This window comes from Nocardia otitidiscaviarum NBRC 14405, from assembly GCF_000308635.1.
GTDB classification, from domain to species: domain Bacteria; phylum Actinomycetota; class Actinomycetes; order Mycobacteriales; family Mycobacteriaceae; genus Nocardia; species Nocardia otitidiscaviarum.
On sequence record NZ_BAGD01000024.1, the window covers coordinates 1 to 47,138 of the forward strand.

General features: G+C 67.0%; 52 protein-coding genes and 1 tRNA gene. 30 read left to right on the forward strand and 23 right to left on the reverse strand.

Annotation, left to right across the window (positions count from 1 at the left end):
* A partial coding sequence (locus tag ON31_RS02260) for an aldehyde dehydrogenase family protein (protein ID WP_039808809.1) occupies positions 1–1,088 on the reverse strand: 1,088 nt, incomplete at its 3' end.
* 245 nt (positions 1,089–1,333) lie between these two features.
* Between ON31_RS02260 and ON31_RS02265 the strand changes: the two genes are divergently transcribed.
* Genes ON31_RS02265 through ON31_RS02300 form a run of 8 tightly spaced genes read left to right on the forward strand, consistent with a single transcriptional unit; the run spans position 1,334 to position 8,508 of the window.
* The gene (locus tag ON31_RS02265) at positions 1,334–2,539 is read left to right on the forward strand and encodes a cytochrome P450 (protein WP_029932779.1); all 1,206 of its coding nucleotides are present in this window, start codon (positions 1,334–1,336) and stop codon (positions 2,537–2,539) included.
* Entirely contained in the window at positions 2,539–3,327 is a 789-nt protein-coding gene (locus ON31_RS02270; protein WP_039808811.1) for an SDR family oxidoreductase, read from the forward strand. The genes ON31_RS02265 and ON31_RS02270 overlap by 1 nt, the downstream gene beginning before the upstream one ends.
* Positions 3,327–3,530, forward strand: a complete 204-nt coding sequence (locus ON31_RS02275; RefSeq protein WP_029932777.1) for a ferredoxin — start codon at positions 3,327–3,329, stop codon at positions 3,528–3,530. Before ON31_RS02270 ends, ON31_RS02275 begins: the two co-directional genes overlap by 1 nt.
* The gene (locus tag ON31_RS02280) at positions 3,530–4,078 is read left to right on the forward strand and encodes a nuclear transport factor 2-like protein (RefSeq protein ID WP_039808813.1); all 549 of its coding nucleotides are present in this window, start codon (positions 3,530–3,532) and stop codon (positions 4,076–4,078) included. Before ON31_RS02275 ends, ON31_RS02280 begins: the two co-directional genes overlap by 1 nt.
* A complete protein-coding gene (locus tag ON31_RS02285; protein WP_039808815.1) occupies positions 4,072–5,340 on the forward strand; it encodes a hypothetical protein in 1,269 nt (422 codons plus the stop codon). The genes ON31_RS02280 and ON31_RS02285 overlap by 7 nt, the downstream gene beginning before the upstream one ends.
* A gap of 18 nt (positions 5,341–5,358) precedes the next feature.
* Entirely contained in the window at positions 5,359–6,972 is a 1,614-nt protein-coding gene (locus ON31_RS02290; protein WP_039808817.1) for an acyl-CoA synthetase, read from the forward strand.
* A gap of 58 nt (positions 6,973–7,030) precedes the next feature.
* Entirely contained in the window at positions 7,031–7,741 is a 711-nt protein-coding gene (locus tag ON31_RS02295) for an acetoacetate decarboxylase family protein (protein ID WP_051036705.1), read from the forward strand.
* A complete protein-coding gene (locus ON31_RS02300) occupies positions 7,738–8,508 on the forward strand; it encodes an SDR family NAD(P)-dependent oxidoreductase (RefSeq protein ID WP_039808819.1) in 771 nt (256 codons plus the stop codon). The genes ON31_RS02295 and ON31_RS02300 overlap by 4 nt, the downstream gene beginning before the upstream one ends.
* 3 nt (positions 8,509–8,511) lie before the next feature.
* Here ON31_RS02300 and ON31_RS02305 read toward each other — a convergent pair whose 3' ends face one another.
* Positions 8,512–10,290, reverse strand: coding sequence for an ABC transporter ATP-binding protein (locus tag ON31_RS02305; RefSeq protein ID WP_039808821.1), 1,779 nt, complete (start codon positions 10,288–10,290; stop codon positions 8,512–8,514).
* Between the two features lie 283 nt (positions 10,291–10,573).
* Positions 10,574–11,407, reverse strand: coding sequence for a crotonase/enoyl-CoA hydratase family protein (locus ON31_RS02310; protein ID WP_051036707.1), 834 nt, complete (start codon positions 11,405–11,407; stop codon positions 10,574–10,576).
* 140 nt (positions 11,408–11,547) lie between these two features.
* Here ON31_RS02310 and ON31_RS02315 point away from each other — a divergent pair, with 140 nt between their 5' ends.
* The gene (locus tag ON31_RS02315) at positions 11,548–13,152 is read left to right on the forward strand and encodes a succinic semialdehyde dehydrogenase (protein WP_051036710.1); all 1,605 of its coding nucleotides are present in this window, start codon (positions 11,548–11,550) and stop codon (positions 13,150–13,152) included.
* A 16-nt stretch (positions 13,153–13,168) separates the two neighbouring features.
* On the opposite strand, the gene ON31_RS02320 is transcribed toward ON31_RS02315, so the two are convergent.
* The gene (locus tag ON31_RS02320) at positions 13,169–14,740 is read right to left on the reverse strand and encodes a DUF4139 domain-containing protein (RefSeq protein WP_039808823.1); all 1,572 of its coding nucleotides are present in this window, start codon (positions 14,738–14,740) and stop codon (positions 13,169–13,171) included.
* A 10-nt stretch (positions 14,741–14,750) separates the two neighbouring features.
* Positions 14,751–15,443, reverse strand: coding sequence for a DUF8832 domain-containing protein (locus tag ON31_RS02325; RefSeq protein WP_255221954.1), 693 nt, complete (start codon positions 15,441–15,443; stop codon positions 14,751–14,753).
* A gap of 21 nt (positions 15,444–15,464) precedes the next feature.
* Between ON31_RS02325 and ON31_RS37690 the strand changes: the two genes are divergently transcribed.
* The 3 genes from ON31_RS37690 to ON31_RS02335 all read left to right on the forward strand — a co-directional run bounded on the left by ON31_RS37690 (position 15,465) and on the right by ON31_RS02335 (position 16,563).
* Positions 15,465–15,668, forward strand: a complete 204-nt coding sequence (locus ON31_RS37690) for a hypothetical protein (protein WP_255221955.1) — start codon at positions 15,465–15,467, stop codon at positions 15,666–15,668.
* A 131-nt stretch (positions 15,669–15,799) separates the two neighbouring features.
* On the forward strand, positions 15,800–16,009 hold the full coding sequence (locus ON31_RS02330) for a TerD family protein (RefSeq protein ID WP_081592171.1): 210 nt from the start codon (positions 15,800–15,802) through the stop codon (positions 16,007–16,009).
* A gap of 119 nt (positions 16,010–16,128) precedes the next feature.
* Positions 16,129–16,563 (forward strand): DoxX family protein, encoded by a 435-nt coding sequence (locus ON31_RS02335; RefSeq protein ID WP_039808829.1) that lies wholly within the window; start codon positions 16,129–16,131, stop codon positions 16,561–16,563.
* 442 nt (positions 16,564–17,005) lie between these two features.
* On the opposite strand, the gene ON31_RS02340 is transcribed toward ON31_RS02335, so the two are convergent.
* Positions 17,006–17,542, reverse strand: a complete 537-nt coding sequence (locus ON31_RS02340; protein WP_039808873.1) for a hypothetical protein — start codon at positions 17,540–17,542, stop codon at positions 17,006–17,008.
* A gap of 789 nt (positions 17,543–18,331) precedes the next feature.
* Between ON31_RS02340 and ON31_RS02345 the strand changes: the two genes are divergently transcribed.
* The 6 genes from ON31_RS02345 (at position 18,332) to ON31_RS02365 (ending at position 22,610) form a co-directional block, all read left to right on the forward strand.
* Positions 18,332–19,453: a site-specific integrase gene (locus ON31_RS02345; protein ID WP_039808874.1), complete on the forward strand. Its 1,122-nt coding sequence runs from the start codon at positions 18,332–18,334 to the stop codon at positions 19,451–19,453.
* Positions 19,454–19,715: 262 nt separating this feature from the next.
* On the forward strand, positions 19,716–19,907 hold the full coding sequence (locus tag ON31_RS02350) for a helix-turn-helix transcriptional regulator (RefSeq protein WP_039808831.1): 192 nt from the start codon (positions 19,716–19,718) through the stop codon (positions 19,905–19,907).
* 79 nt (positions 19,908–19,986) lie between these two features.
* Positions 19,987–20,697, forward strand: coding sequence for a helix-turn-helix domain-containing protein (locus ON31_RS38485; RefSeq protein ID WP_370450454.1), 711 nt, complete (start codon positions 19,987–19,989; stop codon positions 20,695–20,697).
* A gap of 28 nt (positions 20,698–20,725) precedes the next feature.
* Complete coding sequence (locus ON31_RS02355) at positions 20,726–21,046, forward strand: hypothetical protein (RefSeq protein WP_039808833.1); 321 nt, start codon at positions 20,726–20,728, stop codon at positions 21,044–21,046.
* 49 nt (positions 21,047–21,095) lie between these two features.
* Positions 21,096–21,590, forward strand: coding sequence for a hypothetical protein (locus tag ON31_RS02360; RefSeq protein WP_039808835.1), 495 nt, complete (start codon positions 21,096–21,098; stop codon positions 21,588–21,590).
* 168 nt (positions 21,591–21,758) lie between these two features.
* Positions 21,759–22,610 carry a phage major capsid protein gene (locus ON31_RS02365; RefSeq protein WP_039808837.1) on the forward strand — a complete coding sequence of 284 codons (852 nt, stop codon included), beginning with the start codon at positions 21,759–21,761 and terminating at the stop codon, positions 22,608–22,610.
* A 477-nt stretch (positions 22,611–23,087) separates the two neighbouring features.
* Here ON31_RS02365 and ON31_RS02370 read toward each other — a convergent pair whose 3' ends face one another.
* The 4 genes from ON31_RS02370 to ON31_RS02380 form a co-directional block, all read right to left on the reverse strand.
* Positions 23,088–23,651, reverse strand: a complete 564-nt coding sequence (locus ON31_RS02370; protein ID WP_039808838.1) for a hypothetical protein — start codon at positions 23,649–23,651, stop codon at positions 23,088–23,090.
* Positions 23,652–23,817: 166 nt separating this feature from the next.
* On the reverse strand, positions 23,818–24,645 hold the full coding sequence (locus ON31_RS02375) for a helix-turn-helix domain-containing protein (RefSeq protein WP_039808840.1): 828 nt from the start codon (positions 24,643–24,645) through the stop codon (positions 23,818–23,820).
* Complete coding sequence (locus ON31_RS38490; protein WP_370450376.1) at positions 24,642–25,160, reverse strand: DUF6879 family protein; 519 nt, start codon at positions 25,158–25,160, stop codon at positions 24,642–24,644. The genes ON31_RS02375 and ON31_RS38490 overlap by 4 nt, the downstream gene beginning before the upstream one ends.
* Positions 25,147–25,395 carry a hypothetical protein gene (locus tag ON31_RS02380; RefSeq protein WP_255221956.1) on the reverse strand — a complete coding sequence of 83 codons (249 nt, stop codon included), beginning with the start codon at positions 25,393–25,395 and terminating at the stop codon, positions 25,147–25,149. Before ON31_RS02380 ends, ON31_RS38490 begins: the two co-directional genes overlap by 14 nt.
* Positions 25,396–25,857: 462 nt before the next feature.
* Between ON31_RS02380 and ON31_RS36435 the strand changes: the two genes are divergently transcribed.
* From ON31_RS36435 to ON31_RS36440, 3 genes are all read left to right on the forward strand, one after another.
* Positions 25,858–26,013 (forward strand): hypothetical protein, encoded by a 156-nt coding sequence (locus tag ON31_RS36435; RefSeq protein WP_157533569.1) that lies wholly within the window; start codon positions 25,858–25,860, stop codon positions 26,011–26,013.
* Between the two features lie 40 nt (positions 26,014–26,053).
* Entirely contained in the window at positions 26,054–26,362 is a 309-nt protein-coding gene (locus tag ON31_RS02385) for a hypothetical protein (protein WP_147287024.1), read from the forward strand.
* Between the two features lie 287 nt (positions 26,363–26,649).
* Entirely contained in the window at positions 26,650–27,492 is an 843-nt protein-coding gene (locus ON31_RS36440) for a hypothetical protein (RefSeq protein ID WP_147287025.1), read from the forward strand.
* A gap of 243 nt (positions 27,493–27,735) precedes the next feature.
* Here the strand turns inward: ON31_RS36440 and ON31_RS02395 are convergent.
* The 4 genes from ON31_RS02395 to ON31_RS02410 form a co-directional block, all read right to left on the reverse strand.
* A tRNA-Pro gene (locus ON31_RS02395) sits at positions 27,736–27,809 on the reverse strand.
* Positions 27,810–27,873: 64 nt separating this feature from the next.
* The gene (locus ON31_RS02400) at positions 27,874–28,572 is read right to left on the reverse strand and encodes a DUF8017 domain-containing protein (protein ID WP_039808845.1); all 699 of its coding nucleotides are present in this window, start codon (positions 28,570–28,572) and stop codon (positions 27,874–27,876) included.
* A gap of 473 nt (positions 28,573–29,045) precedes the next feature.
* Positions 29,046–29,894 (reverse strand): DUF8017 domain-containing protein, encoded by an 849-nt coding sequence (locus ON31_RS02405; protein WP_039808847.1) that lies wholly within the window; start codon positions 29,892–29,894, stop codon positions 29,046–29,048.
* A 322-nt stretch (positions 29,895–30,216) separates the two neighbouring features.
* Positions 30,217–31,182, reverse strand: a complete 966-nt coding sequence (locus ON31_RS02410; RefSeq protein ID WP_039808849.1) for a metallophosphoesterase — start codon at positions 31,180–31,182, stop codon at positions 30,217–30,219.
* 122 nt (positions 31,183–31,304) lie between these two features.
* Between ON31_RS02410 and ON31_RS02415 the strand changes: the two genes are divergently transcribed.
* A complete protein-coding gene (locus tag ON31_RS02415) occupies positions 31,305–31,769 on the forward strand; it encodes a GatB/YqeY domain-containing protein (protein ID WP_039808851.1) in 465 nt (154 codons plus the stop codon).
* Between the two features lie 80 nt (positions 31,770–31,849).
* On the opposite strand, the gene ON31_RS02420 is transcribed toward ON31_RS02415, so the two are convergent.
* Positions 31,850–34,213, reverse strand: a complete 2,364-nt coding sequence (locus ON31_RS02420) for a penicillin-binding protein (protein ID WP_051036714.1) — start codon at positions 34,211–34,213, stop codon at positions 31,850–31,852.
* 299 nt (positions 34,214–34,512) lie between these two features.
* On the opposite strand from ON31_RS02420, the gene ON31_RS02425 reads away from it, so the two are divergent.
* Positions 34,513–34,836, forward strand: a complete 324-nt coding sequence (locus tag ON31_RS02425) for a WhiB family transcriptional regulator (protein WP_029932757.1) — start codon at positions 34,513–34,515, stop codon at positions 34,834–34,836.
* 156 nt (positions 34,837–34,992) lie between these two features.
* Here the strand turns inward: ON31_RS02425 and bagB are convergent, their stop codons facing one another.
* Both bagB and bagA read right to left on the reverse strand, forming a co-directional pair.
* Complete coding sequence (bagB, locus tag ON31_RS02430; protein ID WP_039808854.1) at positions 34,993–36,162, reverse strand: ATPase BagB; 1,170 nt, start codon at positions 36,160–36,162, stop codon at positions 34,993–34,995.
* A 2-nt stretch (positions 36,163–36,164) separates the two neighbouring features.
* Entirely contained in the window at positions 36,165–37,184 is a 1,020-nt protein-coding gene (bagA, locus tag ON31_RS02435) for an ATPase BagA (RefSeq protein WP_029932755.1), read from the reverse strand.
* Positions 37,185–37,356: 172 nt separating this feature from the next.
* Between bagA and sp36 the strand changes: the two genes are divergently transcribed.
* The 3 genes from sp36 to ON31_RS02445 all read left to right on the forward strand — a co-directional run bounded on the left by sp36 (position 37,357) and on the right by ON31_RS02445 (position 39,003).
* Entirely contained in the window at positions 37,357–37,521 is a 165-nt protein-coding gene (gene sp36, locus ON31_RS36160; RefSeq protein ID WP_085996322.1) for a Sp36 family protein, read from the forward strand.
* On the forward strand, positions 37,521–38,000 hold the full coding sequence (locus tag ON31_RS02440; RefSeq protein ID WP_039808856.1) for a RidA family protein: 480 nt from the start codon (positions 37,521–37,523) through the stop codon (positions 37,998–38,000). Before sp36 ends, ON31_RS02440 begins: the two co-directional genes overlap by 1 nt.
* Before the next feature lie 193 nt (positions 38,001–38,193).
* Positions 38,194–39,003, forward strand: a complete 810-nt coding sequence (locus ON31_RS02445) for an MBL fold metallo-hydrolase (protein WP_039808858.1) — start codon at positions 38,194–38,196, stop codon at positions 39,001–39,003.
* A 140-nt stretch (positions 39,004–39,143) separates the two neighbouring features.
* On the opposite strand, the gene ON31_RS02450 is transcribed toward ON31_RS02445, so the two are convergent.
* Positions 39,144–39,818 carry a Crp/Fnr family transcriptional regulator gene (locus ON31_RS02450; RefSeq protein ID WP_011206875.1) on the reverse strand — a complete coding sequence of 225 codons (675 nt, stop codon included), beginning with the start codon at positions 39,816–39,818 and terminating at the stop codon, positions 39,144–39,146.
* 316 nt (positions 39,819–40,134) lie between these two features.
* Positions 40,135–40,377, reverse strand: coding sequence for a hypothetical protein (locus ON31_RS02455; RefSeq protein WP_029932752.1), 243 nt, complete (start codon positions 40,375–40,377; stop codon positions 40,135–40,137).
* A gap of 268 nt (positions 40,378–40,645) precedes the next feature.
* Here ON31_RS02455 and nth point away from each other — a divergent pair, with 268 nt between their 5' ends.
* The 4 genes from nth to ON31_RS02475 are packed head-to-tail and all read left to right on the forward strand — an operon-like array spanning position 40,646 to position 43,924.
* Entirely contained in the window at positions 40,646–41,326 is a 681-nt protein-coding gene (gene nth, locus ON31_RS02460) for an endonuclease III (protein ID WP_081592172.1), read from the forward strand.
* A gap of 38 nt (positions 41,327–41,364) precedes the next feature.
* Entirely contained in the window at positions 41,365–41,997 is a 633-nt protein-coding gene (locus ON31_RS02465) for a TlpA family protein disulfide reductase (protein ID WP_039808880.1), read from the forward strand.
* The gene (locus ON31_RS02470; protein ID WP_039808862.1) at positions 41,994–42,734 is read left to right on the forward strand and encodes an NUDIX hydrolase; all 741 of its coding nucleotides are present in this window, start codon (positions 41,994–41,996) and stop codon (positions 42,732–42,734) included. The genes ON31_RS02465 and ON31_RS02470 overlap by 4 nt, the downstream gene beginning before the upstream one ends.
* Positions 42,731–43,924, forward strand: coding sequence for a MarP family serine protease (locus ON31_RS02475; RefSeq protein ID WP_029932748.1), 1,194 nt, complete (start codon positions 42,731–42,733; stop codon positions 43,922–43,924). The genes ON31_RS02470 and ON31_RS02475 overlap by 4 nt, the downstream gene beginning before the upstream one ends.
* A 27-nt stretch (positions 43,925–43,951) precedes the next feature.
* Here the strand turns inward: ON31_RS02475 and ON31_RS02480 are convergent, their stop codons facing one another.
* From ON31_RS02480 to ON31_RS02495, 4 genes are all read right to left on the reverse strand, one after another.
* Positions 43,952–44,905: an alpha/beta fold hydrolase gene (locus tag ON31_RS02480; RefSeq protein WP_039808864.1), complete on the reverse strand. Its 954-nt coding sequence runs from the start codon at positions 44,903–44,905 to the stop codon at positions 43,952–43,954.
* Positions 44,906–44,927: 22 nt separating this feature from the next.
* Complete coding sequence (locus tag ON31_RS02485; RefSeq protein WP_029932746.1) at positions 44,928–45,437, reverse strand: phage holin family protein; 510 nt, start codon at positions 45,435–45,437, stop codon at positions 44,928–44,930.
* A gap of 48 nt (positions 45,438–45,485) precedes the next feature.
* Positions 45,486–46,715 carry a Na+/H+ antiporter NhaA gene (gene nhaA / locus ON31_RS02490; protein WP_039808882.1) on the reverse strand — a complete coding sequence of 410 codons (1,230 nt, stop codon included), beginning with the start codon at positions 46,713–46,715 and terminating at the stop codon, positions 45,486–45,488.
* Positions 46,716–46,918: 203 nt separating this feature from the next.
* Positions 46,919–47,138: AMP-binding enzyme (locus ON31_RS02495; RefSeq protein ID WP_039808866.1), on the reverse strand; the 220-nt coding region annotated here is incomplete at its 5' end.

Here is a 47,138-nt window from a genome sequence, read left to right on the forward strand (position 1 = left end):
CCGCCGGTGACGACGGTGCCGCCCTCGGCGCGGGCGAGGTCGAGATAGCGCTCCACCCGGGCCCGCTGGCGCTCGGAGATCACCGGGCCGCAGACGGTTCCGGGCAGCGACGGGTCGCCGGGCGCGATGCCGCCGAGCGTGCGCGCGGCGATCTCCACCGCCTGTTCGTAGGTCGCGCGCGGGACCAGCAGCCGGGTGCTGATGGCACAGCCCTGCCCGGCGTGCACGCAGACGCCGAAGGCCGCGTAGCTCACCGCCGCCCGCAGATCGGCGTCGTCGAGCACGATGAACGCCGATTTGCCGCCCAGCTCCAGGAACACCTTCTTCAGGGTGGCGGCGGCGGTGGCCATGACCGCGCGGCCGGTCTGGGTGGAGCCGGTGAAGGAGATCATGTCCACGCGCGGATCGGCCACCAGCTGGGTGCCCAGGGCGTGGTCGTCGGAGGTGACGATATTGACCACTCCGGCCGGAATGTCGGTCTCCTCGGCGATGATCCGGCCGACGGCCGCCGCGCACCAGGGCGTATCGGGGGCGGGCTTGAGCACCACGGTGGTGCCCGCCGCCAGCGCCGGACCGAGCTTGGCGAAATTGATCTGGTGTGGGAAGTTCCAGGGTGTGATGGCTCCGACCACCCCGATGGGTTCACGCCGCACCCGGCGGGCGCTCTTGATGCCCATGGGCTCGGCGACGCCGAGATCGGTTTCCCACGCGTAGGTCTCGGCCAGGTCGGCGAAGTATCCCAGATCGCCGACCGGCCCTTCGAGCTGCGGACCGCTGGTGAGCATGCGCGGCGCGCCCGCCTCGGCGATGGTGATCTCGCGCAGTTCCTCGATGTGCCCGCGCAGCGCGTCGCGCAGCTGGCGCAGGCAGCGCGCGCGGAAGGCATGGTCGCGGGACCAGTCGGTGGTGTCGAAGGCGGTGCGCGCGGCGGCGATGGCCGCGTCCATATCGGCGCTGTCGGCATTGGCGGCCGAGCCGAGCGCCTCCTCGGTGGCCGGGTTGACGGTGGTGAAGACACCCGCGCCGCCCGGCAGCAGCTTGCCGCCGATCAGCAGCTGTGACCCAGCGCTGGTGACGAGGCCGTTCATCGGTAGCTCCTCTGCTGTCCGGACACGTGTACGGACTATATGTTCGGAGTTCGAAGCCACGCAAGAACTTGTTTCAGTATGACGATTCGGCCCCGGGCTCGCGATTTATCCGGAAATGGGCGAACCCGTTGTCTCACCCAGGCTGCTCCAGTACCGTACAGACACATGTCCAGCTATGTGTCTTCCATGGCGGGCGGGTGCCGACAGTGCTCGGTGAACGCGTTCTCGAACGGGAGGTGTGCGCGATGACAGCCGCATCACTGGAACCGCTACTCTTCGACCCCTACGACTACGCCGTCCACGAGGACCCGTACCCGCTGTATCGGCGGCTGCGCACCGAAGCGCCGCTCTACCACAATCCCGAGCTGGGTTTCTGGGCGCTGTCCCGGCACGCCGACGTCTCGGCCGGGTTCCGCGACAATATCGGCCTCTCCAGCGGCAACGGCGTCTCCCTGGACCCGGCGGCCTGGGGTCCGCACGCCCACCGCACCATGTCCTTCCTGGCCATGGACGATCCCGCGCACCTGCGCCTGCGCAAACTCGTCTACCAGGGCTTCACGCCGCGCCGGGTCACCGAGATGGGCGACCGCATCCGGGAGATCACCCTGCGCCACCTCGAACCGGCCCTGGCCCGTACCGATTTCGACTGGATCGACGACGTCGCGGGGCGGCTGCCCATGGACGTCATCTCCGAACTGCTCGGCGTCCCCGAGGCCGACCGCGCCGAGATCCGGCGCATGGCGGACCTGCTGGTGCACCGCGAGGACGGTGTGCTCGACATTCCGCCCGCCGCCATGGACGCCGCCCTGCACCTGGCCGGGTACTACGCCGAGATGGTCGCCGAGCGCCGCCGGTCCCGTACCGCGGATCTGACCTCCGCGCTGCTCGATGCCGACGCCGACGGTGACCGGCTCACCGACGAGGAGATCATCGGTTTCATGTTCCTCATGGTGGTTGCGGGCAACGAGACCACCACCAAACTCCTCGGCAATGCCCTGTACTGGGCGGCGCGCCACCCGGAGCAGTACGCCAAGGTGGCAGCCCACCCGGAACTGGTGCCGGACTGGGTCGAGGAGACACTGCGCTACGACGCCTCCACCCAGATCCTGGCCCGCACCGCCACCGCGGAGCTGAGCTACGCCGACGGCACCATCCCCGCGGGAGCCAAGGTGCTGCTGCTCATCGGCGCGGCCAATCGCGACGACGCCGTCTTCCACCAACCGGACCGCTACGACATCGAGCGCAGCGACAAGAGCGGGCTCATCAGTTTCGGTCGCGGCGTGCACTTCTGCCTGGGCGCGCATCTGGCACGGCTGGAGGCGGAGATCGTGCTGCGCGAATTCGCCACCCGGGTACGGGATTACGGCGTGGACGAGGCCGGGAGTGCGCGCGTGCACTCGATCAATGTGCGCGGTTTCGCGAAACTGCCCGTCACGGTGGAGGTTCGGTAATGCCCCGATTCGCACCCCATCCCGAGCGCCGTCCGGTGCTGATCGCCGGAGCCTCCTCCGGCATCGGTGCGGCCACCGCGCTCACCCTGGCCGAACAGGGATATCCGGTGGCGCTGGGTGCGCGCCGGGTCGACCAGTGCGAGGAACTGGCGGACAAGATCCGCGCCGACGGCGGCGAGGCCATCGCCCATCGGCTCGATGTCACCGACGGGGCGTCGGTCGACGCGTTCGCCACCGCCGCCGAGAATGCGCTCGGCCCGATCGAGATCGTCGTCTCCGGAGCCGGGGACCTGGAGTTCGGCCGGATCCACGCCACCGATCCGGACGTCTTCGACCAGCAGTTGCGCGTCCACCTCGGCGGTGCGCAGCGGCTGGCTCACCGGCTGCTGCCCGGCATGATCGAACGACGACGCGGCGATTTCGTGGTCATCGGCTCCGACTGCGCGGATCGGCCCCGCCCCGGTATGGCCGCCTACAACGCCGCCAAGATCGGAGCGGAAACCCTGGCGCGCCAGCTGCGGATGGAGTTGGAGGGCACCGGTGTGCGCGCCTCGGTGGTGCGGCCCGGCCAGACCCTCACCGGCATGGGGATGAACGCCGCGCCCGAGGTGGTCGGTCCGCTGCTGGAGGACTGGGTGAAGTGGGGCTTCGCCCGCCATTCGCACTTCCTGCGCGCCGCCGATATCGCGGCCGCCGTCGCCGCCGTGGTGAGCACGCCGCGCGGAGCGCATCTGGTGCTGGTGGAGGTCCAGCCGGAGGCCCCGCTCAGCGACGACGGGAGCCGGTGATGCGTCTCGTCGTGGATCTCGACCTCTGCCAGGGGCATGCGGTCTGCCAGGACGAGGCCCCCGAGCTGTTCGAGGTACCCAAGCAGGGGCAGGTGCGCATTCTGCGCGCCGACCCCGGTGCCGATCTGGAGGCGGCCCGCCTGGCCGTCCGCTACTGCCCGACCCAGGCGCTGTCCTTGGTCGACGACGACAAGGAGTCGTAATGCCTTTCCCACGTGCGGAACTCGATGAGATGGTGCGCCGCTGGGTGGAGGAGAACCAGCGCTGCGAGGCCCTCGGCGACTGGAAGCCACTGGCGCACTTCTACACCGAGGACGCCACCTACGGCTGGAACTATGGCCCGCAGCAGGAGTTCATGGCCGTCGGCCGCGATGAGATCCGCGATATCGCGCTCGGCCAGGAGATGTTCGGGCTGGAGGGCTGGACCTACCCGTATCAGGAATTCGTCGTCGACGACCGCAGCGGCAGCGTCATCGGCTTCTGGAAACAGGTCAATGAGAAGCACCGGCCCGACGGGCGGCCGTACAGCCCGGAGGGCATCGGCGGCAGCTGGTTCCGCTACGCCGGGAACTTCCAATGGTCCTGGCAGCGCGACTTCTTCGACTTCGGCAATGTGTCGGCGCTGTTCGTGGAGATGATGACCGACAACGCGCTCTCGCCCGGTATGCAGAAGCGCATCGAGCGGTCGGTATCCGGGCAGCCGCTGCCCGGCTGGTATCCGGTCGGCCAGGGGCCGGTCCCGCAATGGTGACATCGGTTCCCAGCCGTTTCGACAGCCTCTCCCGCGCGGAGCTGGCCGTGCTGGTGCCGGAACTGCTGCTGTGCGGTCACCTCATCGATCGCTCCGGCATGGCGCACACCATCGCCGCCTTCGGGCGCGCGGGAATGACGGCCGTGGCCATCGAGGAATGGCAGCTGGCGAGCCCGGTCTACTCGCGGCGCATGCGCGAGGCGATGCGCATTCCGGGCGACGGCGTGGACGCCGTCTTCAAGGCCATGCAGCTGGATATCGGCGCGCCACCGCAGTTCATGGACTTCCGGTACCGGGTGATCGACCACGACCACGGCGAATTCCATCTCGACCACTGCGGTGCGCTGGCCGATGTGGAGCCCATGGGGGAGGACTACGTGGTGGCCATGTGCCACCACATCGAGGACCCCACCTTCGACGCCACGGCCCTGGCCACCAACCCGCGCATCCGGGTGCGACCCGTGCACCGGCCGCCGCGGGTGCCCGCCGACCGGCATCCGGTGTGCGCGTGGACCGTCACCATCGACGACAGCCATACGCCGCCCCCGACCCCGGCCAATGCGCACCGCACCGCGAATTCCCGAGCGGCACTGCTGGAATTGCCGCCCATCGAACGGGAGGGCCCCGGGCTGCACGACTACGCCGGACCGCTGCTCGCCGATCTCCGCTTCGGTGACTTCTCCCGATCGGCGCTGGTCCGGATGGCCGACGAGGTGTGCCTGCAACATCACCTGCTCACCCTGGGCTTCCGGATCGCGCTGGCCGAGCGGGCTGACGAGCCGACCGCCCTGGCCATCGCGCGCAAACAGTTCACCGGTATCGCCGGACTCACCGCCGAGCGCATCCGACGCGCCCTGGGTCTCGGCGACGATACGGCGGCACTGGCGAAAGTGCTACGGCTGCATCCGGCCTGGAACCCGGCGGCCTACGTGGGAGTCGAGGTGGCCGTGGAGACCGTCGGCGGAAACCAGGCCGTGGAACTGCGGCTGCGCCGCGACTGCGACGCCGTCGCCGACGGCGCGTGGCCCGCACTGCTCGCCTCCGACCATCTGGAACCCCTCGATGCCATGGCGCGCGGTGTGAACCCGCGTTTCCACACCCGCCTGCGCGCGGCCGACGACGACCTGCTCGTCGTCGAGATCGCCATGGCCGCAACGCCGTTCCGGGAGGCCGACGAGGTGGCCGTCACCCGATTCAGCACCGGCGCGGACTTCACCTTCACCGAACACGGCAGCACCCCACTGCCGCTCACCACCGGATAGATCAGAAAGCGACAAGCCATGGCGTGTAATTTCGCCGATCTGTACGAGCACTCCGTCGACGCCATGCCGGATCGGGTCGCCGTCATCCAGGGCGACCGGCGGCGCACCTTCGATGAACTCGAGCAGCGCGCCAACCGGCTCGCCCATCATCTCGCCGCGGCCGGTGCGGGACCCGGCACCCACATCGGCTTCCTCATGCACAACAGCGTCGAGACACTGGAGACGCTGATCGCCTGCTTCAAGATCCGGGCCGTCCCGATCAATATCAACTATCGGTACCGGGCCGACGAGCTGCGCTACGTCTTCGACAACGCCGACCTCGAGATGGTGGTGCACCACCGCTGCTACGCGCCGCTGGTCGAAGAAGTGCGGCCCCAGGTGCCGTCGTTGCGGCACGCGCTGGTGGTCGAGGACGATCAGGGCGGCGCGGGGGCGGCGAGCAACTCGGTGCCCTACGAGCAGGCACTGGAGAACGGTTCACCGGCACGGGATTTCGGGCCGCGCAGCCCCGACGATCTGTTCCTGATGTACACCGGCGGCACCACCGGCCTGCCCAAGGGCGTCATGTGGCGGCAGGAGGACATGTGGCGCGTGCTCGGCGGCGGCATCGACTTCTACACCGGCGAACCCGTGGCCGACGAGTACCAGCAGTCCCGCACCGGCGCATCCGGGGACCAGGCCACCTGGTTCATCCTGCCGCCGCTCATCCACGCCGCCGCCATGATGCCCACCTTCACCGCGCTGTGGTCGGGCAATGCGGTGATCTTCGAACCGCGTTTCGATCCGGCGCGGGTCTGGCGGGTGGTGGCGCGGGAGCGACCGCAGGTGCTGGTCATCACCGGGGACGCCATGGCTCGACCGCTGCTGGACGCGTACCGGTCCGAGCCCACCGATGTCTCCGCACTGTGGGTGATCGCCTCCGGGGCGGCGCTGCTGTCGCAGTCGGTGAAGAACGAACTGCTCACCACCTTCCCCTCGAAGATGGTGTCGGATTCCATCGGCTCCTCCGAAACCGGTTTCGGCGGTATCGGATTCGCGCAGCGCGACGACGATCCGACGCGCGGGCCGCGGGTGAACGTCGGACGCGGGGCCGTGGTGGTGGACGACGACGGACGGCCCGTCGCGCCCGGTGGTGAGGGCTGGGTGGCCAAGACCGGCAATGTGCCCATCGGCTACTACAAGGACCCGGCCAAGACGGACAAGCTCTTCCGCACCGTCGACGGGGTGCGCATGGTCATCACCGACGACCGCGCCAAGGTGGAGCAGGACGGCTCGGTCACCCTGCTCGGACGCGGGAACATGGTGGTCAACAGCGGTGGGGAGAAGGTATTCGCCGAGGAGGTGGAGGCCATTGTCAAGGCGCACGAATCGGTTTACGACGCCATAGTCATCGGTGTTCCGCACGAGCGGTGGGGACAGCAGGTCGCCGCCGTGGTCTCCACCGCCGACGGAGCTGTGGACTTTCCCGCCCTCGAGCGGCACGTGCGCGCGCATCTGGCCGGATACAAGCTGCCGCGTCGGATCTGGGTGGCCGAGTTGGTGGTGCGGACGCCCAGCGGCAAGCCCGACTACCGCTGGGCCAAGGACTACGCCGCATCGCACGCGCCCGATTACGAGGTCGTATCCCGGTGATCGGGATATGTGTCCGGAACCCTGTACGAATGCTATGAGAACCTGTTCTAATTCCATCATGGTGGAGGCCCATACCGTTCTCGGGGAAGACGTCCGCATGCCGGTGGAAATCCGCGCCGCGGACACCAGTTCAGCGCTGTTCCCGGTCGACGCCGCGGCGGCCCGCGTGCTGCTCGCGGCCACCGGGCTGGAGCCGGTCACCGTGCTCGGCCGGGCGCTGTGCAATCTCGCCTTCGTGCGCTACGTCGACGGCGATCTGGGCCCCTACCACGAATTCGCCTTCTCGCTCATGGCGCGCCAGCCCGGCCGCAAGGGCAGCACCGGCGCCTACATCCACTGGCTGCCGGTGAACCAGAGCTTCACCTGCGCGGCGGGACAGGAGATCTGGGGATTCCCCAAACTCATGGCCGATATCGACATCGCGCCGACCCGGCGCGGCCATCGCTGCGAGGTGGCGGTGGACGGGCGAAAGGTGTTGGCGCTCAACGTGTCCGACGGCATCCCCGCGCCCGGCGCGGCGGGTGGGGCCTCCATCGACGCCTACACCTACCGCGACGGCGTCCTGCGCCGCACCCCCTGGGCCATGCATCCGGGCGGGGTGCGCATGCGGCCCGGCGGTGTCCGCCTCGAACTCGGTGATCACCCCGTCGCCGACGAGCTGCGCTCGCTCGGCCTGCCCCGATCCGCCCTCTTCGCCAGCCGAATCGGCGCGCTGCGAATGACTTTCGCCGACGCCACCACGGTACTGCCCTCCCGGGAGAACTCATGACCAAGACAGCACTCGTCACCGGCGCGGCCAGCGGTATGGGCCGCATGGTCGCCCAGCGCCTGGCCGCCGCGGGTTACACCGTCGCCGCCCTGGACCTCAATGGGGAGGGGCTCGCCGAGACCGCGCGGCGCTCCCCGAACATGCACACCTACACCTGCGACGTCTCCGACACCGATCAGGTGTTCGCGGTGGTGGAGAAGGTGCGAGCCGAGCTCGGCACTCTCGACCACGTGGTGCACGCCGCGGGCATGTGCCACGTCCACGCATCCGCGCTCGACCACGACGTGGCGCAGATCCGGAAGATGATGGACGTCAACTACATCGGCACCGTGAACATGTGCCAGGCCATCATTCCGGCCATGAAGCAGGCACGCACCGGCACCATGGTGCTGTTCGCATCGGTGGCGGGCTGGCTGCCCTCACCCGGTATGGCCGGGTACTCGGCGTCGAAGTTCGCGGTCGTCGGATTCGTGGAGAGTCTGTCCTATGAACTGCGCGACAGCGGCGTGCGCCTGCTCGCGCTGTGCCCGCCCATGGTGGAAACGCCCTTCCTGGACAAGGTTCGGGAAGAGAACGCCTCCGTCCTCGGCGGCGCGGGCGGGATGAGCCCGGAAGGAGTGGTGGACGCGCTGGAGCAGGCGCTCGCCAAGCCCACCAATCCACTGTTCGTCTTCCCGGGCCAGGCCAAACCCACCTACTACGCCCGCCGCTTCATCCCCGGCACGCTGCGCAAACTGGTCGCCAGCAAGGTCAAGCCGGTCGACTGACTCTCACACCGCGACCTCGTCGGCGAGGAACCCGCCGGACTGGTGCTGCCACAGCTTGGCGTAGGCCCCGTCGGCCCGCAGCAGCTCGGCGTGCGTACCCTGCTCCACGACGCGGCCGCGATCCAGCACCACCAGCTGATCCATGCTGGCCACCGTGCTCAGCCGGTGCGCCACCACCAGGGCGGTGCGGCCCGCCATCAGCTCCCAGAGGGCCTGCTGCACCAGCAGTTCGCTCTCGGAGTCCAGGGCGCTGGTGGCCTCGTCGAGCAGCAGGATGGGCGCGTCGCGCAGGATGGCACGGGCCAGTGCGACCCGCTGCCGCTGACCGCCGGAGAGCTTCACGCCGCGCTCGCCGACCAGCGTGTTCATCCCGTCGGGCAGTGAATCCGCGAATTCGGTCACGTGGGCGGCCTTGGCCGCGCGCATGATCTCCTCATCGGTGGCCTCGGGCCGGGCGAAGCGGATGTTCTCCCGCAGCGTGCGGTGGAACATGGCCGGTTCCTGTGGCACATAGGCGATCAGGCCGCGCAGCTCGGCCTGAGTGATCGTGGAGATGTCCTGGCCGCCGATGCGGATCGCCCCGCCCTGAATATCGGTCATGCGCAGCAGCAGTTGGGTGATGGTGGTCTTGCCGCCGCCGGAACGGCCGACCAAACCCAGCCGGGTGCCCGCCGGCACCTCCAGTTCCAAACCCTGGAACAGCGGTCGCGCACCCGGGTAGGTGAAGTCGACCTTGTCGAAACGCACGCTGAAATCCTTGGGGCGCAAGGGTTGCGGATCGACCGGATCGAGCACCTCGGGTTCGCGCAGCAGCAGTTCGGTGAACTGCGCTGCCTCGGTGAGCGAACTCTCCAGCCGCCGGTAGATCTGGTTGAACTGGAACATGATTCCCGTGGCGTTCCAGAAGTACGTGAACGCCACCAGCACCACCTCGACCCCGGCCTTGCCGCCCACCAGCCGCAGCGCCACCAGCAGGCCGAGCACATTGGTGAGCACGAACATGGGCGCGACCACGGTGTCGATGCGCAGATTGGCGTAGTCCCAGGAGATCAGCGTCTTGCGCCGCTGCTCGGTGACCCGTCTGCGGTGCTCGGCGGCCTCCTGGGGTTCCGCGGCGAAGGCGCGCACGGTCTGCATATTCGACAGGCTGTCGGCCACATGCCCCGACACCCGGGCGATGGACTCCTCCCGGGCGTCCACCAGGCGCTGGCGGCGTTTCACCAGCGGCGTGATGATCAGTCCGGTCGTCACGATCAGGCCGATCAGCACGAAGACCAGACGCGGGTCGTAGCGCCACAGGATCACCGAGGCGAAGAGCAACGGCACCAGCGCGGCGAAGATCTCGAAGACCAGCGTGTCCACGAACTGCTCGAAGCGGGTCGCGAAACTCAGCGATCGCTTGGTCAGCGACCCGGCGAAATTGTCGTGGAAGAACGCGGCGTCCTGCGCCAGCAGCCGGTCCATGGCCTGGATGTAGAGACTCTCGATGCCGAGTGCGTCGGCGCGGTTCAGGCAGTGAATGCCGATGCGCCAGCACACCTCCGACGCCAGCAGCAGCCCCGCCACACCCAGCAGGTAGGGCGCGACCGTATCGAAACTCGCATCGCCGGTGGCGGCGATCCTGGCGATCAGCCAGGCCACCACCAGGGGTGCGATGTACAGCTGACAGATATTGCCCAGCGCGGGCGCGAACAGCGCGGGTAGGGCGAAGCGCGGCCGCCTCGCCAACTCCCGGAAGTAGTAGCGGAGAACCAGCCTGACAGCGGGTGCGCGGGTAGCCATCCGCCTCCTCTCGAATCGTGTTCGAGCACAAGCCCCGTCCTCCGAACAGCGCCGATCGGCGTCCCGGTGTGCCTGGTGGCCGGGACGCATGCGAGAAGGGGGAGCCTCCATGCTGCCCCGCCTGCCCCGGTTCGGCCACCGAATTTCCGAACCACGATCCGCCTGTGGCCCGCACGTCCGCGATCTCCGCTGGCGGCGCGCCCGGCCTCGTCACACACCGACGGCCCCCGCCCGGCAGGGCAGGGGCCGTTCCTCGGCTGGTTGTAACGCGCTGTTGTAACCCTCAGCGTCCTTGGAAGTTCGGCTTGCGTTTCTCGGCGAAGGCGCGCGGTCCCTCCTTGGCGTCCTCGCTGCGGAAGACCGGCAGCCCGACCTTGGCGTCGATCTGGAACGCCTCTTCCTCGTGCATACCCTCGGTATCGCGCATGACCTTCAGAATGGCCTGCACGGCCAGCGGTCCGTTGTTGTTGACGAGTTCGGCGATCTCCAGGGCCTTGTCCAGCGCGGTGCCGTCCGGCACCACATGGCCGATCAGGCCGAACTCCTTGGCCTCGGCCGCGGTGATGTGGCGACCGGTCAGCAGGATCTCGGCGGCCAGGGTGTAGGGGATCTGCCGGGGCAGTCGCACCGCCGACCCGCCCATCGGGAACAGGCTCCACTTCGCCTCGGACACACCGAATTTCGCGCTCGCACCGGCGATGCGGATATCGGTGCCCTGCAGGATCTCGGTGCCGCCCGCGATGGCGGGGCCCTCCACCGCGGCGATGAGCGGCTTGGACAGCCGGTAGCCCTTGAGCAGGCCGGGCATGCGGGTCGGATCGAAAGAGCTCCCGGCGGTCATATTGTCGCCCGGATTGGACCTGGCCATGTTCTTCAGGTCTGCGCCCGCGCAGAACGCTCCGCCCGCACCGGTCAGGATGCAGGACCGGATCTCCGGATCGCTGTCCACGCGCTGCCACGCCTCGGCCATGATGGACAGCATCTCGCCGGTCAGCGCGTTCTTGGACCGGGGTCGGTTCATGGTCACGATCAGCGTCGCACCCCGCTGCTCGACCAGGGCGTGCGGTTCCTCGGTGCCGTCGGTGTTGCTACCTGTTGCAGCGGATGCGGTGGTCATCGTTGGCCCTTCTTGTCCTTGCGTTACCGGAGATTCTGGGACGAAAGTACCCGGCGGCGTTGTACAGAACAATAACGTGTTCTAGTTTGGAACGTGGTGACCGCCGTCACGGGCGGGGCGAGCATTGGAGAGAGGTCCCCATGGACACAACGAGTACGCGCAGTGAGTCGCGGGCGAAGCTGCCGCCGCGGATCACGGAATCCTTGATCAACCGGCTCACCGCCATGGTGACCGCGGGTCAGGCGGGCGAACCCCGCGAACCGTACGAGATGATCGAGGTCTATACCGGCGATATCGTCGGCGAACTGCCGCAGTCCTCGCCCGAAGACGTCGAGAAGGCCGTCGCCACCGCCCGCGCGGCACAGCGCGAATGGGCCGACTGGCCGCTGGAGAAGCGGCTCGCGGTCTTCGAACGCGCCCACGAACTCATTCTCACCGAGATCGAGACCCTGGCGACGCTGATCCAGATCGGCTGCGGCAAGTCGCGGCGCATGGCCATCGAGGAAGTGTGCGACACCCCGATGGTCATCGCCCACTACCTCAAGACCGCGCGCAAGGTGCTGAAGTCGAAGCGGCGCACCGGGCCCATGCCGATCATCACCTCCTCCACCGAGGAACACCGGCCCAAGGGCGTGGTGGCGGTGATCGCGCCGTGGAACTTCCCGTTCGCCATCTCCATGTCGGACTCCACCCCGGCGCTCATCGCGGGCAACGGCGTGGTCATGAAGCCGGACAACAAGACCGCGCTGTGCACGCTGTACGGCATCGAACTGCTGCACAAGGCCGGTATGCCGCGCGGGCTGGTGCAGGTGGTGTGCGGCGGCGGCCCCGACGTCGGCCCCGCCCTCATCGACAATGTCGACTTCGTCATGTTCACCGGCTCCACCGCCACCGGGCGGGTCATCGGCGAGCAGGCCGGACGCAACCTCATCGGATGCAGCCTCGAACTCGGCGGCAAGAACCCGATGATCGTGCTCGACGACACCAACCTCGACGAGGCCATCCCCAGCGCCATCTTCGCCGTCTACGGCAACAGCGGGCAGGCGTGTATGCATATCGAGCGCATCTACGTGCACGAACGCATCCACGACGAATTCCTGCGCCGCTTCGTCGCCGCCGCGAAGGAACTGGGCGACAAGGCGGGCGCGACCTACGACTTCGGCCCCGAATTCGGCTCGCTGGTCTCGGTGGACCACATGAACCGGGTGGCGGCGCACGTCGACGAGGCCCGCGCCAAGGGCGCGACCGTACACACCGGCGGCAAGGCGCGCCCCGATATCGGGCCGGCCTTCTACGAGCCGACGGTGCTCACCGGCGTCACCCCGGAGATGGAGCACGCCACCAAGGAGACCTTCGGCCCCGTCGTCGCCATCTACAAGTTCGATGACGAGGCCGAGGCGATCCGCCTCGCCAATGCCACCACCTACGGACTCAATGCCAGCGTGTGGGGCGGCGACCTGGACCGCGCTCGCCGCGTGGCCGAGCGGCTGGAGGCGGGCAGCGTCAATATCAACGACGGTTTCGTGACCACCTATGCCGCCAAGGGCACGCCGTCGGGCGGGGTGAAGCAGTCCGGTGTGGGTACCCGGCACGGCGCCGCCGGGCTGCTCAAGTACACCGACACCATCAATATCGGCGTGCAGAAGAAGCAGATCCTCGCCGCGCGCTCGGGGATGCCCTACGAGAAGCAGCTCAAGAGCACGCTGGTCACCCTGCGGCTCATGAAGAAGCTGCGCATGGGCTGAGGTGCGCCCGCCCGCGCTAGCGCCAGCCGGTGATCTCCACACCCTTGGCGACATCGACGCGGAAGGAGAGGTTCACCGTCTCCGTCTCGCCGGGCGCGATCTCGAGCTTCCAGGTGATCTCGCCCAGGTCGGTGGTCTCCGCCGGCGTGGGGGAGGTGCGCACATCCTTGACGGTGATGGCCTCGTCGCGCGACACCGGCGACTGGTCCAGGACGGTGACGGCGATCGCGGCGGGCGTGTGATTGGCGATGGTGGTGCGGTATTCGGCCTCGCGGCGGCTGGTGCTCGACAAGGTGGCCTTGCTCGCGGTGCGGCGCACCAGTTTTCGCTCGATGCGAATGCGATCGTCCACGCCCAGCGCCAATTCCAGCTCCTCGCCGGGAGCCCAGGTGTCGATGCGCGTGCTGCCGACGAACTCGTCCCCACGGAAGATCGACGCCTTGCCCGCGCGCAGCGTGTGTTCGGAGTTGTTGGTCACCTCGGCGCGCAGGTATGCCTCCTCGGCCTGGACCGGGGCGGTGATGTAGCCGAGGTCCGCGGGAAACTCCAAGCGCGCCAGCGTGGCCCGGTGCCCACGAGCTCCGGTGGGGATGGCGGTGGGGCGCACGGTGCGATAGGTGCTCGCCGTCGCGCCCTGCTCCAGATCGGCGAACTCGTCGGCCATCGGTGCCATGGCCGCCATCTCGACCTCGTCGGCGGCACCGGCGAATGTCATGGCGGGGCCCGCCGCCCGAGCGCGCATCGCCATTCCGGGCGCGGGCGGCGCGCCCACCGGCAGCGGCCGGTTCCGGTCGAGGAACCACGGCCGCAGCTCCGGCACCGTCACGGTGACCGCCGGGCGCGCCGTGGACAGCGACAGCTCGCACTCCGGCCAGTTCTCGCCGGTGCGCTGGGTCACCAGGCCGTACCACATCACCTCGACGTCCCTGTCACCCACGCGAACGTCGTACGCCGGTTCCCAACTCGCGTTCTCGACCACGTAGGAAAGCTCCAACTCGGCCGCACCCGTGCCGGTCGCCTCCAGCTCGACCACGACTTCCATACTGTCCCTGCTGGATTGGCGACCCATCGACTGGATGCGGCGATCCAGGGCGTCGAGCTCCTCCTGGGCTTCGTCGCGCCGGACGGTGATCGCCCGCCGCGCCTTCAACGCCTGCGCCAGCTGCGCGTCCAACGCGCCGCCGACCGTCGCGATCCGGCCGGGCTCGGCCTTACCCTTCGCCAACGCCTGCGCGAAACTCTCGGCACTGCTGCGCGCCAGCTCGGTGAGCATCTCGACCTTCGTCGCCGCGGCCTGCTCCTCATCGGCGATGCCGTCGATCGTGGCCTGCAACGCCTTCCGCTGCGCGGTCAGCTCCCGTCGCTTGGCATCGGCCGGATCGGGGTGGTGCGCGGTCCGCGCATCCACCCCGACGATCCGGGCGGGCCCGGCCCCGGTGACCCGCACCGACTCCGCGTCCAGCGCCACCGGCAGCCCGGCGAATACGATGCGCGGCCCCTCGGCCACGTCGAACTCGGCCCGCCGGGTGACCCTGGCCTGCTGCGGATACACGGTGACGGCGACGATCGGCGCGGTAACGGTCGGCATGCCGCCGAGGCTAGTCCGCCGTCAGCGTGAATGCCGCCGTCCGCACCACATTCCCGTGCCGGAAGTCCAGGAACAACCGGTAGGTACCCCGTCCCGGCACCGCGGTGTGGAAGGCGACCTCCGGCCCCGCGGCCGTAACCCCGTCTCCCGGTTCACCATTCGGATGCACGTGCACATAGGCGAGATCACCCGCCCGCAGAATCACCAGGTGACCGTAGGCCGCCAGATACGGCTGGAGATCCGTCACCGGCACACCGTCCTTGCGCACGGTGAGCGTGAGCAGCCGCCCCGCACCCGCCTCCAGATCGCCGTCCAGGGCGACCTCGTACCCGTCGACGTCGGCGGTGCGCCCGGTAGTGGGCACCGGCCGCGGCCGGTAGTCGCCCGCGACGGCGAAGTCCGCCCCGAGCGTGATGGTCTTGCCCAGCGCCGTCGGCGCGATATCGGTGAACGCCCGATAGGCCCCGGCCTCCGGCAGCGTCAACCGCACCTCCCAGGTCCCGTCCTCGCCGCGCACCGGATGCACATGCCAGAACCCGTCCAACTCCCGCCGCACCACGATCAGATGCAACTCCCGATCATGAATCGGCGCGAACTCGGTCACCGCCTTCCCCTCCGGCCCCACGATCCGGAACCGAAAGTCGACTTCCCCTGCGCGAACGATGTTCTCGACCAGTTCGAGCGTGTACCCATCCTGAGTCACCTGCAACCCGCCCGGTGCGCCATGAGCGGCGTGATCAGCATGCCCGGCGTGATCGCCGTGCCCGGCGTGGTGCTGGTGTCCGGCATGGTGTCCCGTGCCGCCGTGAACCCCCTGGTCGGCGTGGGTGGTGTGCACCGCATGCCGCGAGTGTGTGGCGTGTCCCGCATGGGCGGTGTGCTGAGCGGTCATGGCTGGTACCTCCGAACAGTGCCTTCTTCGTTGTGATCAAAGTATACCCCCTAGGGGTATGTTGCAATGGGTCGATTCTGTGAGGTGAACCACGACCGAACCGCTTCCGTGTGTCTTCGCGTGTCGGCGGAACGTCCGACGTGCCGGCCGAGGTGCGCCGGAAACAGATGGTGTGCGTTTCGACCGTCGACGGTCCCGCCGAACAGCCGCTGACCATCGTCCGAGCCGCGCTCGACGTCGCCACCGAGGAAGGGACCCCGATTCTCACGGAGGTCTACGAGCGAGCGGGCAACTGGCGCGTCCGCGCGGTCGGACAGGGATATTCGACCGATCTGGCGGTGCTCGCGCGATCGTATGGAGTCGAAGTGAGCGACTAGGTCGGTGCCGGACCGTATCGAAAAAATTTTTCGCGGACAGCGATGAGTCTTCGGAGAGTGCTCCGTCCTATCTGTTGAACGCGCTACCAACCCGGCGCGACCGACCAGAAGGACCAGACATGACCACCGCCAACCCCTCCGCGAACTTCTCCGACGCCGCCTACCGTCCCGGCAAGATCCGCAACCGCGTCCTGTGGACCCTGCAGATCGTGCTCGGCCTGTTCTTCATCATCGCCTCCGGCGGACCGAAGCTCGTCATCCCGAACACCCTGATGGACAACGCCCCCGAGAACCTGACCATCCCCCTCGGCCTGCTCATCTTCATCGGAGTCGTCGAGGTCGCGGGCGGTATCGGCCTGATGGTTCCCCGCCTGAGTGCCCTGGCCGCCGCGGGCCTGTCCGTTCTCACCGTGCTCGCCGCCGGCACCCAGGCATTCATCGCCGACGCCCCCGAGATGTCGATCTTCCCCCTGGTCCTCGCCGCGATCTTCGCCTGGATCGCCTACGAGCGCCGCGCCACCATCACCGACCTGCGCAAGTCGCTCTCGCGATGACAAATCCATGAACACGACCGGCGATCGGTGGGTGACCACCGATCGCAGTCGCGTGTCCGGGGTCGATCGCCTGTCGGGTTGGCGGCAATCGACCCACATGGCCAGCTGGCGCCACGCCTATCCGAGCGGGGCGCCAGCTGGCCATCGTGTGTGCAGTGCGCGGCAACCGTAAATGAGTGCCCGGCAACACGTTGCGTCGGGGTTGCGGCCACCGGTGTATGCGGGAGGGGAACTCGGCGCCTTCAGGGCTGGTGGTGATGGTGTCGCCGGTGGGGGTGCGCAATTGGGTCCGCCGGTGGTGGGGTGTTGACCAGGGCACCGGCAGCCGCCCAATCTCGATCGGCGATGCCGCGCAACGGTCACCGATTCCACCGAGATGCTCGTATGGGGCTTGCGATGGATCAGGAACGGTCGGCCCGTGGATTTGCGGGCCGTTCGCGGCTCAGTCCGCCACCGGGGGAGCTGCTCTGTCCCAAGCCGTTTCGAACTCTTCTGCCGCGATCTGCGAGTCAACCAGATCCGGATCCCACAAGTCGATCGGCGGATTGAGAGGGAAGTCGTCGAGGCCGGTCCGAATCGCTTCACCGTTGTCGCGTATCTCGACCTGGCGGGTCCGATAGCCATGGGTGATCTCGGTCAGGTAATCGGCGGCGGGGACACCGTCCTCGCCCTCCCAACGCTGGCGCGTATACAGCACCTCGCGGTCGGCCAGCATCCCGAAACCCGCCCGATTCCGCTGGCTGAGCCGTTTGGCGCGAAGGCTGTTCAGCGCGGAATCGACAGGGCCATCAATATCGACCTCGTCCAGGCCCCACCCCTGGGCATCCGCCAACCGCTCCCCATCCGCGACGACCCGCGTCTCAGCGAAAGTCTCCGCGACCTCACGCGCTGAACGCGCGTGCACCCACCACCAAAGACCACCCATCCCGTAGTCATGACACACGAGGAAACGTTGCTTCGCTGCCTTGTCGGCATTCATGGTCACAAGCGTAAACAGCAAGCGCGTAGTCGACCTCGCGAGCGCCGGCCGGTTCGGCCAACGAATTATTCATCGAGGCAGTCGGTTTCGATCGCATCAAAGACTCGTGATCACTTACCGACGACGGAAGCCCCAAGCTCTAGCCATCGGCGAGCAGGTCGCCGGCCGGGTCGCGTTCTTTCTGTGAGTCGCCGACGTCAACGGGGCCTACCGGCGGATGGTCGAAGCCGGGGCGGAATCCGATCTCCCCCGGCCCGACGCTGGACCGACAGCAGGCCGACACCAGCGACAATCGCCTGGCTGCGCTGGCGAATCAGGCCGTCTCGAACGCCCGCGAGGGTCGCCGTGGTCCCTCCTTCGTGCTCGCTCGGTAGCGCTAGGATGCAGTGACAATCGGTCGGTCATATCCAGTACGACGACGCTGCGGAGTTACCCCCGGTGCGCCGCATCACACCGGACACCACGACCACCATTCGCGGACTCCTCGGTGACGGTGAGGGCCCGGCGACACAGCAGACCAGTAGCTGTCGCCTGTTCCGGAACACCTGGCCGCACCCTGACCATGAACAGCAAACAGCCCCTGACTATCGATAGTCAGGGGCTGTTTCTTGTGTCTCAACCACACAGTCGGGGTGACAGGATTTGAACCTGCCAACCTGACTGATCTTGCCAACGTCTTGATGTGCCGAAATCCGTTGCCTGCCAGGTAGAATCAATGCGAACCATCTGACCACGAGGGTCGCGAGTGGACAGATGTTGACCGTTGTCAGGCAGAGATTAGGCACGCAAATGGCACAGACGAAACGGGCGTTCGGCGCTCCCCGCAAGACATCCTCGGGCCGATGGCAGGCGCGCTACACGGGGCCGGACGGACAGCAGCACAAGGGGCCGCGCACCTGGGAATCGAAGGATGATTGCATCGGATGGCTATCCGAGGAACGGAAGCTGATCGAGCTGGACGCGTGGACGCCCCCGGCAGAGCGGCAGCGTGCTGAGGAGGCGGCGAGGGCCGCGCAGGTGCTCACGGTGCGCCGCTACTGCAATACGTGGCATGAGGAGTCGGAGGGTCGCCTCAAGCCGCGTACGTACAAGCTGTATCGGGGCTACCTGGACAACGTGATTCTGCCCGAGTTAGGGGATGTGCCGCTGGACGAGTTGACCTTGCCTCGGGTGCGGGCGTGGTTCACCAGGCTCGGTCGGTTCCCGACGCGCAATGCCAACGCGTACTCACTGCTGCGGACGATCATGAGGCAAGCGGTGGAGGATGAGCTGATTCCGGCGAATCCGTGCCGTATCAAAGGGGCTGGGTCAAAGAAGCGCACGGTTGAGCCGATTGCTCTGTCGGCAACCGAGATTCGCCAGCTTGCCGATCAGATGCCGGAACGGTGGCGAGCACTGGTGCTGGTCGCTGGTTTCAGCGGGTTGCGGTGGGGTGAGGTGAGCGCGTTGCGGCGTGGTGATTTCAAGCTCACCGGAACGGATTGCGAGGTTACGGTGACGCGCGCGGCGGTGCGGATCAAGAAGGATGTGATCGTGGGTAGTCCGAAGACCAAGGCGGCCCTGCGTACGGTGTCGCTGCCTGCGCCGCTTCGGAAAGTGTTGGCGGCCCATCTTGTCGCGTATGCCGCCAGTGGCCGTGACGGCCTGGTGTTCCCGTCCGATCGCGGCGAAGTGCTGCACGCGAACACGATTCGCAAACGGCTGAAGAAGGCCGCCGAGAAGATCGGGTGCCCGACGTTGCGGTTCCATGACCTACGGCATTCGGCGGCAACGCTATTCGCACAGCAGGGCGCAACGTTGTCCGATCATATGGCGTTCATGGGGCATGCCAGCGTCGCGATGAGTCAGCGGTACGTACAGTCCAATGCCGCGCGCAACCGAGAACTGGCGCAAGGCATGTGGGCCGCCTAGCAACTCGGCAACGCTCCGCATGCGAGCCTTCAGTACGCATAACGGGGCGTACTCCTACCCGATCATGCCAATTTGCGCGAATTGTGATGAGTGTCATACGTGCCATAGGTCCGGGGTTGCCGCAAGTGGCCTGGTAGGATATTGAGGCAGAGCGCAATTCGGCGTTCTATTCAGTCAAAGGCATGCTCCGCGCGTGCGAGATTCTCAGGCTCACACCTATGCGCGCCCTTTTGACCCTCTCCACCAACAAGGACAACTGAATATGGCAACCATGACATACACCCACCCTCGTTATGTGTCACTCGACCAGGCGGCAGAGGCATGGGGTGTTTCCGTGCGCACCATTCGCCGCCGCATTGCGGATGGAACCATTACCGGCTACCGGGTTCCACATACGCGGGCCATCCGCGTGGACATGAACGAACTCGATTCGATCATGAAGCCCATGCGCTGAACTTCTTTCGATCGCTAGATTCCGTTGAGATCAAGAAAGTGACGCCGTGAAGCACGGATTCATAAGGCTGCCCTACGTGGTGCAGGATGCTGCGCACTACGAGAAGAGGATAATCTCAGGCACAGCAGTGCTGGTATATGCGGCACTTCTACGACATGCAGATTGGGAGTCATGGGAGGCATGGCCGTCGCGCCGCACCCTCGCCAATGAGGTCGGCGTGAAGCAGGCGAAATCGATCGACTCATATATTCAGGAGTTGGTCAACGCTGGTTTCCTCGAGAAGATTCCGCAATTCGAAAGTGGCAACGGTACGTGGTCCACGGCACGCGACGACACTCACGTCGAACAGTGCAGCAACCGTTACCGGCTATTGGCAAACCTGGACCTGAGCGCGAACAGTCCGTCACGGAAGCGGGGCGAGGGTAGCCCCGCCAAGAGGATGGGGGCAGTCTCGCGGAAGGAACGGGGGGTAGTCCAGCAGAAAGGACAAGGGGTAGTCCTCCAAGGGGGACACAAACAAGAATCATTCAAACAATATCCATCTCAACGAGATTCGCGGAACGAGACGCGCGCGACTGCTCGTCCCTCCAGCGCGCGCCCGACACTCACGCCCTCGCCTTCGGAACCTCAGCCCTGGCACCCAGACGAGTACGAGGGGCAAGGAATGAGATCTATTCCCGGAACGTGGGAATCGGACATACCGCACGGTTCACTGGGACCGTTCCCACACTCTTCTCACGTCCCCGAACGCACGCGCGAGACGAACGATTGGTCGGAACCTCCGTTCTGACTCGGAAACACCACGAAAGGAATGGGAAATGAAACCGGTTACCTCACTTCCCTCACGCATCCCGAATGACCGGCGTGGCTGGCTCACGTTCACCACTGAACTCCCCCCGCTGCTGCAAAACTCCGAGGACGCCACACAGGCAGCCGATTTCGATGCCTGCCCACGCGACCGCATCCGACCCGCGACCGATACCGAGAAACAGCTGTTACGGGCACTGGGACTCGCACTGCCCGAAGACCAGCCCGCAGCGACCGACGCTGACCGACTGCACACGAAAGTGGAATGGCTGGCACCGACATTGCGACGGCGCACCTGGCCAGCACTGTCCGATCAAACCCCCGACGCGTAAAACCGATCCCCACACCGAGGACCAAGAAATGAATAGTAAAACCACAACGGTGAGCACCGCAACCGATTGCGACACCCTGAACGCCGCCGTGAGCCACGAAACCGCTACCACTGACCATCCAGTCGCCCCGGACACTCCCGAGGGCACTGCCGAGAACGTGGGCGAGAATCCCAAGGGCGAGAATCCCAATGCCGAAGCGGCGAAGTGGCGACGCAAGCTGCGCAACGCTGAAACCGCACTCGCCACCGCGCACGAACGCATCGCCCGCTACCAGCGCGCCGCGATCGAACAGGCCGCGTCCACCACGTTGTCGGTACCGAGTGACCTGTTCGATGTCGGAGGAGTCGAGCTAACCGACCTGCTGGACGACAACGGCGACCCTGACCCCGACAAGGTTCGCGCTGCCGTCCGAGAACTGGTGGCCCTCCGTCCACGACTGAGCAAATACGCTGCCGGACAGACTCACCCCAACTGGGGCCAAGGCCAAACCGGTGGAACACGCGGAACCGGCAAAGGGCACTGGGGCACGCTGCTGAAAGGCTGACCGACGCAATTCATCTAGCCAGTGCCATATCCGGTATCAGATAATTGAAAAGGGATCGCGGGCAACGGTGTTGCTCGCGATTTCCACCGTCGGCTTTGCAGGCCACGTCCGAAAGCTCCGAGAGCACGGGCGAACACATTCGTTCGTTTCGAATTCTCGGAGCTTTCCATGCCTTTTACCACCGTTTCCGGCGCTGCCATCCTCAATCCCGCACAGATCGAAGCCAGCCTGGTCAAACCGCTGGAATCCCTCGCGGCAATCGCCCTGTGCTCCACCATCGTCCGCACGCCGGGCGCATCCGCCCTGCGTATCCCGGTCACCGCCGCCACCCCTACCGCCTCGTTCGTCGCCGAGGGCGCGGAAATCCCCGTTACGGACGCAGACCTCGACGAATTGATACTCACCCCCCAGAAGCTCGCCGGGCTGTCCGTCATCACCTCCGAACTCGCGCAGTCCTCCACCCCGCAGGCCGCCGATATCGTCGGTGGCGGGCTGGCCAAGGACATCGCGAAGAAGCTGGACATGGGAGCGTTCGGGAGCCTGCCCGCTCCCGCCCCGGCAGGGCTCGCCGCCCTATCCGGGGTCCAAGCCGTGACCGCTCACGTGTCCGGTGGCAAACTGACCGATTTCGATTGGGCCGCCGAAGCCGAGAGCCTGTCCGTGCTCGCAGGCGGTGACATCACACACTGGGTCGCCGCCCCCGATGCCGCATTGCTGGTCGCCACGACGCCACTGGGAGGCGTAGGCGGGCTCATGCCCGCGTTGCAACCGGACCCAACCCTGCCCACCCGCCGCCAGGTCCTCGGGCGACCCCTGATCGTGTCCCCTGCCGTCGCGCCGCGAACCATCTGGGGAATCGACAACACCCGCAGCTTCCTAGCCATCGCCGAAGAGGTCACCTTGGAAACCGACCGCAGCGTGTACTTCACCTCCGACCGCATCGCGATCCGCGCCAAACTCCGCGTCTCCTACGGCTGGCCCGAACCCGCCACCGTCGTAAAGATCACCATCCCGGAGTAGCCGAATGAACCACACCCCCACTCACGCACACGGCTCGTCGGTGCTGTGTCGCGTCCGAGGTCCACACCTCGTGTTCGACCCCACCACGGGTACGCACGTCGGCGCTGACGGACTCGTACGCGTCCGCCACGACACCGCAGCGAAATGGGCACAACGAGGCTGGGCAGACATCATCCCTGAACAGACCCAGCACGAAATTGGCGCGCGCGCCAAAACCACTGCGGCCCAACGGAACGACGCCGCCACAGCAAGGAAACGTGCTACCGCACAACCGCGAGCCGCTACGCACTGATCACGTGCCTACCAGCACCCGAGGGGACGTAGCCCAACCAGGCACAAACCGGAACCCGGGCCGCCCCACCCCTCCCACCCGGTCTTATATCGCACCGGGTCGCTCTGTGGTTCGCGGCCCGTACGGTATCCACGGGTGTTTTTTCGGGACAGGCGATGCCACGCGTTGCCCCGGCGTCCTGGAGACTATCGAGCGTCGGGGCGCGGGTCCCGCATCGACGCCGGCCGTTCGGCGGGGAAGAACGCGCCCGGCACCGTCGCGGGAATCTTCCGGCGCTGCTTCCGAACGGCGGTGTCGAGCCGGTCGAAGCGCTGAAGAAGCGCGATGCCCTCCAAAACGGTCTGACGATGCGACTCCATCGCGTCGTCGAAGGACACGGCAGGATCTTCGTCCCTGAAGATCCTCGCAATGGCATGCATCGCATCGTTGCGGGCTACCGACCATGTCTTGATCTCGGCGACCACCTCACGGAAGGCGGGATCGAACTCCACCCCCGGATCATTCTTGTGGCCAACCAATTTGCGACACAACGTGCCGACCGCGGAAACCGAGATCGAGTCCGCACCCACCAGATGAGCGAGGCGACTCGCGAGCCTGTCCCCGATCAGGGAGTCGAGAATCGCAATCGCCTCGAGGTGGTACCCCTGGCTCAGGCAGCGCTCGACCCTGTCGAACGCGTCGGCATAGCGACGCCAGCGCTTGTTGCCGAGCCCGTTCCCACGCGACTTCTCGCGCATGAGATCAACCATCGTTCCCCCTCCGTGCAGCATGTGTGGCGGCGGTCAGCCTATCGTGAGATGCCCTCGCGCACCGGGGATCTCAGGCCCCGTGCCGAGAGGGGTTCTGTGTCGAGCGACCCCGGCTCGCTCTGTCAAGGCTGCGCACGGACGTTCCCGAACAACCGTCCTCAGAGAGCTACGCAGACCGGACTTCAAGTGCCCTGCGAATCAACGCCCGTGCTGCCTCTCCTTTGACGGCCTGTTCCACCAAGGACAAGAAGGTCCTTTCGTATTCAGCAAGCTCGCGGGGTTGGGTGATGACGAGTTCAGCCGTCACGGTTTCGACCTGTACCCGATGTCGGTCGAACATCAGAAAATTATTGGTCGGGCATCGAAACCTGGAAGTGCGCGGGATGATCCCCAAAGACAAGCGTGACGAACGGGTGTCATCTGACAAGCTCGAAAGTTGCGAAACCATGATTTCATCATCACCAACTGTCGTGTAAAGCGCTTGCTCAGCCAGAAGAAAATGGAAGCGTCGCCGCCCATTCCGTCGAAGAATGTTCTGCCGCTCCATGCGAACCTCCACGGCCGCTTTCACATTGTCAGGACCACCGGAAAAGTTGATGCATGTCTTCAAGACTTCCGTCGCATATTCCCGAGTCTGAAGCAATCCTGGTATCAGGTCGGGATCGTAACCTCGGACAAGTCTGGCACGTTCTTCGATTTGCGCCGTCTTCTTTTGAATGCCGTGCGACTGAATCCGCTTCCACTCCAGATACGCGGATTCTATATTTCGGACGGAAGCAATCAAATCAGGAAGTTGCAGCGTGGAGTCAGTCAGTACACACCACGTCTGTACGTCTTGCTCGGAAGGGATCTGCTTTCCGTGCTCGTAACGGGATACCTTCGAGTTGTCCCACCCAGCAAGACGGGCCAGTTCGAGGCCCGTCAGACCAGCTTCCCTTCTGAGTTCGCGAAGACGCGCCCCCAATGTGTCGCGTGCTTGCTGGATTCCACTCACAGCGCAGGGTGGTATTCCGCGTGCGGTATGGCGAGAGGCCAGGCAGCGTCGCGGACGGCCAAGCAATACCGAAGTATGGCAGGATCGGTCGTGAGTGCCAGACCGCCCAGGTTGCCATCCGTCTTGAACGCCGTAAAGGCTACAGCTTCGTCATCCAATGTCCACCAATCGTCCGCTGTCAATGCATTTGGGTCTATTACGTGCCGGGGAAGCCAGCGAACATCTTCCCCGGATTCTACGTTTATTCGTGTAGTGGCGTACAAGAACCGTGCGTAATCAGTAAGCGGCTCACTAACCACTCGTAACCGTTGGATGCGCCGACCTGTGTCGGTGATATCTCTAATCAGGAACTCCCACGAAGACCACGATTCATCGAAGTTGCCGGTACGGATGAACTCAGCCAGATCTTCTTCCTCATCTGCTACGGAGTACTCATCCTGGGTTTCGAGATGGAAAGCCCCTCGCTTGCAGCTCTTGAGCCTCTCCCTGAATTCGTGGGCGTTAAGGAGTATCATCGTCCGGTCGAATCTCCCTTGCTTTCGGTACTTCTATGCTCTGCTCATACTCAAGAATTTTCATCTGCGACAGTTCGGCCGGATCGGTGATCGGCTCACCTTCAAGGTAGAACGTCCCGTGTCCGCTGTCTTCGAGTCTCGCGCCGAGGCAACTGCCTGGCTCAAGGTAGCCCAGAAGCTTGTGCGGGATCTCGACGCGCCTTATGTCGTCCTCCAAGAGCTTCCAGCCGATCATGACGTAACTGTCGTCCGTCGCGAACAGAGCCGGGGAGCCGTCGCGACGGGTGTCCGTGCCAAGGTGGCGAAGGTGCCTCATGATGGTGGTCCTTTGCGTGGAACCGGATTTATCCGACACCTGAGGGTGCGCCGTTATTCCTGATCAGGTCAATAGCCTGACTCAAAGTGCTGCAAACATCTACAAACCTGTAGACCAGGGTGCGCAAGCTTCCATAGCGTCTGATCAGGCGTTCGGGGCCGGTGCAGTCGTCTCGGTCCCGAGCTGCCTTGCCAGTGTGGGCCGTCTGCCGGGGAGAGATCGTGAAGCGCCAACTACCGCAACGGAAGCCAGGAACGTACCGCTTCACCGCGTGGACGGTTCCTATGCCGTCCGTCGAGCTGATGGCACGGTTCGCCGATGCCAGAGACCGCTGGGCGGCTGAGGATCCCGAGATCAGCCGATCGCGGACAAGGGGCTGAGATGGCTTATCAGCGAAGGGTCTACGAGTTCCCCGGCGGCTTCCTGGAAACCAACACCTATGGAGACGAAGACGACTCGGGCGTCTACTTGGAGTTCTTCCGGTCGGATGAAGACCGCCAGGACGACGAACGACCGGAGGCGGGACATGCGGTATAGGGCGACGGTATTGGGCTATCTCCGAACCGATGTGTCCGGCATGGCGTTGCTGTGGGACCAGAGCCAGCTTCGCAAGCGCGCCGAACAGCTGGGCCTGGACTTTGCTGACATGGTCGTTTATGACCCTCGATTCGGTCGGCCACCGCTGGCCCGGCTGAAAGCGCAAGCCACCCGGTTGCGTGCTGAGGCCATCATCGTGCCCAGCGCTGAACACTTCGCGGGCGGACAGATTCCGGTCGATCTGATTCGCCGGGTGGACATCATCACCGTGACACCGCAGGAGACCTACGCACGGCGCGTCGTGCCGCCGCTGCCGGACCTCCCACCTACCAGCGCGGACGAAGTATAACCACCAGAACCACTCCGATGCTCGGGAACCTGGGAGGGAGGTAACCGCATGTTCGGACCTTGATCAGCGGAGACGCTGACCTTCTGCACTTCATTCAGCTGTTGGCACACAATGGCTATGGAGACCCCCGGCAATCGCAACCGCGCCGGGGGTCTGCTCAGACCACGAGAACCGTGTCCGGTCGGATCGAGGCTGCGTTCTGCCCTGGCAACGGCTTTGCGGAATGGCGTCGGCGCGCCGGGGGCGACCACGGCAACCGTGGAGTGTTCAGTTCATAGAATCCCTTCGTGACGGATCCCACACAGATCACCGACGACCAGATCGCAGCAAAATGGCGCGAAATCGGGCCGCTAATCGAGCGTGTGATGCAACGACTGGACACGAAGAACGAGTTTCCAGTCGAAGCGGGTTCTTCACTCGCGGGGGACGATAGTGCCAGCCAGCCATATCAGGTGTCACATGCTGTTCGCTGCTGCATCCATGCCGGAGTGGATCACCTGCATGCGCTGAAGCGTCAAGTTGTTGACGCAGGTGTAGTGCATACGATGGCACCGTTCAGCCTCGCGCGTGGAGCCCTAGAGAACCTTTCAATCGCCTACTGGATCTTGCACCCCAAGGAGCGGGACGAGCGGATCACGCGTGCGCTCCGATGGCATGCGCAGAACGTGAAAGATAACGAACGCGCGAACGGTCCACAGGGCCGGGGCCTTCCGAACTGCGAGGCTGAGCCCTACCTGCTCAAGATCGAGGCAGTCGGTCGAAAGCGGCCTGGTGTACCGGTAGCGGCCATCCCCAAGCAGCCGGGCATGGCGGCGGTAAAGGCCATCCGTGATGGCCACACGAGCTCCGAAGCCGTGAAGTACTCCCAAGACAATGCTGTAACCGCTGGATCAGTCTTGTGGGCCTGGCAACTCTGCTCGGGCTTCGCCCACGGCCGCCAATGGGCCATCCTCGGTGTCTCAGACCGCGAAACGCACCCAACCTCGGATCCGGATGTGATGCACCTCCGGTTAAGTGCGAATCTCGGAGCTGTCCAGTTGGTGGCGCTTGAAGCGCTTCACCTTCTGACCGATGTCCTGCGCACGTACGACCAGCGCGCAGGCTCGCATCTGGAGCAGATTGTCAAATGAGTGGCTCTCAATGCTCGTGAGCATTGCACGAGGACCGGACTCCGCCCTCTGCGGTATGAGATCGGCCGACCGTTGGCGGCGGGAACGAGAGGCGAGGGATGGGATACGCGTCGATCGAACCTGGTGTGATGCCCAGCAATCAGGCACGAATCTGGCACGGGTCTTTCACAGGTCTGGTGGATAGGAGTCGGCCCCTGAGCATACGCAATGCTCAGGGGCCATTTCGTGTCTCAACCACACGAGTCGGGGTGACAGGATTTGAACCTGCGACCTCTTCGTCCCGAACGAAGCGCGCTACCAAGCTGCGCCACACCCCGTGAAGCGAACGGGGAGTAGCTTAGCGCACGGTGGGGGTGGACGTTAAATCGGCTGGTCAGGGGATCAAATGAGGCGGAGGGTGGTGAGGAGGCGGCGGGCGAAGGCGGGGTCTATGGAGCGGTCTACGCCGGTGTCGGCGGCGATGGTGAGGACTATGGAGTTGGTGGTGCCGCCGGAGACGGCGAAGGTGTAGACGGAGAAGGTGTCGGCGCAGCGGGGGTCGGGGGCGGTGAAGGTACCGGTGGTTTCCATGAAGACGCCCTGGAGGGAACCGTCGGTGTTGGTGAGGGGTTCACCGGGGGTGGAGGTGACGGCGGAGCCGGTGGTCCAGCCGATGCGGGCGATCTTCTCGCCGATCTCGCGGGCCGAGGCGGTGGCGTCGGGGTTGGTGGTGGCGCTCAGGAACATGTTGGTGCGCACGAAATCGGTGCAGTAGTTGACGCCCTCGGTGGTGAGGCCGGAGACGGGGACGGTCTCGTCGGTGCTGGCGAACTCCTTGATCGACTCGTCGAGCACCCAGTCCTGCGGGACATCCCAGGCCGCGCCGATATCGGTGGGGGAGATCACCTGATAGCCGGGGATGACGGGCGACGGAGTGGTCGGTCCCGTCGTCGGCTGGGTGGTTCTGGTCGTGGTGGTCGGCTTGGCCGCGGAGGTGGTGGTCGGACCCGCGACCGGTTCCTCGGAGTCGCGGTTCACCAGGATGACGGCCACCGTGGCGACCAGCGCCAGCACCACGATGCCGATACCCGCGAACAGCAAGCCCTTTCGGCCGCCGCCGGATGGTGGACCGTACTGGTTCGGAGGGAATGGCGCGGGGCCGGACCGGTACGGGTTCGGCGCCGACGGATTCGCCATCGTTCCGAACGGATTCGGAACAGTTCCGGACGGGTTCGAAAAAGGTCCGGAGAGATGCGGAACAGGTCCGGGTGGAGGCGAAGCAGGTCCGGAAGGATGTGATTGTGGCGCAGTGGGATTCGGCACCGGCCCGGATTGCCGCGGTGCGGGTCCGGGCGCGTACGGCGGATAGCCCCCGTACCCGCCCGGTGCCCCGTACCCAGCCTGCGTCGTCGGGTCGCCGGGCTGCTCCGGGTGGCGCGGCTGCGACTGCCACCGCGAACCGGGTTCGGGAGCGCCCTCCCACCATTCCGGATTCCGCTGTGTCCCATCGTCATCGCGGTCGTTGGAGCCACTGGTCATGGTCGACCCCCTGTTTCTTGCGGCCGTCGATCCGCCTAGATGGGGCGGAGAGTGGCCAGGAGTTGCTTGGCGAAATCTGTGGTCACGGCCTTGTCCACACCCGTGTCCGCGATGATGGTCAGCACGAAAGCGCCACTGTCGCCGGGGAATCCGAAGGTGTAGATGGCGTAGGTGGACGCGCAGCCCGGGCTCGGCGCGGGAGCGTTGCCGGTGGTTTCCACGAAGACACCCTCCAGCTTGCCGTCGGAGGTCCGGAACGATTCGGCGGGGCCCGGCGTGGAGTCCGTGGAGGTGGTGTACGCGAATCCGATCACGCGGGCGGTGACGTCGGAGATCGCCCGCACCGGATCCGATTCGTCGGATTGGGTCAGGAACATATTGGTGCGCACGTAGTCGGGGCAGTAGCCCGCGCCCTCCTGCGCCACCCCCGCCACCGGCAAAGCGTCAGCGCCGTAGCCGATTTCGACGGTGCTCCGGTCGATCTCCCAATCGGCGGGCACATCGTAGGCCGCGCCGTTCTCCGGAAGCACGACCACCTGGTACCCGGGGATCACCGCGGCGGGCGCGGTGGGGCGGGCCGCCGTGGTCCGGGGAGCGGTGCTCGTGGACGGAGCGGAGTTCTCCGTGGTCAGCGCGCTCACCATGGACGGTGTGCTGCCCGGCGAGGCGGAATCGGCCGAATCCCGGTTCACCAGCGCGACCGCCGTGACCGCGCCGACGACCACCAACGCCAGCACCCCGATGCCCGCGAAGAGCAAACCCTTGCCGCGCTTGCCGTTCGGCGGCTGGCCACCGCCCGGGGGCCTGTACCCGGGTGCGCCACCGTACGGTGGCTGCCCGCCGTATCCGGCCCCGCCGTATCCGGCGTGCACGGTCTGATCCATTGGACTCGCCTGGTACGCGGCGGTCGGCGGCCCGGCCGGAGCAGAGCCGGGCCAGGACTGAGCAGAACCGGGCCAGGGCTGCTCACTCGGCCGGTGCGGGGCGACCCCCGGCGGTCCGGTCGGGCGAGGACCGGGATGGCCCTGCGGTCCGGTCGGATATGGGCCGAGGCCAGCCTGCGGTCCGGTCGGGTACGGACCACGACTTCCCTGCGGCGGATCCTGCGCGCCCTGCCACCACTGCGGCTCCGGCTGATTGCGGTCGTCGCCACTCATGGTCGTCCCCTGCCTGTCGTATCACCGCGTTGTATATCGCGGCCGACGCCTATCGCGCAGCAGTGGCCGAAGACGCGGTGATCCCGCGCCCGCTATCGGCGGCCTGCTTCTTCGGCGGAGCGCCCACCAGCGTGAGGAGGGTGGCCTCGGGGCGGCAGCAGAACCGGTACGGGGCCCACGGCGAGGTGCCCAGGCCCGCCGACACGTGCAGGCGGGTGTGCTCGCCCCAGCGCGACGCGCCCTTGACCCGGGAGCGGTCGATGCCGCAGTTGGTGACCAGTGCGCCGTAGAACGGCAGGCACAGCTGGCCGCCGTGCGTATGCCCGGCCATGACCAGGTCGTAGCCGTCGTCGGCGAACCGGTCCAGCACCCGCGGCTCGGGGGAGTGGGTGAGGCCGATGCTCAAGTCCGCCAGGGGGTTCGGTGCGCCCGCCACGGTGTCGTAGCGATCCCGCTTCAGGTGCGGGTCGTCGACGCCCGCGGTCGAGATCTTCACCCCGGCGACCTCGATATCGCGGCGCACGTGCGTCAGGTCCAGCCAGCCCCGCTCACTGAAGGCGGCGCGCAGATCCTGCCATGGCAGCGGGTCGCCGAAGACCCGCTTGTGGTCCTTCTCGAAGTACTTCAGCGGATTCTTCGGCACCGGCGCGAAGTAGTCGTTGCTGCCGAAGATGAAGATGCCGGGACGCGCCAGCAGTCCGCCCAACGACTGCACGACGGACGGCACCGCCTTCGGATGCGCCAGATTGTCGCCGGTGTTCACCACCAGATCCGGTTCCAGCCGATCCAGCTCCCGCACCCACGCCTGCTTCAACTGCTGGCCGGGCGTCATGTGCAGATCGCTGATGTGTAGCACGCGTAGCGAGGGCTTACCCGGTTCGAGCACCGGTAGCGTCGCCTCCCGCAGCACGAATGCGTTCCGTTCGATGAGCGAGGCGTAACCGATTCCGGCGACCGCGGCCCCGGCGGCTCCCAGAGCGGCGTTTCGCAGGGCGGAGGTCGAGATAACGGGCATTCGCCCAGAATAGGCGACCTGCGGGGGAAACATCGACTTGTATGAGGCGTGGACCACTCCGGGGCGTCGACACCGGGAAAAAGAGTGGCGGGTGCGGGGGCCGCGAGCGGTAGCGTGGGCGCATGTCGGAACTCAAGGCGAAGCTGCGTACGGACCTCACGGCCGCGATGAAGGCCAAGGACGCGCTGCGGCTCAACACGCTGCGCATGCTGCTGTCGGCCGTGCAGAACGCGGAGGTCGCGGGTACCGAGGCTCGGGAGCTCTCCGATGCCGAGGTGATCACGGTGCTGTCCAAGGAAGCCAAGAAGCGCAACGAGGCCGCCGTCGTCTACGAGCAGAACGGTCGCGGGGAGCTCGCCGCCAACGAGCGCGCGGAGGAGTCGATCATCGAGGAGTACCTCCCCACGCCGCTCACCGACGCGGAGGTCGCGAATATCGCCGACACCGCCATCGCCCAGGTGGCCGAGCAGAACGGGGAGCGCCCCGGCATGAAGCAGATGGGCCAGGTCATGAAGATCGCGACCGCCCTCGCCGCGGGCCGCGCCGACGGCTCGCGCATCTCGGCGGCGGTCAAGGCTCGGCTCTAGCCGAGGGCGTCACTTCCCGCCGGGAACAGCGAAATCGCCCGGGTGCACTGTGCACCCGGGCGATTCTCGTCGGTGTCCCGCTAGCGCGGGATGGGTATCGGTAATGGGATCGGTGGCAACTGCGGGAGACCGGGCAGGCTCGGCACGCCCGGTGGTGGTACCGGCGTCTGCACCGGGGCCGGGCGCTCACTGCCGTCGCTCACGTAGATGGTGACCACCGAGCCCGGAATCGCCGATCCGTCCGGCGAGATGCTGAGCACGGTGCCCTTGGTCGGCCCGGGGGCGGAGGCGACCGACACCTGGAAGCCCGCGCCGATCAGGGTCGAGGTGGCCTCGCCCTGGCTCATGCCGACGACATCGGGGATCTGGGCATTGTTGGAACCGCGCACGTACTTGTCGTCCAGTGGCGGGAACGCCAGCGGCGGGAAGCGGTCGAGCACGTTCTTCATCGCGCCCATCCAGGTGCGGGCCGGTTCGTTACCGCCGAACAGGTCGCCGCTGTAGCAGTTGCGCAGCGGGAACGAGCAGATCTCGCCGGGCGTCGGGGTGTCGCCGTAGATGTAGGCCGCACCCGCGAACGAGTTGGTGAACGCCAGGAACGCCGAGGAGCGGTGCGATTCGGTGGTACCGGTCTTCGCCGACAGCGGCCCGTTCCAGCCCACCGAGCGGGCCGCGCCCGCCGCCGTACCGCTGATGTCGTCCTTGCCCATGGCATTGGCGAGGGTGTGCGCCAGACCCGGCTCCACCACCTGCTCACACGCCTGCTGCGTCAGCGGCACCGGTTTGCCGTTGCGGTCGAGCACCTCGCGGATCGGGGTGGGCGGGCACCATTTGCCGCCGGAGGCCAGCGTCGCCGCCACATTCGACAGCTCGAGCGGATTGATGGCGACCGGCCCCAGCGTGAACGAGCCCAGGTTCTGGTTCTTCACCATGTCGGCCAGGCTCTGGTTGCCGAAGCCGGAGGTGCCGGGCTGGGTGTAGGAGCGCATGCCCAGCCGCACCGCCATATCCACCGTCGGCTCGACGCCCACGTCCCGGATCAGCTTGACGAAGGTGGTGTTGGGCGAGGTCGCCAGCGCCTCGGTCACCGACATGGGCGACTTGTAGGAACCGGCGTTCTTCACGCAGTAGGTCTCGGCCGGGCAGCCGGGGGTGTTGGAGTTACCCATGCCCCGGGCCTGGAAGGTGGACGGCACATCCAGCTGGGCGCTGATGCCGAGGCCCTTCTCCATGGCGGCGGCGGTGGTGAACAGCTTGAACACCGAGCCCGCGCCGTCACCGACCATCGAGTACGGCTGCGGCTGCACCGTCTGATTCGCCGCCGCGTCGAGTCCGTAGGTGCGGCTCGACGCCATGGCCAGCACCGGATGCGAATCCTGGCCGGGCGCGACGATATTCATGACCTGGGCGATATCGTCCAGGTTCGGGTCGGCGTTCTGCGTCACCGACGCCTTCACCGCGTCCTGGACGACCGGGTCGAGGGTGGTGCGGATCAGGTAGCCGCCCTTGTCGATCTGGTCGCGGCTGATGCCCGCGTTGGCCAGGTACTGGAGGGCGTAGTCGCAGAAGAAGCCGCGGTCGTAGGCCGCGATGCAGCCGCGCGGCAGCCCCTTGGGCTCCGGCAGCACGCCCAGCGGTTCGGCCTTGGCCTTGCGGAATTCGTCGGCGCGGCTGGGGATGTTCTGGATCATGGTGTCCAGCACGGTGTTGCGCCGCTCCAGCACGCCCTGCGGATTGGTGTAGGGGTTGAGCTTGGAGCTGGACTGCACCATGCCCGCGAGCATGGCCGACTGCACCACGTTCAGATCCTTGGCGTCGATGCCGAAGTAGGTCTGCGCGGCGTCCTGGATGCCGTAGGAGGAATTGCCGAAGGGCACCAGGTTCAGATACCGGGTGAGGATCTCGTCCTTGGTGAGCTGCTTGTCCAGGGTGAGCGCCATCCGGATCTCGCGGATCTTGCGGGCCGGGGTGGTCTCGATGGCGGCGCGGCGCTCGGCGTCGGTCTTGGCCACCACCAGCAGCAGGTAGTTCTTCACGTACTGCTGGTCGAGCGTGGAGGCGCCCTGCTGCACTTCACCGCTGGAGGTGTTGGTGAGGAAGGCGCGGAAGGTGCCCTGCCAGTCCACGCCGTGGTGGTCGGCGAAGCGGCGGTCCTCGATGGACACGATCGCCAGCTTCATGTCGTTGGAGATCTTCTCGCTGGGCACCTCGAACCGGCGCTGCTCGTACAGCCAGGCGAACGGGGTGCCGTTCGCGTCGACCATGGTGGACACCGCGGGGACAGTGCCCTCCACCAGTTCGGCGGAGACATTGTCGACGGCGTCCGCGGCGCGGTTGGAGATGTATCCGAATCCACCGGCGAGCGGGAAGAGCAGCCCGGCGAGCAGCACGGCGGCCAGTACGCAGCTGCCGGCGAGTCTCGCGAGCGTTCGTGATATCGGCACGAGTCCTAGCCTAATTGGCCTCGCGGGCACTCGGTGTGCGCGTGTCGTCGGCGTCGGTTTGTCACAAATGAGGCCGACTGCCCGGTTCCATGTCTCGATTGCATGGACGGACGTACCAGAAAATCTCGGCACGGTCTTGCGCAGGGCGCGCACCACTATCTAGATTGAGAACCCAGTGTGATAGAGCTAACACTCAAAGTGGAATGTGGTGCGGAACGCAGCGGGGTTGGGTAGCTGCGCGTCGTACGCGATTCTGGAGCGCCGTGACCCGGTGTTCGGACTGCAAAGGGGCACACCAAATGCACATGACTACCCCGATCGCTCGATTGGACGTGGAGCAGGCCGAAGCGAGAATCGCCTGGGTTTCCCAGGCCCGATGCAAGGAAGTGGATCCCGACCAGCTGTTCGTGCGTGGCGCGGCGCAGCGCAAGGCGGCCACCATCTGCCGGCATTGCCCGGTGTTGATGGAGTGCGGCGCTGACGCCCTCGACAATCGCGTCGAGTTCGGAGTGTGGGGCGGCATGACCGAGCGGCAGCGCCGGGCGCTGTTGAAGCAGCACCCGGAGGTGACATCCTGGGCGGACTTCTTCCGTGTCCAGCGTCAGCAGAAGGTAGCGATGTAACCCGTATACCGATTAGCAGAACGGACCGAGCCCGCGTATAGCGGGCTCGGTCCGTTTCTGGGGCAAAATCGGTCGTTTCGAACAGACCGTACCAATCGGAAGAGGGTCACTTATGTCCGATTGCTACTGCGGTGCAGCTTGATTCGACTGTCACATTCACGCCGATCGGGCGGGTGCCGCGGGCTCGGCGAGCTGTGCGCCCACCGCCCGCAGCGCCTCCAGATCGGCGACCTCGAACGGCAGGGCGGGCACGGCGGCGATCGGCACCCGCGGATGCGCGCCCGTGAACCGGTGCAGCAGGTGCTGTTCCCGCCGAGCCGTCTCGGCGCGGTGTGCGTGGATGCGGAGTACGGCGGCGGTCAGCGTGGCCGCGGTCGCCTCGGCGTTCTCGGTGCCGTCGGCCGGGGCCAGCCGGTCGGCGGCCACCAGCGCCTCCTGCGCGGACAGTGAACTCAGCACCGGGTGGGTGCGATTGAGCACCAGCCCGGCCAGCGGCATCTTGTCCGTGGAGAGCCGATCGACGAAGAACGACGCCTCCCGCAGCGCGTCCGGCTCGGCCGTCGCGACCACCACGAAGTGGGTGCCCGGCCGCGACAGCATGGCGTAGGTGCGGTCCGCGCGATCCTGGAAGCCGCCGAACATGGACTCCAGCGACTGTAGGAACAGGGAGGCGTCCTTGAGCAGCTGCCCGCCCACGATGGTGGACACACCGCGTAGCGCCAGGCTCATGGCCCCGGTCACCAGGCGGCCCACGCCGCGACCCGGCATCATGATCACGCGAATCATGCGGCCGTTGAGGAAGTTCCCGAGCCGCTTGGGCGCGTCCAGGAAATCCAGCGCATTGCGTGAGGGCGGAGTGTCCACCACGATCAGGTCCCACTCGCGCTTGGCGGCGAGCTGGCCCAGCTTCTCCATGGCCATGTACTCCTGCGTCCCGCCGAAGGACGAGGCCACCGTCTGGTAGATCGGGTTGGCGAAGACCTGCTCGGCCTTCTCCGGGCTGGTGTGCTCGAGCACCATCTCGTCGAAGGTGCGGCGCATGTTCAGCATCATGGCGTACAGCTCGCCCTTGGCGTCGGGGCCCAGCTGCACCCGCTGCGGGGTGTTGCCCAGGTCCGACACGCCCAGCGACTGCGCCAGCCGCCGCGCCGGGTCGATGGTCAACACCACCACGCGACGGCCTTCCTCCGCGGCGCGCAACGCGATGGCCGCGGCCGTGGTGGTCTTGCCCACGCCACCGGACCCGCAGCACACCACGATGCGCGAGGCGGGATCGTTGATGATCTTCGAAAGCTCCAGCGGGACCGTACTTGCCGGAAGAATCATGGTCAGCGAACCCCCTGCGCGCTCAGATATTCGGCCAGCTCGTAGAGCCCGCCCAGATCCATGCCGTCGGCCAGCGACGGCAGGTACAGCCGGGAGATATCCACCGCGGCGAGTTCCGACGCGCTCTCGTCCTGTGCCTGCAAACGCGCCGAATGCTCCACGGCCTCGGTGACCAGGCCCTGGAAATCCTGCTCCGACAGCGTGATTCCGGCCTCGGCCAGACCCGACTTCAGCGCCTCGGCGTCGAGCTCGCCCCGGGCGGCCTCGGCCCGTGCGCCGCGCGGCAGGTAGCCTTCGCTCGCCCGGTTCACGATCACCGTGCCGATATTCAGGTCGTTCGCGGTCAATTCGGCGACCGCGTCGGCGGTTTCCTGCACCGGCAGCGCCTCCAGCAGCGTGACCAGATGGATCATGGTCTGCTCGGAGTGCAGCAGCTTGGACACGCCCTCGGCCTGCGCGGCGATCGGCCCGCCCTTGGCGATCTCCGCCATGGCCTGGGTGACGTCCAGGAAGCTGGCGATGCGGCCGGTCGGCGGGGCGTCGATGACGATCTCGTCATAGGCCGGTTTGCCCGACTTGTCGACGCGCACCGCGCATTCCTTGATCTTGCCGGTGAGGATCACGTCCCGCAGCCCCGGCGCGATGGTGGTGACGAACTCGATGGCGCCCACCCGGCGCATGGCGCGCCCGGCGAAACCCAGGTTGTAGAACATGTCCAGGTATTCCAGGAACGCATGCTCGACATCCAGGGCCAGCGCCACCACCTCGCCGCCGCCGTCCGCGGTGGCGATGCGGGTCTCGGTGGGCGGCAGCGGTGGTACGTCGAAGAGTTGGGCGATGGACTGCCGACCCTCCACCTCCACCAGCAGCACCCGACGACCACCGGCCGCCAGTGCGAGCGCCAGTGCCGCCGCGACCGTCGACTTCCCGGTCCCCCCTTTCCCCGAGACATAGTGCAGGCGGGCCTTCTCGGCCCGCTGCGGCCATCCTGTTTGGACCCCTGGCTCCGCCGAAACGGGCACTGCGATCGGTACTCCCACGTCCGCGAGCCTATAACTCGTTCCTTATTCCTGCCCAGAGGATGACCAGGACTGTCTGGTACACCACGTTTCGACCGGCCGATTCGCCATTCGTCCGGCACGGTCGGGAGGGCCGGGGATGCCTTGCGCCGCACCCGAGCTCTACGCTCACCCCATGAGTGATGTGACCGCGTGGGAATACGCGACCGTGCCGCTGCTGACGCATGCGACCAAGGCGATCCTCGACCAGTGGGGCGCCGACGGTTGGGAACTCGTCACCGTGCTGCCCGGACCGACCGGTGAGCAGCACGTGGCCTACCTGAAGCGGCCCAAGAACTGATGAGCGCCGCAGCGGCCACCAACTGGGCCGAGAACCTGGAGAAGCTGGGGCTCACCCTGCCCCCGGTCGCGGCGCCCGTCGCGGCGTACATCCCCGCCATCCGCAGTGGTATCCACGTCTACACCTCCGGGCAGCTGCCCTTCCGCGACGGTGAACTCACCGCCGTCGGCAAGGTCGGGGCCGAGGTGAGCCTGGAGCAGGCCAAGGAGGCGGCCAAGTACTGCGCGCTCAACGCACTGGCCGCCGTGCACGGACTGGTCGGGCTCGACAATGTGGTGCGGATCGTGAAGGTCGTCGGATTCGTCGCCTCCGCACCGGGATTCACCGACCAGCCGGTGGTCGTCAACGGCGCGTCGGAACTGCTCGGCGAGGTCTTCGGTGAGGCGGGCGTGCACGCGCGCTCCGCGGTCGGCGTCTTCGAACTGCCGAAGAACACCCCCGTCGAGGTCGAACTCATCGCCGAGGTGCGCTCTGCCTGATTGCCTCCGCTGCGCTCCGGCGGGTTCGCGGCGCTGAAAGTCTCGGTTCTTCCCTCCTCCGCTCCTCCGCTTCGCTCCCCCGCTCCGTCAGTCCAGAACCGAGACGCGCCGCGAACCTCGGGGCGCGGCGCAGGGGCGGGGGTGTGGCGGACGGGTCTGGTGTGTGGCGGCTCGATCCGGTAAGGACGGGGATATGACCCTCAACCATCCCGCGTACGAGCGGGTGCGACAGGTGACGCCGAGCGCCGCGGTGCTGCTGGCGGACAATCCCGGCCAGATGACGCTGGAGGGCACCAACACCTGGCTGCTGCGGGCGCCGCAGGCGTCGGGGTGGGTGGTGGTGGATCCTGGTCCCAAGGACCGGGCGCACTCCGAGGCCATCGCGCGCGCCACCGACGGGGATATCGCGCTCACCCTCATCACCCACCACCACCATGACCACACCGGGGGCATCGATCGGCTGGTCCGGCTCACCGGCACGCCCGTGCGGGCGGTGGACTCGGGCTTCCTGCACGGCGGCGGCACCGAACTGCTGGACGGCGAGGTCATCGAGGCGGCGGGCGTCCGGCTGACCGCCGTGGCGACCCCGGGGCACACCGCCGACTCGGTGAGCCTGCTGCTCGACGGCCCCGACGACGCCGATGCCGCGGTACTGACCGGCGACACCGTGCTCGGCAGCGGCACCACGGTGTTGGAATCCCGTGACGACGCCCTCGCCGACTACCTGGCCTCCCTGCGCCGCCTGGCCGAGATCGCCCCCGGCCGCACGCTGCTGCCCGCCCACGGACCCGACCATCTCGACGCCGAACCCGTGATCGGCTACTACCTGAAGCACCGCGAGGAACGTCTCCAACAGGTCCGTGACGCATTGGAGAAACTCGGCCCCAAGGCCAAGCCGCTCCAGATCGTCGCGCACGTCTACGCGGACGTGGACAAGCGGCTGTGGCCCGCGGCGCACAGCTCGGTGAAAGCCCAACTCGCCTACATCCGCAGCCACGGCTGACAGTGGCGAGGCTCCGCCGTCACCACGGGTGACGGCCGCTCGCCGGTACCCGGTACCTCACCGGGCGCGGACACACGCAGGACCGGGACGCCACCTCGGCGGTGACGACCCGGTCCGTGCGAGTCCGAGATTCGCCCGCGTCAGCGCGCGCGGCGGGCCAGCCGCTCCGAGTCGGAGATCAGCACGCTCTTGCCCTCGAGGCGCAGCCAGCCCCGGTGCGCGAAGTCGGCCAGGGCCTTGTTCACGGTTTCGCGGGAGGCGCCGACCAGCTGGGCGATCTCCTCCTGGGTGAGGTCGTGGGTGACGCGCAGGGCGCCCGCCTCCTGGGTGCCGAAACGCTGTGCGAGCTGCAGCAGCGCCTTGGCGACACGACCCGGCACGTCGGTGAAGATGAGGTCGGCGAGGTTGTTGTTGGTGCGGCGCAGACGGCGCGCCAACACACGCAACAGCTGCTCGGCGATCTCCGGCCGCTGATCGATCCACGACTTCAACGCGTCGCGATCCATCGTGACCGCCCGCACCTCGGTGACCGTGGTGGCCGTCGAGGTGCGCGGGCCCGGGTCGAAGATCGACAGCTCACCGAACATGTCCGACGGGCCCATGATGGTCAGCAGGTTCTCCCGACCGTCCGGGGACCGGCGGCCGATCTTCACCTTGCCGGACGTGATGATGTACAGGCGGTCGCCGGGCTCACCCTCGTTGAAAATGACATGGCCGCGCGGGAAGTCCACGGGCTGAAGCTGTTTGGCGAGGGCCGCCACGGCGGTTGGCTCGACGCCTTGGAAGATGCCTGCTCTGGCGAGGGCCTCGTCCACGAATGTGCTCCTTATGGGAAATGGCTCTGTCCTGGACCGAAGCTGATTCGGCCGACAGTGCAGTCTACTTTGCAATATGTCCGGGTAGTGATAGACACCACGCGCCGCGTTCAATCTCCGACACGCGGAGGCCCTTTTCACGACGCCCACTGTCGGCCCTCGCGACACACAGAAGCCCACTACAGCGACACGCGGTGCGTTTCCTGCGACACACGGGTCCGGTGCTCACGACACGCAGAACATAATTCTGCGACACGCGTAACTTTCGCAACCTGCGGGTCGGCCGCGTCGCATTCGAGCGGCCGCTGTGCGGCGCTCAGCTGGCCTGCGCCACATCCATGGCTTCACCGCGGGTCCGCCGCGGCCGCGGGCGCGCCGCAGCGGCCGGAAGTCCCAATTTGGTCAGATCGCTGACCTCGGCATTCGTCGCCCTATCCAGGTACTGCCGCACCTCTTCGTCCGGTTCGAGCAGCTTGCGGAGCCGGTTCTCGACTCGTTCCATCCCCAGTGCGAACAGCATCAGCACCACCGGGAAGAGCACCACAGCGAGTCCTTGCATACGGGTGAGTAAACACGCCCAAGGTCTCAGATGGAACACGGGAGGTGCGCAGCCCGGTTGTCGGCCGGTTCTGGTTCCGTAAGGTGGACGCGTGCGTGTCTCCGAATCCAGCGCTGCCGCGCGAAGCGGTAAAGCGCGGTCCGCCGATGCCGTCGTGCCCGCGGCGGCGAGTGAAAGCGCCACCGCGCCGCAAGCGTTCGAGCGACCGGTGAAAGCGAATCCGCGCCGCAATGAGACCCGTACGGGTCTGGTGCGCCGCGCCCGCCGGATGTACCGCGATCTGACCGTCGCATTTCCCGACGCGCACTGCGAACTCGATTTCACCACGCCACTCGAATTGGCCGTGGCCACAATTCTTTCCGCGCAGTGCACCGATGTGCGGGTGAACATGACCACCCCGGTGTTGTTCGCGAAGTATCCCGATGCGCGCGCCTATGCCGAAGCCGATCGCACCGAGCTGGAGGAGTACATCCGGCCGACCGGTTTCTACCGCAACAAGGCGTCCGCGCTCATCGGCCTCGGCCAGGCGCTCATGGAGCGCTACGACGGCGAGCTACCCGATACGCTCGACAAGCTCGTGCAGCTGCCCGGCATCGGGCGCAAGACCGCGAACGTCATCCTCGGCAATGCCTTCGATGTGCCCGGTATCACGGTCGACACCCACTTCGGTCGCCTGGTGCAGCGCTGGAAATGGACCACCGAGGACGACCCGGTCAAGATCGAGCACGCGGTCGGCGCACTCATCGAGCGCAAACACTGGACCATGCTCTCGCACCGGGTGATCTTCCACGGCCGTCGCGTCTGCCACGCCCGCAAACCCGCGTGCGGGGCCTGCCTGCTCGCCAAGGACTGCCCGTCCTACGGCACCGGACCCACCGATCCCGCCACCGCCGCCGCCCTGGTCAAGGGACCCGAGACCGAGCATCTGCTCGAGTTGGTGGGGCTGTGAGACCCGAGCGGTCGGGGGACGAGCAGAGATCACGTGGACTGTCGCACCGGCCGGTGCTGCGGTGGGGGCTGCTCGCCGTCGTGGTGGCCGTCGCGCTGACGGTGGCGCTGTGGCCGCGCGACGCGAGCGACGACACCACCGCCGAGGGCGGCGCGACCCGCCCCGTTCCGGTCGTATCCGAACAGGATCGCGCCGCCGCCGCGCTGGCCGCGTGCCCGCGGCCCGGCGGCGCGCCCGTCGGCGACGGCCCGCTGCGCGGCATCACGCTGACCTGCCTGGCAGACGGGCAGCCCGTCGATCTGGCCGCCGCCTTGGCGGGCAAACCCGCACTGCTCAACCTGTGGGCCTACTGGTGCGGCCCGTGCGCCGAGGAACTACCTCTGCTACAACAGTTTTCGGATCGAGCCGCCGGTGCGGTTACGGTGCTGACCGTGCACAGTGATCCCGATGCGGTGAAGGCGTTGGTGCGACTGACCGATCTCGGCGTCCACCTGCCGGGCGTGGCGGACGCCGACGCCCGGGTGCGGGTCGCGGTCGGGACCGGGCCCTACTACCCGCAGTCGGTGCTGCTGCGGGCCGACGGCACCGTGGCCGATATCGTCCGGCGCACCTTCACCAGCGTCGACGACATCGCGGCGACCGTCGACGCCCAGCTCGGAGTGCAGGCATGAGATACGAGATTTCCACCGACGGCGTTCCGCAGTGGCTGCGCGGGGTGGTCGAACACGATCCGGCCGACCCCACCGGCATCAATCCGGTGCTGCGCCGCACCGTGATGCGCAAGGCCGTGCGGAAGGTCGCCGGTGCCGCCGGCATGACGCGCGACGCCGCCGTGCTGGTGCTGTTCGGCGGACAGCCCGACCCCGACCCGAACGCGCCCGGCGGTCTGCCCGAGGACGCGAATGTGCTGCTCACCCAGCGCGCCGCCACCCTGCGCCAGCACAGCGGGCAGGTCGCCTTCCCCGGCGGCGCGGTCGACCCCGGTGACGAGGGTCCGATCTTCACCGCCCTGCGGGAGGCTGAGGAGGAGACCGGCCTGGACCCGGGCGGCGTGCAGCCGCTGTCCGTCCTGCCCAAGATCTTCGTGCCGCCGTCGGGCTTCGACGTCACCCCCGTGGTCGGCTACTGGCGCACCCCCGGGGAAGTGGGGGTGGTCAGCGCGGCCGAGGCCACCCGGGTGGCCCGGGTGCCGCTGTCCGAACTGCTCGATCCGGCCAACCGGTTCGTGGTCCGGCATCCGCTCGGCTACATGGGTCCGGCCTTCGCGGTGGACGGCATGCTGGTCTGGGGATTCACCGCGGGCGTGCTCGCGGGGCTGCTCGCGGTATCCGGCTGGGAGAAAGAATGGGACCATCACGATGTGCGTGATCTACAGGCCTCGTTGGCCGCGGTAGGGATGACGTTATGAGCGCCTCGGCCTGGCTCGACCTCGGTGTCCTGATCATCGCGCTACTGGCCGCCTCCTCCGGGTGGCGGCAGGGCGCGGTCGCCTCGGCGCTCGCCTTCCTAGGTGTCGTGCTGGGGGCCGTGGCGGGCATCCTCATCGCGCCGCACATCCTCATCCACCTGAGCGAGGGCCGCAGCCGCGTGCTGGTGGGCGTGGTGCTCATCGTCGTGCTGGTGATCATCGGCGAGGTGGCGGGCATGGTGCTGGGCCGCGCCGCGCGCAGCGGCATGCGCGACCCCTTCACCCGCAGTGTGGACAGCGTGGTCGGCGCGGGCCTGCAGACGGCCGCGGTACTGGCCACCGCATGGCTGCTGGCCCTGCCGCTGACCAGCTCCTCGCAGCCGAATATCGCCGCGGCCGTGCAGAATTCGCGGGTGCTGGCCGAGGTGAACTCGGTGGCGCCGGACTGGCTGCGGCAGCTGCCCAACGAATTCTCCAGCCTGCTCAACACCTCCGGACTGCCCGATGTCATCGGCCCGTTCGGCCAGGTGTCGGTGGCGGCCGTGGAGCCGCCCGACGCGAGCGTGCTGCAGTTGCCGGTGGCGCAGCAGTTGCAGCTCAGCGTGCTGCGCATCCGCGGGCAGGCACCCAGTTGCCAACGCGCACTGGAGGGTTCCGGATTCGTGGTCGCGCCCGAGCGCGTCATGACCAACGCGCATGTGGTGGCGGGCACCAACAAGGTCAGCGTGGACACCGTGCGCGGGCCGCTGTCGGCCACCGTGGTGCTGTTCGATCCGATGAAGGACATCGCGATCCTCGACGTGCCCGGATTGGCTTCCCCGGTCATTCCGCTGGCCCCGGAAGCGGCGGCGGCCGGGGAGAGCTCCATCGTGCTCGGCTACCCCGGCGGCGGGGCCTATTCGGCCAGCGCGGCCCGGGTACGGGAGACCCTGGACCTCAAGGGGCCGAACATCTACCGCGACGGGAACGTGCAGCGCGAGGTGTACACCGTGCGCGGGCTGGTGCGCGCGGGCAACTCCGGTGGGCCGCTGGTGGACACCGAGGGGCAGGTGCTCGGAGTCGTGTTCGGCGCGGCGGTCACCGACGAGGACACCGGGTATGTGCTGACGCTCAACGAGGTTCGCGGCGAGCTGGACAACGCGTCCGCCTTCACCGCGCCGGTGGCGACCGGGCAGTGCGTGCTGAGCTGACCGGCGCGGCGGTTCAGGCCAGGAGGTTCAGGCCAGAAGTTTGGCCAGTTCCGCGGTGACCGCCTCGGGGTTCTCCTGGTGGGCGAAATGGCCCGCGTCCGGGATGCCGACCAGGCGGCGTTCGGGGGAGAGGTGGTGGCCGCGGCGGACGGTGGCGGCGAGGATGTAGCGGTCGCCGTCGCCGTGCAGGGCGAGTACCGGGATGCGCACCGGTTCGCGCATGGTCGCCATGAAGCGCTTGCCGTCCGGCCGCCACTGACTGCGGAAGGCCCAGCGCTGGTACTCCAGGGCGCAATGCGACGCGCCCGGGATGCGAATGGCGGCGCGCATCCGGGCGGCGGTGTCGGCGAACTCGGCGCTGTGCGACCAGCGTTCGCTCACCCGCTGCCGCAGCAGCCGCTCCAGCTCCGCGCCATCGGCCTTGGTGAGCAGCCGCTCCCCGTAGCGCGGCAGCTGGTAGCGCAGGAAATTGGGCAGCCAGGCCCGCCGCTGCCGCCCGTCGCGCAGCACCATGTGCTTGAGCGCCGCCGGATGCGGTGAGCTGATCAGGGCGATGGACCGCACCACGCGCGGATGCAGCACCGCGGTCGCCCAGCACACCAGACCACCCTCGGCGTGTCCGACGAGCGTGGCCTCGGTGTGCCCGAGTGCGCGGATCAGACCCGCCACATCACCGGCCAGGGTCCAGCCGTCGTAACCGCGCGGCGGCTTGTCGGAATCCCCGTAGCCGCGCAGATCCACCGCCACGGCCCGGAAACCGCGCGCGGCGAGTCCGGTGAGCTGGTGTCGCCACGACCACCAGAAATCGCCGAAACCGTGCAGCAGCACCACCAGCGGCGTGCCCGGATCTATCGGCGGCACACCGGCTCCGGGCTCCGCCTCGACCACATGGAAGCGAATGCCGTTGGCATGCACGTCCCGATGGGTCCACGGGCCCTCGTAGCGGACGGTGGACGGATCCGGAAGCGAGTTCGACGACACTCCCGGAAGCGTAATGGAAGACCTACGCCCGGAACTTGTCGAGCGAGGCCGGCGCGGCCTCGTGCGCCCCGGGCGCGCCGAAACCGCTGGGCAGCACGGTCTTCGCCTCCTTGAGCGATTCGATGGTCTTCTCGGGGGCGCGCAGCTTGCGCACCTTGAGATAGCCCAGCCCGCCGAAGGCCGCCACGGCCACCACCATCAGCAGGAAGACGAGGAGGAAAGCCAGCCAGCGCCACATCCACATATCCAGCAGCTCGGCCAGGAAGAAGAAGAAAAAGAACGAGCTGAACAGCAGGATGGTCAGCGCCACGATGAAGTAGACGCTGCCCTGCAGGCCCTTCTTGATCTCACCGGTGACCTCGGCCTTGGCGAGTTCCACCTCGGCGCGCACCAGCGTCGACATCTGTTCGGTGGCATCACGAACCAGTCCGCCGATGCTTTCGGAGCGAGCATCGACCTCGGACAGTGGAATCGAGGTGAGGGTACGGGCGTGACGCCCTTCCTGACCGTTGCCGCCCTGTGTGAAGCTCAATTGCTCGACCCTTCTCCGTGTCAGTCGACCCGTCCCGGTACCGCCCGGTCAGTCACTCTCTTGTTCCTGCAGTGCCCGCTCGTCTCGCGCTGCCTGGTGAACGCGGCCACGACGCAACAGTAGCGCCGAACCCACCAGAGAAGCCGCCAACGACGTGAGCAACACGGCCGCCTTCGCGAGTTCCACCGCGGAACCGTCGCCGACATCCGCGAGTGCGAGTTCTGCCACCAAGAGGCTAACGGTGAAGCCGATCGCACCGAGGACCGACAGGGCGAACATATCCCGATAGGCGAGATCGGTGGGCTTCTTGGCCAGTCCCAACCGGATTGCGGCCCAGGCGAATCCGAAGATGCCCACGGTCTTGCCCACCAGCAGCCCGAGCACGATGGCCAGGCCGAGGCGGTTGGTGAAGATCTCCGAGAGCACGTCGGCGTTCAGCGTGACGCCGGAGGCGAACAGTGCGAACACCGGCACGCAGAAGCCCGCCGAGATGGGCTGGAAGAAGTGCTCCAGGTTGGCGGCGGGCACGCAGTGCTCGTCCTCGTCCGGATCCGGACGCACGCGGGTCAACAAGCCCAGCGCCACGCCCGCCAGGGTCGGGTGGATGCCCGCCTCGTGCAGCGCGTACCAGGCCACCAGCGCCACCGGCACGTACAGGATCGGCGTGCTCACCCGGTACTTCTGACCCGTCCACCAGATCGCGAAGCACAGGATCGCCGCCAGCAGCCACAGCATCTTCACCGTGGTGGTGAACAGCACGGCGATCAGGATGATGGCGATCAGATCGTCGACAACCGCCAGACTCAGCAGGAAGACGCGCGCGGCGGCCGGAATCCGGGAACCGGTGAGCGCCAGCACGCCCAGTGCGAAGGCGATATCGGTGGCCACCGGAATGGCCCAGCCGCGGTCCATGCCCTCCACGCCCCAGCCGACCGCGACGGCGATGAGCGCGGGCAGCAGCACGCCGCCGAACGCCGCGATGATCGGCAGGGAAGCGCTCTTGCGGTCGGCGAGTTCGCCGACCACCAGCTCACGTTTGAGCTCGAGTCCGGCGACGAAGAAGAAGATGGCGAGCAGACCGTCCTTGGTCCAGTCGGCCAGGGTGAGGTCCAGATGTAGCGGCGGAATCGCCAGCCGGGTGTCGACCATGGCCGTATAGCTGTCGCCCCACGGCGAGTTGACCCAGATCAGGGCGGCCGCGGCGGCGATGAGGAGCAGTGCGCCACCGAATGTTTCGGTCCGTAGGTAGCGGGAGAGCTCGGAGCGGACCTGGGTGATCACTCGGGCACCTTTCAGCCGGTTCGACAGAACAGCGGCGTGCGAAACCCATCCGGGAGTGATCGGCCACATGCCGCATGCCGACCAGACTTCCCGGCACACCTTTACGGGATTCTAATGGTTTGCCGGAAATGTTCCGACTTGGAGTGAAACGGCCCTGTGACTGTGCAGGTCACAGGGCCGTTCGCGCGCCGTGGGCGGTATCAGGCCCGGCGGGCCCGGATGGCCTCGAAGACGTTCGGGTCCACCAGGGTGGAGGTGTCGCCGAGTTCGCGGCCCTCGGCGACGTCGCGCAGCAGCCGGCGCATGATCTTGCCGGAGCGGGTCTTGGGCAGCTCGGGCACGATGTGGATCTCGCGGGGTTTGGCGATGGGCGAGATCTCGCGGGAGACCTCGGCCTTCAGTTCGGCGACGAGACTCTCA

Bases quoted from the DNA above. Each gene is read 5' to 3' on its own strand.
- ON31_RS02265 (WP_029932779.1), top strand. From the start codon at position 1,334: ATGACAGCCGCATCACTGGAACCGCTACTCTTCGACCCCTACGACTAC.
- ON31_RS02270 (WP_039808811.1), top strand. From the start codon at position 2,539: ATGCCCCGATTCGCACCCCATCCCGAGCGCCGTCCGGTGCTGATCGCC.
- ON31_RS02275 (WP_029932777.1), top strand. From the start codon at position 3,327: ATGCGTCTCGTCGTGGATCTCGACCTCTGCCAGGGGCATGCGGTCTGC.
- ON31_RS02280 (WP_039808813.1), top strand. From the start codon at position 3,530: ATGCCTTTCCCACGTGCGGAACTCGATGAGATGGTGCGCCGCTGGGTG.
- ON31_RS02285 (WP_039808815.1), top strand. From the start codon at position 4,072: ATGGTGACATCGGTTCCCAGCCGTTTCGACAGCCTCTCCCGCGCGGAG.
- ON31_RS02290 (WP_039808817.1), top strand. From the start codon at position 5,359: ATGGCGTGTAATTTCGCCGATCTGTACGAGCACTCCGTCGACGCCATG.
- ON31_RS02295 (WP_051036705.1), top strand. From the start codon at position 7,031: ATGGTGGAGGCCCATACCGTTCTCGGGGAAGACGTCCGCATGCCGGTG.
- ON31_RS02300 (WP_039808819.1), top strand. From the start codon at position 7,738: ATGACCAAGACAGCACTCGTCACCGGCGCGGCCAGCGGTATGGGCCGC.
- ON31_RS02305 (WP_039808821.1), bottom strand. From the start codon at position 10,290: ATGGCTACCCGCGCACCCGCTGTCAGGCTGGTTCTCCGCTACTACTTC.
- ON31_RS02310 (WP_051036707.1), bottom strand. From the start codon at position 11,407: ATGACCACCGCATCCGCTGCAACAGGTAGCAACACCGACGGCACCGAG.
- ON31_RS02315 (WP_051036710.1), top strand. From the start codon at position 11,548: ATGGACACAACGAGTACGCGCAGTGAGTCGCGGGCGAAGCTGCCGCCG.
- ON31_RS02320 (WP_039808823.1), bottom strand. From the start codon at position 14,740: ATGCCGACCGTTACCGCGCCGATCGTCGCCGTCACCGTGTATCCGCAG.
- ON31_RS37690 (WP_255221955.1), top strand. From the start codon at position 15,465: ATGAGCGGCGTGATCAGCATGCCCGGCGTGATCGCCGTGCCCGGCGTG.
- ON31_RS02330 (WP_081592171.1), top strand. From the start codon at position 15,800: ATGGTGTGCGTTTCGACCGTCGACGGTCCCGCCGAACAGCCGCTGACC.
- ON31_RS02335 (WP_039808829.1), top strand. From the start codon at position 16,129: ATGACCACCGCCAACCCCTCCGCGAACTTCTCCGACGCCGCCTACCGT.
- ON31_RS02340 (WP_039808873.1), bottom strand. From the start codon at position 17,542: ATGAATGCCGACAAGGCAGCGAAGCAACGTTTCCTCGTGTGTCATGAC.
- ON31_RS02345 (WP_039808874.1), top strand. From the start codon at position 18,332: ATGGCACAGACGAAACGGGCGTTCGGCGCTCCCCGCAAGACATCCTCG.
- ON31_RS02350 (WP_039808831.1), top strand. From the start codon at position 19,716: ATGGCAACCATGACATACACCCACCCTCGTTATGTGTCACTCGACCAG.
- ON31_RS02355 (WP_039808833.1), top strand. From the start codon at position 20,726: ATGAAACCGGTTACCTCACTTCCCTCACGCATCCCGAATGACCGGCGT.
- ON31_RS02365 (WP_039808837.1), top strand. From the start codon at position 21,759: ATGCCTTTTACCACCGTTTCCGGCGCTGCCATCCTCAATCCCGCACAG.
- ON31_RS02370 (WP_039808838.1), bottom strand. From the start codon at position 23,651: ATGGTTGATCTCATGCGCGAGAAGTCGCGTGGGAACGGGCTCGGCAAC.
- ON31_RS38490 (WP_370450376.1), bottom strand. From the start codon at position 25,160: ATGATACTCCTTAACGCCCACGAATTCAGGGAGAGGCTCAAGAGCTGC.
- ON31_RS02380 (WP_255221956.1), bottom strand. From the start codon at position 25,395: ATGATCGGCTGGAAGCTCTTGGAGGACGACATAAGGCGCGTCGAGATC.
- ON31_RS36435 (WP_157533569.1), top strand. From the start codon at position 25,858: ATGGCTTATCAGCGAAGGGTCTACGAGTTCCCCGGCGGCTTCCTGGAA.
- ON31_RS02385 (WP_147287024.1), top strand. From the start codon at position 26,054: ATGGCGTTGCTGTGGGACCAGAGCCAGCTTCGCAAGCGCGCCGAACAG.
- ON31_RS02405 (WP_039808847.1), bottom strand. From the start codon at position 29,894: ATGGATCAGACCGTGCACGCCGGATACGGCGGGGCCGGATACGGCGGG.
- ON31_RS02410 (WP_039808849.1), bottom strand. From the start codon at position 31,182: ATGCCCGTTATCTCGACCTCCGCCCTGCGAAACGCCGCTCTGGGAGCC.
- ON31_RS02415 (WP_039808851.1), top strand. From the start codon at position 31,305: ATGTCGGAACTCAAGGCGAAGCTGCGTACGGACCTCACGGCCGCGATG.
- ON31_RS02425 (WP_029932757.1), top strand. From the start codon at position 34,513: ATGCACATGACTACCCCGATCGCTCGATTGGACGTGGAGCAGGCCGAA.
- bagB (WP_039808854.1), bottom strand. From the start codon at position 36,162: ATGATTCTTCCGGCAAGTACGGTCCCGCTGGAGCTTTCGAAGATCATC.
- sp36 (WP_085996322.1), top strand. From the start codon at position 37,357: ATGAGTGATGTGACCGCGTGGGAATACGCGACCGTGCCGCTGCTGACG.
- ON31_RS02440 (WP_039808856.1), top strand. From the start codon at position 37,521: ATGAGCGCCGCAGCGGCCACCAACTGGGCCGAGAACCTGGAGAAGCTG.
- ON31_RS02445 (WP_039808858.1), top strand. From the start codon at position 38,194: ATGACCCTCAACCATCCCGCGTACGAGCGGGTGCGACAGGTGACGCCG.
- ON31_RS02455 (WP_029932752.1), bottom strand. From the start codon at position 40,377: ATGCAAGGACTCGCTGTGGTGCTCTTCCCGGTGGTGCTGATGCTGTTC.
- nth (WP_081592172.1), top strand. From the start codon at position 40,646: ATGTACCGCGATCTGACCGTCGCATTTCCCGACGCGCACTGCGAACTC.
- ON31_RS02470 (WP_039808862.1), top strand. From the start codon at position 41,994: ATGAGATACGAGATTTCCACCGACGGCGTTCCGCAGTGGCTGCGCGGG.
- ON31_RS02475 (WP_029932748.1), top strand. From the start codon at position 42,731: ATGAGCGCCTCGGCCTGGCTCGACCTCGGTGTCCTGATCATCGCGCTA.